General features: G+C 29.6%; 48 protein-coding genes, 1 tRNA gene and 1 pseudogene (1 of these 50 running past the window's edge). 7 read left to right on the top strand and 43 right to left on the bottom strand.

Going from position 1 to position 57,671, the window contains the following annotated elements:
* The 38 genes and pseudogenes from ACY2RX_RS05480 to ACY2RX_RS05295 form a co-directional block, all read right to left on the bottom strand.
* On the bottom strand, positions 1–758 hold the start of the coding sequence (locus ACY2RX_RS05480) for a bi-domain-containing oxidoreductase (protein ID WP_490102965.1). The gene continues 1,357 nt to the left of window position 1, outside the view; the window shows 758 of its 2,115 coding nt (coding positions 1–758); the start codon lies at positions 756–758; its stop codon lies beyond the left edge, outside the window.
* Between the two features lie 23 nt (positions 759–781).
* Positions 782–1,543 (bottom strand): AglZ/HisF2 family acetamidino modification protein, encoded by a 762-nt coding sequence (locus ACY2RX_RS05475; protein WP_490102964.1) that lies wholly within the window; start codon positions 1,541–1,543, stop codon positions 782–784.
* 2 nt (positions 1,544–1,545) lie between these two features.
* A complete protein-coding gene (gene hisH, locus ACY2RX_RS05470; protein ID WP_490102963.1) occupies positions 1,546–2,160 on the bottom strand; it encodes an imidazole glycerol phosphate synthase subunit HisH in 615 nt (204 codons plus the stop codon).
* Complete coding sequence (locus ACY2RX_RS05465; RefSeq protein ID WP_490102962.1) at positions 2,157–3,293, bottom strand: N-acetyl sugar amidotransferase; 1,137 nt, start codon at positions 3,291–3,293, stop codon at positions 2,157–2,159. Before ACY2RX_RS05465 ends, hisH begins: the two co-directional genes overlap by 4 nt.
* Positions 3,293–4,318: a glycosyltransferase family 4 protein gene (locus ACY2RX_RS05460; RefSeq protein WP_490102961.1), complete on the bottom strand. Its 1,026-nt coding sequence runs from the start codon at positions 4,316–4,318 to the stop codon at positions 3,293–3,295. The genes ACY2RX_RS05465 and ACY2RX_RS05460 overlap by 1 nt, the downstream gene beginning before the upstream one ends.
* 4 nt (positions 4,319–4,322) lie before the next feature.
* The gene (locus tag ACY2RX_RS05455) at positions 4,323–5,333 is read right to left on the bottom strand and encodes a glycosyltransferase (RefSeq protein WP_490102960.1); all 1,011 of its coding nucleotides are present in this window, start codon (positions 5,331–5,333) and stop codon (positions 4,323–4,325) included.
* A 1-nt stretch (position 5,334) separates the two neighbouring features.
* Entirely contained in the window at positions 5,335–6,549 is a 1,215-nt protein-coding gene (locus tag ACY2RX_RS05450) for a hypothetical protein (RefSeq protein ID WP_490102959.1), read from the bottom strand.
* A 5-nt stretch (positions 6,550–6,554) separates the two neighbouring features.
* Complete coding sequence (locus tag ACY2RX_RS05445; RefSeq protein WP_490102958.1) at positions 6,555–7,793, bottom strand: glycosyltransferase family 4 protein; 1,239 nt, start codon at positions 7,791–7,793, stop codon at positions 6,555–6,557.
* A gap of 3 nt (positions 7,794–7,796) precedes the next feature.
* Positions 7,797–8,750 carry a hypothetical protein gene (locus ACY2RX_RS05440; protein WP_490102957.1) on the bottom strand — a complete coding sequence of 318 codons (954 nt, stop codon included), beginning with the start codon at positions 8,748–8,750 and terminating at the stop codon, positions 7,797–7,799.
* Positions 8,747–10,276, bottom strand: a complete 1,530-nt coding sequence (locus tag ACY2RX_RS05435) for a lipopolysaccharide biosynthesis protein (RefSeq protein ID WP_490102956.1) — start codon at positions 10,274–10,276, stop codon at positions 8,747–8,749. The genes ACY2RX_RS05440 and ACY2RX_RS05435 overlap by 4 nt, the downstream gene beginning before the upstream one ends.
* A gap of 3 nt (positions 10,277–10,279) precedes the next feature.
* On the bottom strand, positions 10,280–11,236 hold the full coding sequence (locus ACY2RX_RS05430; RefSeq protein WP_490102955.1) for a glycosyltransferase family 2 protein: 957 nt from the start codon (positions 11,234–11,236) through the stop codon (positions 10,280–10,282).
* Positions 11,237–11,252: 16 nt separating this feature from the next.
* Entirely contained in the window at positions 11,253–12,269 is a 1,017-nt protein-coding gene (locus ACY2RX_RS05425) for an NAD-dependent epimerase/dehydratase family protein (protein ID WP_490102954.1), read from the bottom strand.
* Positions 12,266–13,153 carry an NAD-dependent epimerase/dehydratase gene (locus tag ACY2RX_RS05420; protein ID WP_490102953.1) on the bottom strand — a complete coding sequence of 296 codons (888 nt, stop codon included), beginning with the start codon at positions 13,151–13,153 and terminating at the stop codon, positions 12,266–12,268. Before ACY2RX_RS05420 ends, ACY2RX_RS05425 begins: the two co-directional genes overlap by 4 nt.
* The gene (gene rfbH / locus ACY2RX_RS05415) at positions 13,154–14,479 is read right to left on the bottom strand and encodes a lipopolysaccharide biosynthesis protein RfbH (protein ID WP_490102952.1); all 1,326 of its coding nucleotides are present in this window, start codon (positions 14,477–14,479) and stop codon (positions 13,154–13,156) included.
* Positions 14,479–15,552: a CDP-glucose 4,6-dehydratase gene (gene rfbG, locus ACY2RX_RS05410; RefSeq protein ID WP_490102951.1), complete on the bottom strand. Its 1,074-nt coding sequence runs from the start codon at positions 15,550–15,552 to the stop codon at positions 14,479–14,481. Before rfbG ends, rfbH begins: the two co-directional genes overlap by 1 nt.
* Positions 15,543–16,316: a glucose-1-phosphate cytidylyltransferase gene (gene rfbF, locus ACY2RX_RS05405; RefSeq protein WP_490102950.1), complete on the bottom strand. Its 774-nt coding sequence runs from the start codon at positions 16,314–16,316 to the stop codon at positions 15,543–15,545. Before rfbF ends, rfbG begins: the two co-directional genes overlap by 10 nt.
* Positions 16,317–16,324: 8 nt before the next feature.
* Positions 16,325–17,317, bottom strand: a complete 993-nt coding sequence (locus ACY2RX_RS05400) for an FAD-binding oxidoreductase (RefSeq protein ID WP_490102949.1) — start codon at positions 17,315–17,317, stop codon at positions 16,325–16,327.
* 39 nt (positions 17,318–17,356) lie between these two features.
* Positions 17,357–18,292 carry a UDP-glucuronic acid decarboxylase family protein gene (locus ACY2RX_RS05395; RefSeq protein WP_490102948.1) on the bottom strand — a complete coding sequence of 312 codons (936 nt, stop codon included), beginning with the start codon at positions 18,290–18,292 and terminating at the stop codon, positions 17,357–17,359.
* A gap of 7 nt (positions 18,293–18,299) precedes the next feature.
* A complete protein-coding gene (locus ACY2RX_RS05390) occupies positions 18,300–19,697 on the bottom strand; it encodes a nucleotide sugar dehydrogenase (protein WP_490102947.1) in 1,398 nt (465 codons plus the stop codon).
* The gene (gene wecC, locus ACY2RX_RS05385; RefSeq protein ID WP_490102946.1) at positions 19,690–20,910 is read right to left on the bottom strand and encodes a UDP-N-acetyl-D-mannosamine dehydrogenase; all 1,221 of its coding nucleotides are present in this window, start codon (positions 20,908–20,910) and stop codon (positions 19,690–19,692) included. Before wecC ends, ACY2RX_RS05390 begins: the two co-directional genes overlap by 8 nt.
* A 3-nt stretch (positions 20,911–20,913) precedes the next feature.
* Positions 20,914–22,032, bottom strand: a complete 1,119-nt coding sequence (gene wecB / locus ACY2RX_RS05380) for a non-hydrolyzing UDP-N-acetylglucosamine 2-epimerase (RefSeq protein WP_490102945.1) — start codon at positions 22,030–22,032, stop codon at positions 20,914–20,916.
* Positions 22,033–22,036: 4 nt separating this feature from the next.
* On the bottom strand, positions 22,037–23,149 hold the full coding sequence (gmd, locus tag ACY2RX_RS05375; RefSeq protein ID WP_490102944.1) for a GDP-mannose 4,6-dehydratase: 1,113 nt from the start codon (positions 23,147–23,149) through the stop codon (positions 22,037–22,039).
* Positions 23,150–23,162: 13 nt separating this feature from the next.
* Complete coding sequence (locus ACY2RX_RS05370; protein WP_490102943.1) at positions 23,163–24,113, bottom strand: GDP-L-fucose synthase family protein; 951 nt, start codon at positions 24,111–24,113, stop codon at positions 23,163–23,165.
* A gap of 46 nt (positions 24,114–24,159) precedes the next feature.
* Positions 24,160–24,478, bottom strand: a pseudogene (locus ACY2RX_RS05365) (UDP binding domain-containing protein); the annotation flags it as partial.
* The gene (locus ACY2RX_RS05360; RefSeq protein WP_490102942.1) at positions 24,454–25,389 is read right to left on the bottom strand and encodes a Gfo/Idh/MocA family oxidoreductase; all 936 of its coding nucleotides are present in this window, start codon (positions 25,387–25,389) and stop codon (positions 24,454–24,456) included. The pseudogene ACY2RX_RS05365 and the gene ACY2RX_RS05360, both read right to left, overlap by 25 nt.
* Entirely contained in the window at positions 25,390–26,673 is a 1,284-nt protein-coding gene (locus ACY2RX_RS05355; protein ID WP_490102941.1) for a nucleotide sugar dehydrogenase, read from the bottom strand. It abuts the gene before it with no gap.
* Between the two features lie 12 nt (positions 26,674–26,685).
* Positions 26,686–27,573, bottom strand: coding sequence for a glucose-1-phosphate thymidylyltransferase RfbA (gene rfbA / locus ACY2RX_RS05350; RefSeq protein ID WP_490102940.1), 888 nt, complete (start codon positions 27,571–27,573; stop codon positions 26,686–26,688).
* Between the two features lie 6 nt (positions 27,574–27,579).
* Positions 27,580–28,629, bottom strand: coding sequence for a dTDP-glucose 4,6-dehydratase (rfbB, locus tag ACY2RX_RS05345; RefSeq protein WP_490102939.1), 1,050 nt, complete (start codon positions 28,627–28,629; stop codon positions 27,580–27,582).
* A 32-nt stretch (positions 28,630–28,661) separates the two neighbouring features.
* Complete coding sequence (locus tag ACY2RX_RS05340) at positions 28,662–29,642, bottom strand: SDR family oxidoreductase (RefSeq protein ID WP_490102938.1); 981 nt, start codon at positions 29,640–29,642, stop codon at positions 28,662–28,664.
* A gap of 116 nt (positions 29,643–29,758) precedes the next feature.
* A tRNA-Val gene (locus tag ACY2RX_RS05335) sits at positions 29,759–29,836 on the bottom strand.
* Positions 29,837–29,895: 59 nt separating this feature from the next.
* A complete protein-coding gene (locus tag ACY2RX_RS05330) occupies positions 29,896–31,104 on the bottom strand; it encodes a bifunctional folylpolyglutamate synthase/dihydrofolate synthase (protein WP_490102937.1) in 1,209 nt (402 codons plus the stop codon).
* A 30-nt stretch (positions 31,105–31,134) separates the two neighbouring features.
* The gene (locus tag ACY2RX_RS05325) at positions 31,135–31,566 is read right to left on the bottom strand and encodes an adenylyltransferase/cytidyltransferase family protein (RefSeq protein WP_490102936.1); all 432 of its coding nucleotides are present in this window, start codon (positions 31,564–31,566) and stop codon (positions 31,135–31,137) included.
* 55 nt (positions 31,567–31,621) lie between these two features.
* The gene (locus ACY2RX_RS05320) at positions 31,622–32,449 is read right to left on the bottom strand and encodes an energy transducer TonB (RefSeq protein WP_490102935.1); all 828 of its coding nucleotides are present in this window, start codon (positions 32,447–32,449) and stop codon (positions 31,622–31,624) included.
* Positions 32,450–32,490: 41 nt separating this feature from the next.
* The gene (locus tag ACY2RX_RS05315; protein ID WP_490102934.1) at positions 32,491–32,883 is read right to left on the bottom strand and encodes an ExbD/TolR family protein; all 393 of its coding nucleotides are present in this window, start codon (positions 32,881–32,883) and stop codon (positions 32,491–32,493) included.
* 72 nt (positions 32,884–32,955) lie between these two features.
* The gene (locus tag ACY2RX_RS05310; RefSeq protein WP_490102933.1) at positions 32,956–33,645 is read right to left on the bottom strand and encodes a MotA/TolQ/ExbB proton channel family protein; all 690 of its coding nucleotides are present in this window, start codon (positions 33,643–33,645) and stop codon (positions 32,956–32,958) included.
* Between the two features lie 146 nt (positions 33,646–33,791).
* Positions 33,792–35,195, bottom strand: a complete 1,404-nt coding sequence (gene nhaD, locus ACY2RX_RS05305; protein ID WP_490102932.1) for a sodium:proton antiporter NhaD — start codon at positions 35,193–35,195, stop codon at positions 33,792–33,794.
* Positions 35,196–35,221: 26 nt separating this feature from the next.
* Positions 35,222–36,448 (bottom strand): Glu/Leu/Phe/Val dehydrogenase dimerization domain-containing protein, encoded by a 1,227-nt coding sequence (locus ACY2RX_RS05300; protein WP_490102931.1) that lies wholly within the window; start codon positions 36,446–36,448, stop codon positions 35,222–35,224.
* 181 nt (positions 36,449–36,629) lie between these two features.
* Entirely contained in the window at positions 36,630–37,688 is a 1,059-nt protein-coding gene (locus tag ACY2RX_RS05295; protein ID WP_490102930.1) for an anhydro-N-acetylmuramic acid kinase, read from the bottom strand.
* Between the two features lie 93 nt (positions 37,689–37,781).
* On the opposite strand from ACY2RX_RS05295, the gene ACY2RX_RS05290 reads away from it, so the two are divergent.
* Positions 37,782–38,924: an acyl-CoA dehydrogenase gene (locus ACY2RX_RS05290; protein ID WP_490102929.1), complete on the top strand. Its 1,143-nt coding sequence runs from the start codon at positions 37,782–37,784 to the stop codon at positions 38,922–38,924.
* A gap of 163 nt (positions 38,925–39,087) precedes the next feature.
* On the opposite strand, the gene ACY2RX_RS05285 is transcribed toward ACY2RX_RS05290, so the two are convergent.
* Complete coding sequence (locus tag ACY2RX_RS05285) at positions 39,088–39,870, bottom strand: tRNA pseudouridine synthase A (RefSeq protein WP_490102928.1); 783 nt, start codon at positions 39,868–39,870, stop codon at positions 39,088–39,090.
* A 262-nt stretch (positions 39,871–40,132) separates the two neighbouring features.
* Here ACY2RX_RS05285 and ACY2RX_RS05280 point away from each other — a divergent pair, with 262 nt between their 5' ends.
* From ACY2RX_RS05280 to ACY2RX_RS05260, 5 genes are all read left to right on the top strand, one after another.
* Entirely contained in the window at positions 40,133–41,113 is a 981-nt protein-coding gene (locus ACY2RX_RS05280) for an outer membrane beta-barrel protein (protein ID WP_490102927.1), read from the top strand.
* A 24-nt stretch (positions 41,114–41,137) separates the two neighbouring features.
* Positions 41,138–41,476 (top strand): P-II family nitrogen regulator, encoded by a 339-nt coding sequence (locus tag ACY2RX_RS05275; RefSeq protein ID WP_490102926.1) that lies wholly within the window; start codon positions 41,138–41,140, stop codon positions 41,474–41,476.
* 20 nt (positions 41,477–41,496) lie between these two features.
* Positions 41,497–42,738 (top strand): ammonium transporter, encoded by a 1,242-nt coding sequence (locus ACY2RX_RS05270; RefSeq protein WP_490102925.1) that lies wholly within the window; start codon positions 41,497–41,499, stop codon positions 42,736–42,738.
* Between the two features lie 219 nt (positions 42,739–42,957).
* The gene (gene gltB, locus ACY2RX_RS05265; RefSeq protein WP_490102924.1) at positions 42,958–47,469 is read left to right on the top strand and encodes a glutamate synthase large subunit; all 4,512 of its coding nucleotides are present in this window, start codon (positions 42,958–42,960) and stop codon (positions 47,467–47,469) included.
* 99 nt (positions 47,470–47,568) lie between these two features.
* Entirely contained in the window at positions 47,569–49,032 is a 1,464-nt protein-coding gene (locus tag ACY2RX_RS05260; RefSeq protein WP_490102923.1) for a glutamate synthase subunit beta, read from the top strand.
* Positions 49,033–49,111: 79 nt separating this feature from the next.
* Here ACY2RX_RS05260 and ACY2RX_RS05255 read toward each other — a convergent pair whose 3' ends face one another.
* From ACY2RX_RS05255 to ACY2RX_RS05240, 4 genes are all read right to left on the bottom strand, one after another.
* On the bottom strand, positions 49,112–50,716 hold the full coding sequence (locus ACY2RX_RS05255) for a phosphodiester glycosidase family protein (protein WP_490102922.1): 1,605 nt from the start codon (positions 50,714–50,716) through the stop codon (positions 49,112–49,114).
* 148 nt (positions 50,717–50,864) lie between these two features.
* Entirely contained in the window at positions 50,865–52,151 is a 1,287-nt protein-coding gene (locus tag ACY2RX_RS05250; RefSeq protein WP_490102921.1) for a RagB/SusD family nutrient uptake outer membrane protein, read from the bottom strand.
* 12 nt (positions 52,152–52,163) lie between these two features.
* On the bottom strand, positions 52,164–55,628 hold the full coding sequence (locus ACY2RX_RS05245) for a SusC/RagA family TonB-linked outer membrane protein (RefSeq protein ID WP_490102920.1): 3,465 nt from the start codon (positions 55,626–55,628) through the stop codon (positions 52,164–52,166).
* Positions 55,629–55,720: 92 nt separating this feature from the next.
* A complete protein-coding gene (locus ACY2RX_RS05240; protein ID WP_490102919.1) occupies positions 55,721–56,890 on the bottom strand; it encodes a FecR family protein in 1,170 nt (389 codons plus the stop codon).
* A gap of 105 nt (positions 56,891–56,995) precedes the next feature.
* Between ACY2RX_RS05240 and ACY2RX_RS05235 the strand changes: the two genes are divergently transcribed.
* Positions 56,996–57,598, top strand: a complete 603-nt coding sequence (locus tag ACY2RX_RS05235; RefSeq protein WP_490102918.1) for an RNA polymerase sigma factor — start codon at positions 56,996–56,998, stop codon at positions 57,596–57,598.
* Positions 57,599–57,671: the final 73 nt, after the last annotated feature.

The following is a 57,671-nucleotide window of genomic DNA, read 5'->3' as shown; positions in this document are numbered from 1 at the left end:
GCTTGAGAAATAATATCGTTGGTTTTTGCTGAAGCTGTTATTAACACTGCATCTGCACCAATATTGTTGGTTTCGTTATTTACAAATTTAACTGGATCATTTCCTTTTAACGGATTAAAAGCTATTACACCTTTACTTTTGGCAATTTCTACTTTAGCATCATCTAAATCGTAACCAATTACTTTACAGCCATTTGCCACTAACATTTCAGCAGTCAATAAACCTATGAGACCTAAACCAATAACTACAACAGTTTCTCCCATTGTTGGATTTATCAATCTAATTCCTTGTAAACCAATAGAACCAATTACTGTAAAAGCTGCTTCTTCATCAGAAATATTATCTGGAATATGCGCTACTAAATTTTGTGGTACAGAAACAAATTCTGCATGTTGCCCATTTGAAGCTACTCTGTCGCCTACTTTAAAATCGGTTACACCTTTACCAACTGCTATTACTTCTCCTACATTACAATATCCTAACGGAAGTGGTTGTTCTAACTTATTAAAAACAGTTTCTATAGTTGGCATTAAACCTTCTGTTTTAATTTTATCTAAAACCATTTTTACTTTATCTGGTTGTTGTCTTGCTTTTTGTATCAGCGAAGCTTTACCAAACTCTACCAACATTCTTTCTGTACCTAATGATACTAAACTGCGAGTAGTTTTAATAAGTACCTGACCTGATTTTACCTTTGGTGAAGGTAATTCTGCTAATTCTGTAACTCCTGTTTTAAAGGACTGTAGTATTTGTTTCATTTTTGTTTCTTTCTTCTATGTTTTTATAAAAACATTTTCTTTTCTTCAAAAGAGGGATAATTAATTAATACTGCTTTATATTTCCCTTTAAATACAAAAAGGCTTCCTGCTGCTGCACCAATAATCTTAAATCTATTTGTTAGTTCTTTTATATGCTGAAAACTTCCTGCTCCTCCTAAAACTGTAATAGGCCCCTGAAATATATTTCTAACTTTTTCTATTGTTGCAATGTCATAGCCTTTCATTTTACCATCTCTTTCTATGGAGTTTAAAACAATTTCTCCGATTCCAATGTTATCAAGTTTTTTTATAAAATCAAAAAGATTAACTCCAGTTGCTTTTTTACCGTTATGAGTAAAAATTTCTAATTTTCCAAAAAGACCTTTTTTCTTATAATCTAACACCACTACAACACTTTGGCTTCCTATAACGCTTCCTACTTCGTTTAAAAGTTTTGGGTTATTAATTGCTGCGGCACTAAAGGCTACTTTTTCTGCTCCTAATTGAACTATTTTTTTTGCTTCTTCTACCGTAGTAACCCCTCCTCCATAGCAAAAAGGCATTCTACACTCAATTGCTAAGTTTTTAATCATTTCAAAATCTGGACCTCTATTTTCAATTGTAGCATCAATATCTAAAACTATAAGTTCATCAACTTCTTTTTCATTGAAAATTTTCACTGCGTTTATTGGATCTCCAACATATTTAGATTGTTTAAACTCTTCTGTTTTAACTAATCCTTTTTTATGAACTAAAAGGCTAGGAATTATTCTTGGTCTTAACATATTTAAAATTCTGAAAAGTTTTTTAATAATTTCATACCATTGCTATGACTCTTTTCTGGATGAAATTGGACTGCATAAATATTTGACGATGTAACACCAGAAACAAAACCTTCTCCATAGTTGGTGGTTGTCATTATATTTTCTTTACTCGAAACTTCTACATAATAACTATGAATAAAATAAAAACCTTGATCTTGATTTATATCTTTAAACAGCTTATCTACTGCTTTTACTTCAATAGAATTCCATCCCATATGAGGAACTTTTGGTTTTTCTTTTAATTTAGATTCATCAAATTTTTTAACAGTTCCTTTAATCCAACCTAAACCTGGAAGGGTACCTTCTTCACTTTTTTCTGTCATAATATGAAGCCCAATGCAAATACCTAAAACGGGTATTTTATCTTCTAACACTCTTTTATTTAAAATGCTTTTTAATCCAGAATTATTTAGTTTAGACATACAATAGTCAAAAGAACCTACCCCAGGAAGAATAATTTTTTCTGCCAATTCAATTTGAGAAGGTTCAGATGCAATTGAGTATGGTATTTTTAAAAGTTCATAAATATTTGTAATTGCATTAATATTGCCCGAACCATAGTCTACAATAGTGATCATCTTTTAATTGCTTTTTCAACTCCAAATCTCTGCAACATTTTAGCACCCATATTAAATATTTTTTCTTGGTTTTTATAATCCCAATAGAATTTTTTTGGCATATTAAAATAACTTCTTAACTCCTCTGATGTTATTCCTAATTTTGTTGCTATATAATTAAACTCATCATCTATTGTTTCTGGATTATAAGCTGGTTTTTCTATTTTTTTTAATGCTTCTTCTCTAGAAAGTTGACCTGTTAATATTAAACTAGAAAATTGTACTCTACGTGTATCAAACCCAAAACGCTCTGGCAACCAATACCCTTCAAAAAATTTAGTAAATCTAGATTCAAAATGTTTTTGTGGGTAGGGTTTCCAACCATATTCATCTGCTAACAATTTTAAAGCATCTTCTTTAATATAATTTAAATTATCTAAAGGTTTTACTACTTGAATTTTTCTGATATATTTTAAATAAAACTTGTGTCTTAAGATTGGGCTAAATGGATAACTTTCCATTTTTATTGTACTAAATCTACTTTTTATATCATTAATTTGAGCCATATCTGTACCATAATAGAGCCATTCCATAGGGTTTCTAACACATTCTGTAGATATATTACCTCCGTTTAAAATATACTTAATATTATGTTTATCAGCAAAATTGTATAAGGTTGCCACAAAAGCATGGTCTTGAGGAATATCTATATGTGGTACTCCAGATTTGAAGAAAGCTAATTGAAAATCTTTCATTTCTTCCCAATTAATAACTTCTGTAAATAAATCAAGACCAAGTTTATCTATCATTACTTGAATATTATTTACAGCTAACTCAGAATTCCAACCTCCATCTACATGAAAAACTAATGGTCTTAAACCTAATTCTTTAACAGCTAAGTGCAATAAATAAGAACTATCTACACCACCACTCATACCAAGTATGCAATCAAAGTCTCTATTTTTACCATCAGCTTTAATTTTTGCGACTGTACTTTCTAACCTTTTTTTTCCTTCTTCATTCGGAAACCAATTAGGTTTTACATTAACTTCAAAATCATTACAATGATCACAAACTCCATTTTTATCAAATTGAATTCTAGAATCTGATGTATCCATTACACAATTTGTGCATATTTGATATTCTCTTTTCATTATTTTATAACTATTTTGTTAATAATTTTCTCAATTTCATTTTTTCTATGGGCAAAAGTAAAGTTTTCTAAAATTCTTTTTCTTAATTTACGACCTAAATTCTTTTTTTCTTCATTACTCATTTCTAACATTTCAATTATTTTTTTAGAAACATCTTCATAATCGTTATGATTTGCATAAACACCTAAATTGCCAACTAATTCTGGTAATGCACCTCTCTTACTAATTAAAACGGGGGTTTCACAACTCATAGCTTCTGCAACGGCTACTCCAAATGTCTCAGTATCACTAATTTGAACATAAATTTTAGATTTTTGCATCCAAAATACTATTTCTTCATTTGGTATTTCATTAATAAATCTAACATTATTTTCTATATATAATTTTTTTGATAAAATTTTCATTTCTTCTAAAGCATCTCCATAACCTCCAATAAAGGTAAATATTTGATTTGGAAATTGTTTAACAACCAATGGAATTGCCTTTAATAAAACCATTCCTCTTTTTAACTCTACTACATCTTTATCAAATCTAAAAATAGTTGTTATTTCATTCCTTATTAAATTATTTGGAATAAATTTATTAGTATTTACAGAATTGTATACCTTTATTACTTTTTTAGCACCTAACTTTAAAACATCTTTTTTCATAAATTCTGAAACAACAAGAACGACATTACTAAATTTTAAAGTTATTTTTACTGCTATTTTTTTTATAAAACTTGTTGCTAAATATCCTTTTGGTTTACCTGATAATGAGTCTTTATAAAACATTGCTTCGTTACCGCCAGCTACAACAATTATTGGTTTTCTTGTTATTAGAGCTACAATGTACGGCAGTATGCTACCACTTGCCCACCAAGAAAAATAAAAACTACAGTTCCATGGAATCTCAGAAAATTTAGTTGCAATAACTACTTTAAACCCCAATTCTTTTAAAATATTTATATCTTGTATAGAGTATTGCTCTCTTAAGATTTGTTCTTTTCCTGACTTTGAAAAAAAACAAACTTTTCTTTTTTTCATATAATCAATTATTTAAATCTACTTTGTAGATAAGTTTTTTATATTTGCTATAATATTCTATTTTAGATGGAAAAGAGCCTTTAGAAAACGGCAAGTCTGGTTTTTGTAGTACTAAACATATATCAGCTTTAATTAAAACTTCTTCGTAGGATTTTGAATCAAGGAAGCCCAAGAAATGAACTTCTTTTAGATTCCAGTTTTTAACTTTTTTCTCAAATGGACCACTTCCAGTAATCAAAATTTTAAAATTGCAATTTTTTTCTTTCAATTTTTCAACAATCTTTGGTATTAAATCCACTCCTCTAATACTATCTAATGCCCCAGCATATAAAAAAATAATTTTTTTGTTATAATTTATATTAATAGTATCTAAGTAACCTAGATTAATAAAACCATTAAAAACAAAAGTTTTCTGATTTTTAAAATACTTTTTCATATTAGTATTTATACAAATAATGTAATCAGGTATTTTCTTTACAAAATTAAAATATATTCTGTAAAAGAGATGGTGGTTTCTTGATAAATAATCATCTTCAAAATCTAAAATAATAGTTTTACTTAAAAAAAATTTTGCAAAAAAAACACTAGATATTTCAGCTGGGTAAAAATTATAGCACAAACAAGAATCATAAGTTTTTCTATTTACATATAGCCATTTTATTAGTTTTAACATCATAAATAGCTGACCAATTCTTCCATTAAACTTACTTCCGAAATGAATGACCTCTTTTGTACTATAAGATTTTGTTTCTTTTTTTATTTTTGAATCTTCTGTTAAACTTAAAATTTTAGCACCTTTATTTAATAGTTTAAAAAAACGGTGTTTTTTTTCGATACTGTAATTTGTAGTTTGTTTAAAACCGTGTTTTTTATACCAACTTTCATCAGGATAATTACATATGTAAACAGTTCTTCTATTTTTAAATAGTTCCTTTATGTTATCTTTTTCAACAGTTAAAAGTGGTGTTAAAGAATAACGGTCATTAATTTTTAATTTAAATTTACTAAAATCCATATTAATTAGTTGGTTTAATAATATTTTTTGGTTTCATAAAAAAATAAATAACTAAACCTAAACCTAGATTTATTATAGATTGTCCCCAAATATTACCAACATTAGACTGAAATAAAAAATTTAATATCATTCCTAAGAAAATAAATTTGACCAAAGAGTTTTTACTATTTATTCTGGTTATATGATAAAAAGCTTTAAAAACTTTAAAAATATAAACTATAAAGATAATTCCTAGAATAAAACCAAACCTTACAATAGAAAAAACAAATAAACTATGATCTTCTATGTAAATTTTCATTTGGTCAAAAGCTCTTACACCAAGACCTAAGCCTGTTAGAGGTGAATCTATAGTTCGTGTTAGTAAATCAGACCACATTGCTAATCTGGCCCCATCTTTAATTCCACCATCTGAGCTAATTTCAAAAGCAATACCAGAATCTATATTACTAGAAGATGTTTTACTTCTCAAAACTCTACTATTTATATAATCATCAAAAGTATTATATTCATTTAACTGTGCAAATTTTGTTAATAAGGCATCACTTTTAATTACCAAAAAAAATGTTCCACAAAAAAGGGCTACATAAAGTAGAACTTTTTTTGAAAAGCTTTTTCCAACTTTTTTTTTCCAACTTTTAAAAAGCAAAAAAGGCATTATTATATCTATAACAAAATTCCATTTTGCTAAACTTCCTAAACAAGTAATGTAAGCTAAAATACAAAGTACTAAACCTATTTTTTTTCCATACTCTGTATAATAAAATAAGCCAAAGAAAGAAAAAGCAGATACTAAAGATAGACTTACTGTAGTAGATCCAAAAATATTTCCAGGAAAAGCAGATTTACCATTACCAGCAACAAACAAAGATATAGAGGTTAATAATGTGAAAACAAATGCTAATAAACAAAAACGATGTACTGCTTTAGGTTTGTAAAATATTTTTTTTTTAAATAATGAAAATGGTAAGACAAAAATGGTTAAAAAAGAAATAATTCTTTCAAAATCTATTTTTGCTTCGTGTGCGCTACTAGTACCTCTTAACTCATAAACAAAAAAGGATAATAATATACAAAGAAGAGAAACAACTAATAGTTGAGATAATTTTTTATTTACTTTTTTTAATATAAAATACTTATTACTAGATGTAAAATACCATACATAAATTAATGCTAAAAAAAAGTATAAAAAACCAAATATGTAATTATTAAAATACATCTTACTTATAGTTTTCGATAAATTTCGGTAATTTGACCAATATTATTTTGTGCATTGTATTTTTTTACTGCTAAATTATATCCATTTTCTCCCATTTTTTTTAATAGAACTTCGTCATTTAAAAAGATCTCTATTTTATCTTTGATTTCTACAGCATTTTTTGGCGTAACAAAATAACCATTTTTACCATTAAAAATGAGTTCTTCTACACCTCCCAATTTAGAACCTATTACAGGAGTTTTCATAGCTCCTGCTTCTATTACAGGTCTGGCAAAATGTGGTCTTGTTGACGGAAAAACCAACAAATCTGAAACACAAAAAAGTAATGCTACATTTTTAACAAATTTAAAACGAATAATAACTTCTTTATTTGGTAGTTTCTTTATTTCTTTTTCAATTTTTTGTGAATGAGTGCTAGAGCCAAATAACGGTAATATTTTTTTCATTAATCTATATAATAAATAATCAGGCTCATTATAATCTCCTCCAGGAAATAATAGTTGAATTTTCTTATTTGGATATTTAATAATTAGCTCTTTTAAAGCTTTTATTAAATATAAACCTCCCTTAATTTCTGAGACTCCTCCTAAAAAAAGAATATTAAAACTATTTTTATCTATATACTTATTCTCTACTTTTTGAGGTTTAGGCATATTATAATCAAAAACATTAAAGTCTACAAAATTGTAAACTGTTGTTCCGTTACTAGGGTTTCCCCAAGATTTTTTATCAGCATTACAAATAAAAATTACATCATTTGCTAGTTTTTTTAAACATTTTCTAATTTTAGAACGTCTAAGACCAAACATACCTTTTACAGAAGGTTCTCTTATATGCCAAACTAAAGGAATATTATTTTCTTTAACTGCTAATGCGCTTCCTAAAAGTACAACTGAGTTTAAATGTACAATGTCTGGCTTTACTTTATCAAGTAGTAGTTTTGTTTTAATTTTTGCTTTAGAGATGTTTTTTTGCTGTTTTATTTCTTTTAGCAATCCATTTATTTTCCATAAATCATAAGAAACGCCTTGCGTATGCTCATATGTATCAATCCATTCATTTTCTACAACCTCAAACCCTTCTTTTTTATAATATCCTGCTATTTCTGGAGTCCATTTTGCTAATGCTATAAGTAACTTATATTGGTTATTGTAATACTTTTCTATTGCTTTTAAAGTATAAATTAGGCTCATTGCAGAGCCTCCAAAACCAGAAGCATGCTGAATAAATAAAACTGTTTTCATTTTCTATAAAAACTTAATTTTATCTATATCCCAATCCTTATCATTAACCATAAATGGTCTTTTCCATTTATTATCATCTTCTGCCCAAACTTCAAAAACAAATCCTGCATCAATACAAGGTACTTTCAATTTTTCTAGTTGCACCATAATGTTAGGCTTACCTACACCAGCACCTAAAAATACTAAATCTACTTTTCCAACAAAACTATTAACATCTATTTGATCAAATAATGATCTTGATGATGAAATTTTTAGCCACTCTACATTTGAAACCCCTTCACTATACAAAGATTTTTTTATTTTTTCTCTTTTATCATCAACAGCACTGTGTATAACAAGTATTCTATTATTTTTGAAAATTCTTTTTCTACTTTCTCCTCTTAATAAAGCATAAACAAAGTAAAATGGGTAATAATTATTTTTGTTTAAAACAATATTATTGTTGACAAACCATTTTTTTAAATGATGATGAAATTTATCTTGAAAAGATTTTTTAGAATATGTTAAATGCAATGCAATTACTCCTTTTTCTGATAAAGTTTTCATCCATTTTCCATATTGCATCATTATATCATTAATTTCATCTTTAGTATAAGTGCCAGATGAAACTCCTGGAAGTGTAGCCGCTTTAAAATCTTTTGTTTTCTTGAGTTTCCTTAAAAAATGCATAAAAGAGGACTTTGCAAAAGAAACTATATCTGAATGATAAATTGGAGCAACATCTCCGAGAAGAAATTGATATTCTCCATCACTCATTCTAACAATTGGATAAAATTCTTTACTTATTTTACTTTCTACAACAGTGACAAACTCATTAAACCATTCTTTAGAATCTTTGTTTGTAAAAGATAATACTTTTGGAATTATTTCTTGATTGTGTTTCTCGAAATCTGGTACAATAAAAGGTACAAGTTCTGGAAAAATAATTGATTTTTTATTAATTTTTTTTATGCTCATCTTTTTCTTTTAAACTTTTTAATTAAAAATTGTTTCATTAACGTATTCTGATTTATTAAAACAATACTACAAAATAAGAGTGTTCCAGAAAATATCAGGATTAAAAAAATTGGAGATTTAATTGTATAGTATTGTGTATAACTAAAAGCCAAACCAATAATTACTGTAAAGGTAATAAAAGATTTTAGTATTGAATTAAAAAGGTCTTTCTTTTCTAATTGATTTAAATTAATATGATTTCTCCATCTTCTAATATAAATAATAAAAAATATAACACTTACAATAAATAATGATAATGGTAAGCCTTTTACGCCAATTATACTTAAAAAGAAATACAAACAAATTAGTTTTGAAATAGATTCAAAAAAAACCATAAGGCTTGGATATTTAATATCTCCTGTAGTTGAAATTAAATAACTTGAAAAATTAGATAAAAAACCAAACATTAAAGATAATGCTATTAAAAAAGTAATGAGGTAACCTAAAAAGTTTTCTGACCCTACCCATAAATCTACAAATAACCCGTTTATTAAAACAAACATTAAAAAACCAATTAATGTTACAGGAAAAATAATCTTTACTAAATCAATTACAAATTTCTTAAATTCTTTACCATCATCACTAGCATATAAATGTGATAAAGAGGGATATATTATACCGCCAACTCTATCCAAAATTGTTTTTACCAAACCTCCTACTTTTTTAGTAACTGAATAGTAAACTGCAATTTCAGGTGTAATAAATATATTAATTAAAGTGGGTTCTATATTACCAACTAAAGAAGTTCCTAATTTGGAAAGAAATACACTTGGAGAAAGTTGCAGATAATCTTTTAAAGTTTCAAAATCATATTTAAAAATAGGTATATTGTTTTTAGAAAATAATATTACTAAATATATTATATTTGGCAATAAAGCAAATAAATATCGCACTAACATCCCTATTGGTATGGCTATAACCCCTATTTTTTTAGTCAATAAAACGTACGTTACTATAATACTTATTATAACTCCAAAAACTTGAGTTATTTTAGGAAAAACTGGTTTTTGAAGAGAGTTTAAAGTACCTTCTACAGTATTGTTTATTAAAGCACATATTAGTGCTATTAGTGAATATAAAAATGCTAAGTTTAATTCTTTAAATTCAACTTTATTCATTTGAAACAAGGAATCTAGAAAAAGGCTAACTATAAAACCTAATAGAAATAAGATAGTCATAAAAGCTAGATTTATAAGAAACCCATTAAAAAAATATAATCCTACTTTTTTAAAATTCTTTTTTCCATACTCTCTTGCAACTCTTTGAATGCATAATGTAGCCATCCCCATATCTAGAAAAGATAAAATAGCTATTACCCCACCTGTACCTAGCCATAAACCATACATTCTACTTCCTAAATAATAAATAAAAATAGGCACAAAAAGAAGCCCTTGTACAATGTCTAAAGCTAATGTTAAATAATTTCCAATAGCTAAAATTTTAACTGTTTTTTTTCGGGAAGGGTTATTTAAGTTGAATAGGCTCATAAATTAATTATACTTCCCTATTAAACTATTATATTTACTTATTATATATACAATAATAACATTAAGAGGAAAAATTATTTTAAAAAAAATAGTGCCATTACTTGAAAACCAAATGTTTTTAAAAGCTTTAAAAAAAATACTAAATCCTTTATTAAAATACATTCTAAGCCTCCAAGATTGTACTTTATAAAAATACAATTGTAAACGAGTCTTTTGAATTATTGTTAGTGGTAATTTCTTATAATTATCAAAAACTTCATTAATTAAACCATCTTTACCATATCCCCAATTTTTCTTTTCTTGCCCAGGTTCTGTAACCTTAACAGGATGTTCTGTAATATGATATGTATCTCCTTTTAAACATAGGTATGATACAAAGAAAATAAAAGGGTAAATATTTGAAATATTAAACCTTTTATAATCTTCTAACAAATTATCTCTTCTTAAAACCAATCCACTTAGTTGATGACCTTTCCATGAGTTTGTTAAACAATTTTTAAACCCTGCTTTGTAAATTTTAGTTTTAGATTTTTTATCTCTAGTATTTCCAAGAATTTCTTCTTTTAAATTTATTGGTAGTAAATTAGGCAATATTACCGAAGTAGAAGAATTCTTTATAGATATATGATTAATCACTTTTTTAAAGTATTCAAAATCTAAATAATCATCATCCCCTAAATACATAACAAATTCACCCTTCGCTTTGTCTAGAACAGTAAGTGCATTTTTTTCTAAACCAATATTATTTTTATTTAAAAAATAATTAAGGTTAATTAACTCATTATTAAGAATAAAATCTTCAACCAGTATATCTGTATTATCTGTGGAGCAGTTATTACCAATAATAATTTCTATAAGATTTAAATGGTTAGATTTTTTTATAAAACTTGCTAATATATTTAAGTTTTTTATTAAAAATTCTGCCCTATTGTATGTAGGTATTAAGATGGATAATTTCATTAAATATTAATATTAATTATTGAGACAACCAATTTAGCATTTTTTTAAGTCCTTGTTCTGTGCTTACTGAAGGTTTCCAACCAGTTAAATTTTGTATTTTATCATTATTTGCCACAAATGATAATTGATCACTTTCTCTAGGAGGAAGTCTATTAAAATCTATTCTAATATTTAATATTTCTTCTAAATGACTAAATAATTCTAATAACGATAAACTATTTTCTATACCTCCACCAATATTAAAAGCTTTACCCTTTACTTTATCTATATTATCTACTGCAGCGAAATACAAAGAAACTACATCATCTGCGTGTAAAACATCTCTTACCTGTTTTCCTGTTCCGGAAATAGTAAATTTATTATTTGGAATATTATTTTTAATATCTAATGCCTTTTGGCAAAACCAACCAATCCAGCCCTGATCTATAGTAGAATGCTGATTACCTCCATACATTGATGAATGCCTAAAAACTACAGTTTTAATATTATGGATTCTATAAAAATCTAGTAAGTATTGATCTGCAGCACCTTTTGAGCACCCATAAGGAGAATGAAAGTTTAGTGGTAAACTCTCATCAAATCCGTTAGGATATTCTTTACATACATATCTTGTTTTTGTTTCTTCGAATGTTAGTTCCTCAAAATCTCCATAAACTTTATTTGACGAAGAATATAAAACCATTGTATTAGGAGAATATTTTCTGATAGAATCTAATAAATTAAAAGTCCCAAGTGCATTTATTTCAAAATCTAACCTAGGATTAGAAATTGAGGTGGTCATAGCTACTTGACCTGCTAAATGAAAAACTACATCAGGTTTTTCTTCTTTTATTACAGTTTCTATATCATTTAAATTACGGATATCAAAAGGATAATATTTAAATTCTCCCTTTTCTTTTAACCAATCTAAATTTTTTGAACTTCCGAATCTAAATAAGTTGTCGAAAACAACTAATTCTTCACCTCTTTTCAAAACTTCTGCAGCTAGATTGCTTCCAATAAAACCACATCCCCCTGTTATTAAATATTTCATAAGTATTTTTTTAAAATTTTTTGAACTCCTTCTTCAATTTCAACTTTTGGACTCCACCCAAGTTCTAATAAACTAGAATTGTTCAAGTCTGGAATCATTATATCTCCTTTTCTGTAATCGATTGCACCAAATTTTAATTTCGGTAGAATTTGTTTTTCTGTTTGTTTTTCTAATTCTTTTGAAATTTGGGTAACAAAATCTTTTACTTGTATAAATTTATTTGTACCAACATCAAATTCAGAATAATTAGGTAGCTGTTTTCTTTTTTCTAAAACTATATTAAAAGCAGAAACGACATCATCTATATATATGAAATCCCTCTTTTGAACTCCTGTTGTCAACTTAATTTCTTCTTTATTACTAATCATTTCATTTATCAGCCAAGGTAAAAATTTTTTTGTATCATCTTTAGGTCCATACATATGTTCAACTTTTAAATTGATATATTGAATTTTATCTGAATACTGTTTTAGCCAATCAGATAATTGTGATTTTGACAGACTATAGTTATTAATGTTTCTTGGTAAAAGAGAACCCGTATTTATAAATGTTTTAACATTATTCTGAATTCCTAATTCCATTAAGTTTAATCCAAAAATTAAGTTGGTTCTTACTATATCAACAATACTTTGATTATTTCTACCATAACTACAAGCAGTATGAACAATTATATTAATTTTATTATTTGCAAAAACTGTATTTAGAGAATTTAGCTCGTCTATATTGTAGCTTTTATAATGTTTAGAGAAATCTTTAATTCTGTTTGTATTAGACGTTGATCTTTTTAAAATAATTACTTTATAATTGTTTTGTAAAAAATCTTTTAACAAATAACTCCCTAAAAAACCAGTTGCTCCTGTTAATAAAATAGTTTCTTTTTTCATTTAGAAATTTAATCCAAAAAATTCTTCTAATTTTTCTGCTACAAAGTCTAAATGTTCTTCATTTAAAGCTGGCTGTACTCCAATCCAAAAAGTATCGTTCATTGTTTTATCTGTATGCTTTAAATCTCCAACAACTCTATATTCTACATCCTTAAAATAAGGTTGTTTTAAAAGATTTCCTGCAAAAAGCAAACGAGATCCTATTTTATTTGAGTCTAAGAATTTAGTTACGTCTACTCTAGTTACCCCACAATCGTCTTTTAACGTTATTGGAAAACCAAACCAAGAAGGGTTGCTATTTGGCGTTGCTTCTGGTAATTGTAAAAAATCTGTTAGAGACTGTAATTTATTATGTAAATAGGTATAGTTACTTCTTCTTTTTTTTATGAAATAATCTAGTTTACCTAATTGAGCAAGACCACAAGCAGCTTGCATATCTGTAATTTTTAAATTATAACCAGAATGTGAATACACATATTTGTGGTCATAACCATAAGGTAAATCTCCATGTTTTTGTTCAAATCTACAACCACAAGTATTGTCACATCCTGGAGGGCAGTAACAGTCTCTACCCCAATCTCTGAACGATTCTGCAATAACTTTTAATTCAGGGTTATTCATAAAAACGGCCCCTCCTTCTCCCATTGTCATATGATGGGCAGGATAAAAACTTAAGGTGCCAATATCTCCAAAAGTGCCACATTTTTGTCCATTGTATTCAGCTCCTAAAGCATCACAGGTATCTTCAATTAACCATAAATTATATTTTTTACAAAGTTCTACAACTTTGCCAAGATTAAATGGATTACCTAAAGCATGGGCTAACATTATTGCTTTGGTTTTTGGTGTTATGGCTGCTTCTATTAAATCTGCATTTATATTGTGTGTTTTAATATCTACATCTACAAATACTGGTACAGCTCCAAACTGTATTATAGGATTAACTGTTGTAGGAAACCCTGCTGCTACTCCTATTACTTCATCTCCTTTCTTTATAGCTCTATCACCCAATTTTGGTGATGTTAAAGTACTAAAAGCTACTAAGTTTGCAGAAGATCCTGAATTTACAGACAAACAATATTTAACTCCTAAAAATTCTGCTAATTTTTTTTCAAATTCTGCATTAAATCTTCCTGTAGTTAACCAACCGTCTAAAGATGCTGAAACCATATTTTGTAATTCTTCTTCTCCTAAAACTTTTCCTGAAGGAGGTATTACTGTTTCTCCTCCAATAAAAGGTTGTGGTTTATATTGTTCTTTTGCATATTTAGATACTAAATTTGCAATTTCTTGTCTTAATGATTCTAAATTATTTTGAGCTGCCATTAACTTGAATATTTTTTAATTTCCTTTAAACATTGTTCTTTTACATCGCCTCCACTAATATGAATTTGATGCCATTTAATTATTAACGCTAACGTTTCTTGTAAATTCCACTTTGGTTGCCATTTTAATCTATTTAAAGCTTTAGAACAATCTAATTTTAAAAAACCTGCTTCATGTGGATTGTTATTTTTATCTAACTCCCAATTTGCGCCATCTCCCCAATTGGAAACCATTTTATCTAAAATCCAATTTACAGGTTTACAATCTTCATCTTTTGGACCAAAATTCCATCCTTCAGCAAACTCATCACCTTTTAGATATAATTCTTGAGATAATACTAAATATCCAGAAAGTGGTTCTAAAACATGTTGCCAAGGTCTGGTTGACAATGGGTTTCTTATAATAACTGCTTCTGATTTTTCAAAAGCTCGCAAAATATCTGGAATTAACCTATCATCTGCCCAATCTCCTCCTCCAATTACGTTTCCTGCTCTAGCTGAAGCTAAAGATGCTATGCTTTCTGAGTTAAAAAAAGAACGTCTGTAAGCAGAAGTTACTAATTCTGCACAACCTTTACTGCTACTATAAGGATCATAACCTCCCATAGGCTCATTTTCTCTATAACCCCAGTCCCATTCTTTATTTTCGTAACATTTATCTGTAGTTACAGATACAATTGCTTTTAAATTACTACATTTTCTTGCTGCTTCTAATACATTTACTGTACCTATGACATTTGTGGTATAAGTATCTATTGGCTCTATGTAAGAAAGTCTAACTAGTGGTTGTGCTGCCATATGTATTAAAACATCTGGATTAAAATCTGACATAGATTTAGATATTTGAGATAAATTTCTTATATCTCCAATTTCAGATTCCATATTTTCCGCCACATTAGCTTCTGAGTAAAGATTTGGCTTTGTATTTGGTGCTAAAGAATAGCCTTTTACATAGGATCCCATAGATTGTAACCAAAGAGATAACCAAGAACCTTTAAAACCTGTGTGTCCTGTTAAAAAAACTCTTTTATTTTTCCAAAAAAGCGCATCTACTTGACCTTTATTTATTTCCATACTTTCCAAGGTGCTATATCTTTTTCTAATAATTCTTGTAATTTCATTTTATCTCTTAAAGTATCCATTGGTTGCCAAAAACCATTATGTTTAAAAGACATTAACTCTCCATCACTTGCTAATCCTTTTAGAGGTTCTTGCTCCCAAATAGTGCTATCTCCCTCAATTCTTTTTATTACTTCTGGAGAAAGCACAAAAAAACCTCCATTAATCAAAGCTCCATCTCCTTTTGGCTTTTCTTCGAACTTTTTTATTTTGTTATTCTCAATATTTAAAGCCCCAAACCTTCCTGGAGGATAAGTAGCTGTTAATGTAGCTTTTTTTCCGTGAGATTTATGGAATTTAATTAATTCTGAGATATTTATATCTGCAACACCATCACCATAAGTAAAACAAAAAGCTTCTTCATCTTTTAAATAAGGTAAAACACGCTTTAGCCTTCCGCCTGTCATAGAATGATCTCCTGTATCTACTAAAGTTACTGTCCAAGGCTCAGCTCTTTCTTCATGAACAATCATTTTATTTTCTTTCATATTAAAAGTAACATCTGATTGATGCAAGAAATAGTTTGCAAAATATTCTTTTATTACATACCCTTTATATCCACAACAAATAATAAAATCATTGATTCCATAATGAGAATAAATTTTTAAAATATGCCACAAAATTGGTTTACCACCAATTTCTACCATTGGTTTTGGTTTTGATACTGTTTCTTCACTTAAACGGGTTCCTAAACCTCCTGCTAAAATTACTGCTTTCATATTTTTTATTAATTAGTTTGCACAAATGCATCTGAAAAGAAGTTATTTTCTTTTAAAGAATTGCTTAACAATATTTCTTTTGCTGATTGAATCATTTCATTTGATCCGCATGCATAAACTTGTGCATTCTCTAAATTTATATTCTCTTTTAAAACTATATCTTGCACATAGCCTTTTTCTCCATCCCAGTTATCTTTTTGTCTTGATAAAACAGGAATATACTTTATTTTTATTTTTTGGTTTAAATTTTCGGGTTTCCATAACAAATCTTCACTATATCTTGCACCAACAAATATCCAGAAAACTTTATTCTGAAAATTTTCTGTAGACTCTTTAATGTTTTCTAATATAGATTTAATTGGAGCTATACCAGTGCCTGTTGCGAGAAATATAATATTCTTATATTTTGATTCTCTAAGAAAAAATGACCCTAAAGGACCTTCTACTCTTAATAAATCATTAATTTTTGCTTCTTCGAACCAGTATTTACTCATTAAACCATTTTCATATTCTTTTATATAAAACTCTAATTGGTTGTTATGGTTTGAATTATTAGCAATAGAATAACTTCTCTTTAAACTTCCTTTTATTAAGTTTACATATTGCCCAGCGTTAAACTTAAAGTTAGAAGTAGGTGGTAATCTGAAAATTACCTTAACAACATTTTTAGAAATTTTTTCTATTTTACTAATTTTAGCAGGGAAAATTTTTTTCTCATATAAAATTATATCTCCAATATCTTCTATGTCTAGTTTTAAGTCTGTTAGAGGCTTTGCATTACAAGATAAAACAAAATTATCTTTTCTTTCTTTTTCGGTTAACACTAACTCTTCTTCAATATTCTCTGTATTTCCAGATAAAATTTTTACAACGCAACTTCTACATCTGGCTGTTAAACAACTGTGTTCTAAAAAAATTTGAGATTTTTTTGCAGCTTCAAAAATAGTAGTATTACTATCACATTTAAATTTTTTATTATTATTTAAAACTACTTCAAACATATTTATTTTGTTCAGGTTTTATTTTATTACTTTATTAAACTAAATAACTCCTTTAAAATACTTTATAGTTTTTAATAAACCTTCCTCTAATTTTATATTAGGGCTCCAATTATTAAGTTCTTTACTTGCTAATGAAATATCTGGTTTTCTTTGCATTGGATCATCTTGAGGCAAAGGCATAAATGTTATTTTTGATTTAGAGTTTGTTAAATCTATTATTTTCTCTGCCAGTTCTAAAATTGTAAATTCATCTGGATTCCCAATATTTACAGGTCCAAAAAAATCATCTCTAGAATTCATCATCCTTATCATACCTTCTACTAAATCATCTACATATTGAAAACTCCTAGTCTGATTTCCTTTCCCGTAAATTGTGATATTTTCATTTTTTAATGCTTGAACAATGAAATTTGAGACTACTCTACCATCATAAGGGTTCATATTTGGCCCATAGGTATTAAAAATTCTAATAATTTTTATCTTTAAATTATGTTCTTTTTGATAGTTTACAAATAATGATTCAGCACAGCGTTTACCTTCATCATAACAAGACCTCTCTCCAATTGGGTTTACATTACCCCAGTAACTTTCCGTTTGGGGATGAATCTCTGGATCGCCATAAACCTCACTAGTGGAAGCTTGTAAAATCTTAGCTTTCACCCTTTTAGCAAGTCCTAAAGAATTTAAAGCTCCTAAAATAGATGTTTTTATAGTTTTTATAGGGTTGTATTGATAATGTGGAGGAGATGCTGGACAGGCTAAGTTATAGATTTCATCTACTTCTGCTAAAAAAGGTTGAGTAACATCATGTCTAATTAACTCAAAGTATGGTGAACTCATTAAATGTTCAATATTTTTCTTATCTCCTGTAAAATAATTATCTAAACAAATTACATCGTTTCCTTCTTTTAATAATCTTTCGCATAAGTTAGACCCTATAAAACCTGCTCCTCCTGTTACTAATATTCTTTTCATACTATATTTATTTACCTATAATGTAAGAATTAAAACCTTTTTTTTCTAAAAAACTTTTGTCAATAATGTTTCGACCATCAAAAATAAATGCTGGTTTTTTCATGTTTAAATAAATTTTATCCCAATCGTAAGTCTTAAATTCTTCCCAATCCGTAAGTATTGCTACAGCATGTGCATCCTTCATTGCTTCATATGGGTCTTTAGATACCTGAAGAAGTTTTCTATTTTGGTCAGAATCTCTAGTTTGTAGGTAATCTAAATCTGAATATATTTGATTTTCTTTAACTTTTGGATCAAAAACTACAATATTTGCATATTCCTCCATTAAATAATCTGCCACATATATAGATGCAGATTCTCTTGTATCATTTGTATCTTTCTTAAAAGCCCATCCTAAAAAAGCTATTTTTTTACCAGAAACTGTATTGAACAATGTTTCTACAATCTTATTGGAAAAACGTTTCTTTTGATGATCGTTCATTATAATAACTTGCTCCCAATAATCAGCAACATTATTTAAACCATAAGACTTTGCAATGTAAACAAGATTTAAGATATCTTTTTGAAAACATGAGCCTCCAAAACCAACGGATGCTTGGAGGAATTTAGATCCTATCCTACTGTCTGATCCAATAGCTTTTGCTAGTTCGCTTACATCTGCCTCAGTTGCTTCACATAGTTCAGATATTGAATTTATTGAAGAAACTCTTTGCGCCAAAAAGGCGTTAGCTGTTAATTTAGACAATTCTGATGACCAAACATTAGTCGTTAAAATTCTTTCTTTAGGAATCCAGTTTGCATAAATTTCTACTAAAGAATTTATAGCATTTAAGCCTTCTTCTGTTTGCATTCCTCCTATTAAAACTCTATCTGGATTCATTAAATCATCAACAGCTGTTCCTTCTGCTAAAAACTCTGGATTTGATAAAATTTGGAAATTTACTCCATTTCCAGTGTTTTCTAAAATAGTTTTAATTGCGTGAGCAGTTCTTACAGGTAAAGTTGATTTTTCTACTATTATTTTATCTGTTTTAGCTACTTCTGCTATTTGTCTGGCACATAATTCTACATATTTTAAGTCAGCAGCCATACCCTTTCCTTTACCATAAGTTTTTGTAGGTGTATTTACAGAAATAAAAATCATATCTGCTTTTTCTATTGCTTTATTGACATCTGTAGAAAAAAATAAATTCTTATTTCTTGCTCTTTTAACAACATTGTCTAATCCTGGCTCGTATACTGGAAGATTATTTAAATCATTATCATTCCAATCATCTATCCTTTTTTGATTTAAATCTACAACTTCTACTCTAATATCTGGACACTTATCTGCAATTACAGACATAGTAGGTCCACCTACATAACCAGCACCAATACAACAAATGTTTTTAATTCTTTTATTCATTTTTTTTTTCTATACCACAAAAATCAAATATTATTTTTGTATTCATTATTTTTAAATTCCTAAACTCATTATGAGCAACTAGAAAGACTATAATATCTGCTTTATCCGCTGCTTCTTTGTAGTTGGTTAATTTAAATACATTATGTTCGTGTATATTTGGTTCTACAATAAAATATTCTCCATTACTATCATTTTGCAATATTTTATTTACAATGTATTTAGCAGGAGACTCTCTTAAATCATCAATATTGGGTTTAAATGCTAATCCCATAAGAGCTACTTTAGGTTTTCTACCAAACTCTAATTCAAACTTTAATTTCTCTGTTTGAATTTTTTCTGCACACCAAAAAGATTTATAATTGTTTACTTCTCTTGCTGTTCCTATAATTTTAGATTCCATTGGATAATCTGAAACTATAAAATACGGATCAACAGCAATACAGTGTCCACCAACACCACAACCAGGTTGTAAGATGTTTACTCTTGGATGTTTGTTTGCTAAATTGATTAGCTCCCAAACGTTAATATCGGCTTTATCACAAATTAAAGATAATTCATTAGCAAAAGCGATCTGTACATCTCTAGATGAGTTTTCGGTTAATTTACACATTTCTGCAGTTCTTGCATTGGTAGCGTGTAATTCTCCTTTTACAAATTGTTTATAGAAAGCTAATGATTTTTGAGTCGATTTTTCATCAACTCCACCAATAACTCTATCATTATAAACTAATTCGTGCATAACATTGCCTGGTAAAACTCTTTCTGGGCAGTAAGCCATATATAATTTACCTTTAAGCTCCGGTCTTTCTTGATAAATTAATTCTTGCATCTTTTCTGTAGTTCCTATAGGAGAAGTAGATTCAATTATATACAAATCATCTTCTTTTAAAAGTGGAATTATATTTTTTGTAGCAGCTTCTACATAAGAAATATCTGGCTCATGATTTCCTTTAAAAGGTGTTGGTACCACAATTAAATAAGTATCCGCTTTTATAGGTTTAATATCTGCCTTTAAAAAGCCTTTTTTTACGGCTTCTTCTACAGCAATATCTAAACTTGGTTCCACAATATGAATCTCTCCTCTATTAATTGTGTCTACAACATTTTGATTGATATCTACTCCATGTACTTGAATTCCGTTTTGTGCAATTAATGCTGATGTAGGCAAACCAATATATCCTAAACCTATAGTAACTACTTTTGCTTTATTCATTTTTTATAAATTTGAAATAAATTCAATTATTCTTTGACATGCTTTGCCATCTCCATAAGGATTATGTAAAGAACTCATTGAGTTATATTTTTCTTTATTATCTAACAAATCTTGTGTCTCGGTTATAATTTTATCTGTATTTGTACCTACTAAAATTACGGTTCCAGCTTCAACAGCTTCTGGTCTTTCAGTAGTATCTCTCATTACTAATACTGGTTTTCCTAAACTTGGTGCTTCTTCTTGTACACCACCACTATCTGTAATAATTAAATACGATTGATTCATTAACCAGACAAAAGATGGGTATGATAGAGGTTTTACTAAATAAATATTTTTTATTTCTCCTAAAAGTTCGTTTACTGGCTTTAATACATTTGGATTTAAATGAACTGGATAAATAATTTCGACGTCTGGGTTTTTAATTGCAATTTCTTTTAAAGCTGCACAAATATTGATAAACCCTTGCCCATGATTTTCTCTTCTATGACCTGTAACTAGAATTATTCGTTTTTTAAAATCAACTTTATTTTTAAGTTCTATAACCTCTTGATTCTTTAAGTTTTCAACTCTATTAGAACTTTCTAACAATGCATCTATAACAGTATTACCAGTAATTAAAACATTTTCTTTAACAACATTTTCTGCAAATAAATTTTCTTGAGATTTAGTTGTAGGCGCAAAATGATAAGTGGCAACTCGTCCTGCAACTTGTCTATTCATTTCTTCTGGAAAAGGAGAAAGCATATTATGTGTTCTTAAACCAGCTTCTACATGACAAACTTTAGCTCCAGAATAAAAGCCTGCAATACTGGCAGCCATTGTTGTAGTTGTGTCTCCGTGAACATACACAAAATCTGGTTGATAAGATTCTAAAATAGGTTTTAGACCTGATATTACTTCACCAGTTAAGTTATATAAATTTTGATTTGGCTTCATTAAACTCAAATCATAATCTGGGCTAATATCAAAAAAGCTTAACACTTGATCTAGCATTTCTCTGTGTTGTCCTGTTACACAAACTTTAGTTTCAAATCTATTGTCAGCTAAAAATTGATTGACCAATGGTGCCATTTTTATAGCTTCTGGTCTTGTACCAAAGATTATAAGATTCTTTTTTTTCATATTTTTATTCAAAATAATTCAAGGTTACATATCCACCTTTTTTGAGATATTGATCTTTCTTCATCAATTTAATATCAGATTGCATCATATCTTTTACTAAATCTTGTAAATCATATTGGCATTCCCATCCTAACTTTTGTTTAGCTTTTGTAGGATCTCCAATTAATAAATCTACTTCTGTTGGTCTAAAATATTTTGGATCGACAGCTAAAACTTCTTTACCAATTTCTAATTGATATTCTGGGTTATGACAGGTTTTCACATAAGCTTTTTCTTCTACACCTTCTCCTTTAAATTCTAACTCTATTCCAACTTCTGCAAAACTCATTCTTACAAAATCTCTAACGGGTGTTGTTTTACCTGTAGCAATTACCCAATCTTCGGCTTGTTCTGCTTGTAAAATCATCCACATCATACGAACATAATCTTTTGCATGCCCCCAATCACGCTTTGCGTCTAAATTACCTAAATACATTTTATCTTGCAAACCTAAAGCTATTCTAGAGGTAGCTCTGGTAATCTTACGAGTAACAAAAGTTTCTCCTCTTAATGGAGATTCATGATTAAATAAAATACCATTACAAGCATAAATACCATAGGCTTCTCTATAATTAACAGTTATCCAATATGCATACATTTTTGCAACTGCATAAGGTGATCTAGGGTAAAAAGGAGTTGTTTCTTTTTGAGGGACTTCTTGAACTAAACCATATAATTCTGAAGTTGATGCTTGATATATTCTTGTTTTTTTCTCTAATCCTAATAAACGAATTGCTTCTAGCAATCTTAGTGTTCCTATTCCATCAGCATCTGCAACATATTCTGGCATTTCAAATGAAACACGCACATGGCTCATTGCTGCCAAGTTATAAATCTCATCTGGTTGAATTTCTTGAATCAATCTTGTTAAATTAGTACTATCCGTCATATCTCCATAATGTAAAATAAACCTTTGGTTATCTACATGTGGGTCTTGATATAAATGGTCTATTCTATCTGTATTAAAAAGAGAAGTTCTTCTTTTTAAACCGTGAACAATATATCCTTTCTTTAATAAAAACTCACTTAAATAGGCTCCATCTTGCCCTGTTACACCCGTTATTAATGCTACTTTCATCTTTATATTTAGCTTATATTTTTACTTCTTTAATTTTATCTATATTTTTTAAAAACCATTTGTAAGTTTTTTGAATCCCATCTTCTAATTCTGTAGAAAAACTCCAACCCCTATTTTTCATTTTTGATACATCCATTAGTTTTCTTGGTGTTCCGTCTGGTTTTTCAGAATCCCAAATGATTTTACCTTGATGACCTATTACTTTTTGAATAATATTCGCTAACTCTCTTATAGTCACATCCTTACCTGAACCTACATTATATAAATACTCTGGCAAATCATTTTCTAAAGCATAAACTACAGCCTCTGCCATATCATCTACAAAAAGAAATTCTCTCATAGGAGTACCACTTCCCCATAAAGTTACATCAGCATTATTGTTATTTTTTGCTTCATAAAACTTACGAATCATTGCTGGTAACACGTGTGAAGTTTTTAAATCAAAATTATCAAAATAACCATACAAATTTGTTGGCATCAAACTTACATAATCTTTTTTAAATTGTTTTCTGATTGCTTGACATGCTTTAACTCCAGTAATTTTTGCTATTGCATACCACTCATTTGTAGGCTCTAATGAATCTGTAAGTAAATATTCTTCTTTTAAAGGTTGAGGAGCTAACTTTGGATAAATACAAGAGCTTCCAAGAAAAATAAATTTATCAACTTCGTTTTTAAGTGAAATATCTATTAAATTATTTTGAATTTGCATATTCTCCATAATAAATTGGTAAGGATAATTATTATTCGCCAAAATACCGCCAACTCTTGCTGCTGCAGCTATAACTACGTCTGGTTGTTCTTCTTTAAAAAATTCGGAAACTTCTGATTGATTTCTTAAATCTAAGTCACTTCTTGAACGACCAATAAGATTCTTATATCCTTTAGCTTCTAAAGCCCTCCATATTGCACTTCCAACCATACCTTTATGTCCTGCAATATAAATCTTATTATTTTTTTTCATAGCCAAATAACTTATTCTATTAGTATATTACTTTCTTTTTTAACTTTTATTTTCCTATTTGATAATACTCAAAACCTTGGTCTACTAAATTAAAAGCATTGTATTGATTTCTTCCATCAAAAATAACTGGTTGAATTAACTTATTTTTTATCTCATCAAAATCAGGAGACCTAAATTCTTTCCATTCTGTTAACAATATAAGTGCATTAGCCCCTTTTAAAACTTCGTATTTAGAATCATAATATTCAACTTCTTTAATTCCTTTTAAATAACACTCTTTTGCTTCTTTAATTACTTGGGTCGTAAGCTTTTATTTTAAGAGCAAATATAATTGATTTTATTATATAATTAATGGGTGTTTTTCTCCTTTTGTTTTTAATAGAGCTGTTCTAATATGATGAACAATTTCTACAGAAGCTCTAGAATCTTTTAAACCAAAACCTTTACCTTTTAAAATTTCTTTATAACTTTCTGTATGTAATTCTGTAAAACCTCCGCTGAATTCAATTTCATCACCATTAATTGTTATTGAACGATAGGTTCTTTGTCCTTTTATTTTTATTTGTTTAGGTAAGTCTTCTTCGTTTATTGATAAAAACCAACGAACTCTTGCTTTTTTAAATTCTAAATATCCTGCAGATTTATCTTTTTCTCTAAGATGAACCTTATTTTCTTGAATATCACCAAAAACCCAAGATAACATATCAAAAAAATGTATACCAATATTAGTTGCGATTCCTCCTGATTTGCTTTCATCTCCTTTCCATGAAATATCATACCATTTACCTCTAGAAGTAATATAGGTTAGATCAATATCATATTTTTCTTTCCTTTTTTCTGACTCTACTTTCTGCTTTAAAGCAATGATGCTTGGATGTAATCTTAATTGTAAAATTGTATTAATCCTCCCTTTAGATTCTTTTTCTATAGCTTCTAACGCATCAACATTCCAAGGGTTTAAAACTAATGGTTTTTCACAAATTGCATTAGCTCCTATTCTTAAAGCCATTCTTATATGAGAATCGTGCAAGTAATTTGGAGTACAAATACTAAGATAATCAATTAAAACATTTTCATTTCTTTTAAGTTTTTCTAAGTGTCTGTCAAATCTTTCATATTCGATAAAGAAGTCTGAATTTGGAAAATAACTATCTATTATCCCTACACTATCAAACTTATCTAACGATGCTATTAAATTATTATTCGTATCTTTTATAGCTCTCAAATGCTTTGGTGCTATATATCCTGAAACTCCTATTAAAGCAAAATTTTTCAATTAAAGTGTTTTTGTTTTTACACTATTATCTAATATATTTTTAACATCGTACACAATACTTTTATCATTTTTAATGGAAGAAAAATCTAACTCCATAAATTCTTTGTGTGAAACTGTTAAAACAATTGCATCGTATTTATTTACTGGTAATTCTTGATATGATCTTATACCATACTCATACATTACCTCTTCTTCATTTGCCCATGGATCATAAATAGTTACATCTGCACCATAATCTTTAAGAGAAGAAATAACATCTACTGCTTTTGTATTTCTAACATCAGGACAGTTTTCTTTGAAGGTAATACCTAAAACTAAAACTTTTGCATCTTTTATTTTAATGTCTTCTCTAATCATAAGTTTTATAACCTCGGAAGCAACAAACTCACCCATACTATCGTTTAGCCTTCTACCAGCTAGTATTATCTCTGGATGATAACCATATTCTTGAGCCTTTTGTGCCAAATAATAAGGATCTACACCAATACAGTGCCCACCTACTAAACCAGGTTTAAATGGCAAGAAGTTCCATTTTGTACCTGCTGCTTCTAATACATCATGCGTATTAATATTCATTAAACCAAATATCTTTGCTAGCTCGTTAACAAAAGCGATATTTATATCTCTTTGTGAGTTTTCTATAACTTTTGCAGCTTCTGCCACTTTTATTGTCGGAGCCAAATGTGTACCAGCTGTAATAACTGATTTATAAAGTTCATCTACTTTTCTACCAACTTCGGGAGTTGATCCAGATGTAACTTTTAATATTTTTTCTACTGTGTGTTCTTTGTCTCCTGGATTTATTCTTTCTGGTGAATAGCCTGCATAAAAATCTACATTAAATTTAAGCCCTGAAACGCTTTCTAAAACTGGTATACATTCTTCTTCTGTAGCACCTGGGTATACTGTAGATTCATATATCACAATATCATCTTTTTTTAGCACGGAACCAACTGTTTCACTGGCTTTTACTAATGGTGTTAATACAGGCCTATTATTTTTATCTACTGGTGTTGGAACCGTAATTACAAAATAATTACATTCTTTAATATCATCTAAAGACATTGAAAAATAGAGCCCGTTTTTGTTAGATGTTTTATCTACGAGAACAGACCTAAGTACTTCATTATCTAATTCTAGTGTAGAGTCTATTCCTGTTTTTAATTCTTCAACACGTTCTTTATTAATATCAAAACCTACAACCGAATACTTAGTTGCAAATAATCTTGCTAATGGCAAGCCAACATAACCCAATCCTAAAATTGCTATTTTTGGTTTTTTCATTTTTATAATTTATTAGCTTCTTTTTTTAAATGTTTTAATAATATTTTCTATGTACTCAAAATAACTTCCTGACTTATTTTTGACTATTTTTTTTAGTTGATGCACATCTACAAACCCCATTCTTAATGCAACCTCTTCTATACAAGCAATTTTAAGTCCTGTTCTTTTTTCTATAGTTTTTACAAATTCATTTGCCTCCATTAAAGATTCATGTGTACCTGTATCTAACCAAACAAAACCTCTACTAAAAAACTCTACTTTTAACTTCTTTGCTTTTAAAAACTTTTGATTTACTGAGGTGATTTCTAATTCTCCTCTTTTAGAGGGTTTAATTTTTTTTGCAATATCAACAACTTTATTTGGATAAAAATACAGCCCCACCACAGCAAAATTAGATTCAGGGTTTTCTGGTTTCTCAACAATACTTGTTACTTTATGATTCTTATCAAAACCAACCACACCATATCTTTTGGGGTCATTAACATAATTGCCAAAAATTACAGCTTCTTTTTTATTTTTCACATGCTCTACACTTTGGGTAAGAAGTTTGTGCATACCCGAACCGTAAAATATGTTATCACCTAAAATCAAACATACATCATCATCTCCTATAAATTCTTCACCTAAAATAAAAGCTTGTGCTAATCCGTCTGGCGATGGTTGTTCTACATAAGAAAATTGAACTCCTATATTTTCTCCTGTACCAAGAAGTTTTTTAAAGCTTGGCAAATCACTTGGAGTAGAAATTATTAAAATCTCTTTTATACCCGCCAACATTAAGGTTGAAAGTGGATAATAAATCATTGGTTTATCATAAACAGGCAATAATTGCTTACTTACACTTATGGTTAATGGGTGCAACCTTGTACCTGAGCCTCCTGCTAATATTATACCTTTCATAATTAGTTAATTATAATATTCTTTATAATAATTTTGATAATCGCCAGAAGTAACATTTTTTAACCATTCTTTGTTATCAAAATACCAATCTATGGTTTTAGACAATCCTTCTTCGAAAGTAACACTAGGACTCCAACCTAAGTTTTTATTTATTTTATTTGCGTCTATGGCATATCTTACATCATGACCAGGTCTATCTTTAACAAAGGTGATGAGTTTTTCTGATTCTCCTTTCTTTCTTAAAAGTTTCTCATCCATCAACCTACATAATAACTTTACCAAATCAATATTTTTCCATTCGTTAAAACCACCAATATTATACGTTTCAGAATTTATGCCTTTATGAAAAACTGTATCAATAGCTGTAGTATGATCTATAACATATAACCAATCTCTTGTATAATTTCCATCTCCATAAACGGGTAGCTTTTTCTTATTGATAATATTATTGATAAAAAGAGGTATTAGTTTTTCTGGAAAATGATTGGGTCCATAATTGTTTGAACAGTTTGATATTACATAAGGCATTCCGTAAGTTTCTCCATAAGCTCTAACAAAATGATCTGAACTTGCTTTTGATGCTGAATAAGGCGAATTTGGGTCGTAAGATGTTTGTTCTGTAAAAAAACCTGTTTCTCCTAAACTTCCATAAACTTCATCTGTACTAACGTGATAAAATCTTTTACCTTCCCAATTGTTATTCCATAAATTCTTAAAAGCATTAAGAAGAATCATAGTTCCTAAAATGTTTGTCTTGGCAAAAGCCAGAGGGTCTTTTATAGATCTATCTACATGAGATTCTGCTGCTAAATGAATTACTGCATCAAATTTATATTGACTAAAAATTTCTTCTATTTTTTTTTCGTCTGTAATATCAGCCTTAATAAAATAATAATTTTCTTTTTTTTCTACATCTCTTAAATTCTCTAAATTGCCAGCATACGTTAAAGCATCTAAATTATAAATTTTATACTCTGGATATTTATTTACAAAAAGCCTCACTAAATGTGAACCTATAAACCCAGCACCTCCAGTAATTAAAATTTTCTTATTCATAACTTTAATTTTATAGTTTATAAAATAAAAATCTATAAATTATGCCAATACCAATTTACAGCCTCTCTTAAACCTTTTTGTAAAGAAAACTGAGGATTATAATTTAATAATTTTTTTGCTTTATCAACACTTGCATGAGAATGAGGTATATCTCCTTGTCTATTAGGACCATTAATAACAGGCACAGAGGCTATTTCATCATTAAACTCAGATAAGAACTCTTTTAAATAACCTAATAAATCATTTAAAGTATTTCTATCACCATAAGCCACATTATAAACTGTATTAACAGCTTTTCTTTCAGCAACCAAACTTAAAAGATTGGCTTGAATAACATTATCTATATATGTAAAATCTCTTGAGTAGTTACCATCTCCATTAATTGTAGGAGATTCTAACTTCATTAATTGACTCACAAACTTTGGAATTACAGCTGCATAAGCGCCTTCAGGATCTTGTTTTCTACCAAAAACGTTAAAATATCTTAATCCAATTGTTTCTAAACCATAGGTTTTTGAAAACACATCTGCATATAACTCATTTACATATTTTGTTACTGCGTAAGGAGACAAAGGTTTTCCTATTTTATCTTCAACTTTTGGCAAAGCTTCAGAATCACCATAAGTAGATGAACTTGCTGCATAAACAAATCTTTTTACATTATTATCTCTTGAGGCTACCAACATATTTAAAAAACCACTTACATTAACTTCATTAGAAGTAATTGGATCTTTTATTGATCTTGGAACAGACCCTAATGCTGCTTGATGCAATACAAAATCTACTCCTTTAGTTGCCTTTAAACAATCATCTAGATTTCTTATATCTCCTTCTATTAAACTAAAATTAGGGTAATCTAGCAATGGTTTAATATTTTCTCTTTTTCCAGTTGAAAAATTATCTAAACAAACAACAAAATTCTGTCTATTTAGCAATTCTTCACAAAGATTAGAACCAATAAAACCAGCACCGCCAGTAACTAATATTATTTTGTTTGATAAATTGATGTTCATTTATAGATTTTTATACTCTTTTAAAGTTTGCGAAGTTACGAAAAATAGCCAAACAAGAACACATATACAAGAAAGTGATACAAAAAAATCCTTCACAAATTGTAAAGGATTTTCTTTGGTGGGCAATGAGGGATTCGAACCCCCGACCCCTTGGGTGTAAACCAAGTGCTCTGAACCAACTGAGCTAATTGCCCTAAGCGGATGCAAATATATAATAGATTTTAATTTTACCAAAAGAAAATAGCACTTTTATTTAAATAATTTCAGCAACAACAAAAGTACTTCCTCCTATATAAATTGTATCTTCTTGATTTGCATTTAATAAAGCGCTATCATATGCTTTTTTTACTGATGAAAATTTTTCACCTAACAAATTAAATTCTCTTGCTTTTTCTTGTAAAACTTTTTCTGATAGCCCTCTAGGAATATTTGGTTTGCAAAAATAGTATGCTGCATTCTCAGGGAATAAAGACAACACTTCTTCTAATTTTTTATCAGAAACAACTCCTAAAACAATGTGAAGTTTATTATAATCTTCTTTTTTAAGTTGATTTAGAACAATATTTAAACCCTCTTTGTTATGAGCTGTATCGCAAATTACCTGAGGATTTTCTTGTAAAACCTGCCACCTTCCTTTTAAATTGGTGTTTTTTACAACGTTTAACAATCCATCTAAAATATTATCTTTTGAAACTTTAAACTCTTTTATTTGACGAATCGTTGCAACTGCCGTTTTTGAATTTGATTTTTGATAATCTCCTAACAAATCTGTTTTGTATTCTATTTTATCATCAGAAGCAAAAAATATTTTTGAGTTATTTTCTTTTGCTTTTTCAAGAAAAACACTTTTAACTTCAGGTTGTTTTTCTCCTATAATTATAGGTGTTTTCTTTTTGATAATTCCAGCTTTTTCAAAAGCGATTTCAGGTAAAGTTTCTCCTAAAAACTGGGTATGATCTAACCCAATATTTGTAATTACGGAAACCACTGGAGTGATGATATTTGTGGAATCTAATCGTCCACCTAAACCAACTTCAATAATAGCAATATCTACTTTTTCATTTGCAAAATAATCGAAAGCCAAACCAACAGTCATTTCAAAAAAAGACAGTTTTTGTTTTTCTAAAAACTTTTTATGCTTTTTTATAAATGAAGAAACCTTTCTTTTCGGAATTTCTTCTCCATTTATTCTTATTCTTTCTGTAAAATTCTTTAAATGGGGTGATGTATACAAACCTACTTTATAGCCTGCTTCTTGCAAAATTGAAGCAATCATATGACTTGTAGATCCTTTGCCATTTGTGCCACCAACGTGAATGGATTTAATTTTTTTTTCTGGAAAACTTAATTCTTTTGAAAATGCTAAAATATTGGTTAAATCTTTTTTGAATGCAGTTTTACCCTCTCTTTGATACATAGGTAATTGCCCAAACATCCAATCTAAAGTTTGTTTATATGTCATAAAAAATTAAGAAAACATAGATTTTATCTACTATTTATCTTTCTTTTTAAGGTTCTCTTTTTCATGAACCTCCCTTCTTAATCCGCTACTTGAAAAACGATGTTCTCTTTTATTAAAATACAAATCAATTCCTTTTTCTTCACAATACTTTCTACCTGTAAATTGCTTGCTTGCATATTCTTCTCCAATAATTCTAACATCAATTTTAAAAGAGCGTAAAACATCTTCTAAATCTTGTTCTGTTGCATAAGGTACCACTTCATCAACAAATTTACATCCTTTTAGCTGTATATAACGTTCTACAACAGATTGTACTGGCATATTTTTTTCTGGTCTATCTAATGTAGGATCTGTTTGCAATCCACAGATTAAATAATCGCACTGACGCTTTGCGTCTTCTAACATGGTTATATGACCTGCGTGTAATAAATCAAAAGAACTAAAAGTAATTCCTATTTTCATATCTATATTTAATTTTATTTATCTTTAAACAGTGTCAAAAATAATTAAATAATCATTATTTAGAGAGAGAAAATTTATAAATAATTGTTCCTGTTTGTTTTGATGGCGCTTTATCATCTACATTCCACCTAGTTTTTAAAGCTGCTGCTTTTGCTGGTTTTAACAAACAAGCCGCTGAATTTGTGGTACCTTTTACTCCTGGTAAAGCATAAATAACTTTTCCTGTTTTATCTACTTGAATTCTAACAACTACAATTCCTTCTTCTTGACAATCGGGTTGTTCTTTGGGTTTTGACAACGCTTTTCTACCGGCTAAATTGTAATTTCCGCCAGCACCACTTGCTGTATTTCCGTAATATTTATTCGAATTTGAATCTCCTTTTTCTTTCCCTTTTACTCCTAGTTTTTTATCATCTCCTTCTCCTTTTGGTTTGCCGTCTGAAGAATTTCCGTTTAATAAATTATTTAAAGCGTCTTGCGTTTCTTTTGAAGGTTTTGGCTTTGGTTTGGCTTTTGGTTTTTTCTTCTTTATAACTTTCTTAACAGGTTCTTTTTTAACTTCTTTTACCTTTTTAACAACAGGAACATCTTTGTTAGCATCATCTGTAATAATTTTTTCTTTGATAATTTCTTTTGGTGTTTCTTTTACTTCTTCTACAACTTTTTGTTTTTCTACAACTTTTGGAGTTGCTATTTTATTTGTTTTTTCTACTGGTTCTCCACTACCCACTTCAGAATTTCCAAAATTTATTGCCAAACCATATTCTTCTGGTGGGTCTAAATACTGCATTCCATAATTTAGAATTCCGAATACTAATAGCATCAAAATTATTGCTGTGATAACAGCAGACTTACGCTTATGTTTTGTGTTTAAAAATTCCATTTTATGTTTAGATTCCCGCTTTCGTAGGAATGACAGGTTTGCTATTTTCCTTTTACAGCTAAAATCATTTTTAACTTATTCTTGTTTGCAATATCAATAACTTTCATCACCTTTTTATAAGGTACATCTTTATCTCCTCTAATAACAATGGTTTTCTTTTTATCTGCACCAACACTTTTTAAAATTTCGCTTTCTAATCTAGATGCGCTTACTTTTGTTTTATCAATATAAAAAAGCGATTTATTTGTTATGGTTACTGCTACAGATTTACTGTTTTCAGTTTTTCCGCCAGCTTTTGGCAGTAAAACATCTATGGCGCTTACGGTTACCAAAGTGGATGTGAGCATAAAAAATATCAACAATAAAAAGACAATATCTGTCATTGACGACATATTGAATGATGGATCTACTTTGTTTCTTCCTCTTAAATTCATTCTTATATTAAAAAATTTAAAAATTAAATAATTTAAAGATTGTGGTGTTAATATTTCAATCTTTTAATAATTTTATACTGGCTCGTTTAACAAATCTAAAAACTCAACCGATTTTGCTTCCATTTGATACACAACTTTATTGGTTCTTACCACCAAATGATTATACGTTATGTACGCAATAATACCCACAATTAAACCTGCAACTGTGGTTGTCATTGCTGTGTACAAACCATCAGAAAGCATTTTAATATCTATTTGACCACCCGCATTTGCTATTTCATGAATGGCAATAATCATTCCTATTACAGTTCCTAAAAACCCAATCATTGGTGCTGCACCAGCAATGGTTGCTAAAACACTTACATTTCTTTCTAGTTGATAAACTTCTAGTTTACCAGCAGTTTCAATAGCGGTGTTGATATCATCTAAAGGTTTCCCAATTCTAGAAATCCCCTTACCAATTAAACGAGCAGTGGGTGTATTTTTACTTTTACAAAGCGCGTCTGCAGATTCTAATTTACCGTTAGAAACGTAATCTTTTATTTGATTCATAAAGTTTTTATCAACTTTTGATGCCGCTTTTATGGCAAAAAATCGCTCAAAATAAATATAAAGAGCTACTGCCAACAACACAAAAAGAAGTGCTATTATTATTTGACCTCCTAAACCACCATCCATAATTAACTTGTAGATAGACAATGTTTTTTCGTCTGAAGCAACTTCTTCTAAAAGCTCTTTATTTTCTTGAAAAAATGATATCATTCAACTATTTTTTAAATTCTATATTATAAACGACTATTCTTTTTTTAAATTGTTTCAATTTAAAAGAATCAATTTTATTAAAATCAAAAAAAATGCCACTTTGCAATTTTACAAAATGACATTTCTAAATTTTTATTATTTATAAATTAGATAAACATTCTTATTACTACAAAAGCTGCTGACCCAATTAAAAATCCGATTAATGCCAACCAAGAAATCTTTTTTAAATACCAAAAGAAATCTATTTTTTCCATTCCCATTGCAACAACTCCAGCAGCAGAACCTATAATTAACATAGAGCCTCCTGTACCCGCAGAAAATGCAATAAAATGCCATAAAGGATTATCTATAGGTTCTGAAAACATTCCTAAACTTGCAGCTACTAAAGGTACATTATCTATTACAGCAGAACCAATTCCTAATAAAATAACAACCAAATCAGAAACTCCTGTTCCAGATAACTCAGTTCCTATTAACGGAATTCCTTGTTTTAAGCTATCTGCAAAGTTGAATAAAACTCCTAAAGACTCTAAAGCTGCAACCGCCATTAAAATCCCCAAGAAAAACAATATACTTGGCATTTCTATTTTTGACAACGAAGCGTGTACTGGACTATGATGTGCTTCTAACTTATGTTCTTTTGCTTCTTCTCCTTCTACACTAGAAATTGAAAACTTAGAATTACTATAAATTTCTGCAAAGGTTGCAACAATAGCTAAAGACAGCATCATACCCACATAAGGTGGCAAATGTGTTACTGTTTTAAAAACAGGTACAAATAAAATTGAACCTAATCCTAAATATAACATTCTTGCACTGTGTTGACTTTTTGGTTTTTCAACTTCGTTTTCATCAAAATCGATTTCTCCTTTAAAAGCAGGCAAAAATGTTGCTATAAAAGTTGGTACAACCATACATAATAATGAAGGGACAAACAAATACATAAACAACATACCTGTGCTTACTTTATCGCCAATCCACAACATTGTAGTTGTTACATCTCCAATTGGAGAGAATGCTCCACCAGCATTTGCTGCGATAATTATTAAACCTGCAAACCAAATTCTATCTTCTCTTGTTTTTACAATTTTTTGCAATATTGAAATTAAAACAATTGTTGCGGTTAAATTATCTATAATTGCAGATAAAATAAATGCCAATATTGCAAACATCCATAAAAGTTTCTTTTTACTTTTAAAGTTTACATATCCTTTAATGGTAGAAAATCCGTCAAAATAATCGATAATTTCTACAATAGTCATTGCTCCTAAAAGGAACACTAAAATTTCTGCTGTTTTTCCTAAGTGATGCAACAATGTTTCTTCAACCAAATGTAATTTATCATCATGCACCATAGATGCAAAACCATCAACTAAACCGTGTTTACTAGAATCGAACCAATTAGAAAAACTATCTACCCCAAGCGCTACTAATGCCCAACAAACCGCCATCATAATTAAGGCGGGTATTAATTTATCTAATTTTAAATTATGCTCTAAGGTTATTGCTAAATAACCCATTACAAATACAATAATAATCACTGATTCCATATATAGTTAGTTTTTGTTTTTACAACTTATATTAATTCTTTTAGCGCAATTGCAAATGCTGTTTCGCTAATATTAAATCTCGATCCGTTTTTTGCAAACGTTCTTTTTAATGCTTTTTTTATCACTTTTGATGTATCATCAAAAATAGCTTTGTCAGACATTTCTACTTTTTTCTCCATAAAATAAGCAAAGACTCTTGCCATACCACAGTTAGAAATAAAATCTGGAATTAAACTTACTTTTTTGTCTGTATCTTCCATAATAGATCCAAAGAAAATTTCTTTATCTGCAAACGGTACATTTGCCCCACAAGAAATTACCTCTAAACCTGTTTCAATCATTTGATTAATTTGCTCTTGTTTTACCAATCTTGATGCTGCACATGGCGCAAAAATTTCGCAAGGCAAACTCCAAATACGTTTACTCATTTCATCAAAAGAAATCATATTTTCTGCAATCAAGGTATTGCCATGTTTTCTTAAAAAAAATGTTCTAATTTCTTCAAAAGTAAATCCATCTTCATTTATGACCCCTCCAACTCTATCTATGATTCCTACAATTTTAACGCCCATTTGAGCTAAATAAAATGCAGCTGCAGAACCTACATTTCCAAACCCTTGAATTACAGCTCTTTTTTCAGAAATATTACCTCCATAAATACTATAATAATGTTTTACAGCTTCTGCAACCCCAAAACCAGTAATCATATCTGCTACTGTATATTTTTTCGAAATATCGGGTGAATATTTTTCGCTTTCTATGACTTTTATCACCCCATGACGCAATTGCCCAATTCTGTTAATTTTATCAGCTTCTGTAGGCTTAAAATGCCCGTTAAAAACACCTTCTTGCGGATGCCAAACACCACTTTCTTCTGTAATAGGAATTACTTCATGAGTTTCATCTACATTTAAATCTCCTCCTGTTCCATAATAATTTTTTAGTAACGGAGAAACTGCTTTAAACCATCTTTCTAAAACACCTTTTTTACGAGGATCTAAAGGGTCGAAATTTATACCCGATTTTGCACCTCCAATTGCCGGACCAGAAACCGTAAACTTCACTTCCATTGTTTTTGCTAAAGACAAAACTTCGTTCATGTCCAAACCTTTACGCATTCTTGTTCCTCCACCAGCAGCTCCACCTCTTAAAGAGTTTATCACTGTCCAACCTTCTGCTTCTGTTTCAGAATCTTTCCAATTAAAAACTATTTCGGGTTGTTTATTTTCGTATTTTTTTAATAATTCTTTCATAATAAAATTTTAAATAAATTAACTTTTTGTTTGTTTAAACAATTTTAAATTTTCATTTAAATCCCCTTCTGGGGAAAAGTTACAATTGATTCATTTACAAATTTTTTAGAAATATTATTAATTTGATTGCCGACAAATTTAATGTAAAAAAATGAGCGCTCAAATTTTTTATTTTGTTGATTTAAGGATTAAAAACAACTCCTGAAGAATGATCTTTTTTAGCCCCTGTAACACTTGATAAGCAATTTACCTGATTATCAGACTTCAACAATCCTAAAAAGGCAAAAATCAAAGCTTCCTTATAATTGATTAGTTTTATATGTGGCAATACAATTTTAGTTTTAGAAAGAATTTCTATCCTTTTTATTAAAAATGCATTAAAAGCGCCACCACCAGTAATTAAAACAGCATTATTTTTAAAAATGACTTCACTAATTTTAATAGCAATATGCTCTACAAAAGTTCTTAATATTGATGGAATATCTGTTTCTAAACCATCTATCAAAGGAAAAATGTTTTTTTGCACCCACTCTAAACCTAATGATTTTGGTGGTATTTTTTGATAAAACTCTAGCGCATTTAACGCATTTAAAAGTTGGTAATTTATTTTTCCTTTAGAAGCTATTTTGCCTGATGCATCATACTCCAAACCAACTTTATTTGCATAATAGTTTAAAACAATATTAACAGGACAAATATCAAAAGCAATTCTTTTATTTGCTTTTTTAAAAGAAATATTAGAAAAACCACCAAGGTTTAAACAAAAATTATAATTATCAAATAATAGCTCATCACCTATTGGCACTAAAGGCGCACCTTGCCCTCCCAATTTTACATCTTGAGTTCTAAAATCGCAAATAACTTTTTGTTTAGTAATACTCGCTATTTCTTTACCAGAACCAACTTGAAGTGTGATTCCTTTTTGAGGTTGATGCAAAACTGTATGACCGTGAGAAGCAATAAAATCGATTTTCTGAATAGAAAATTGATCAATAAAACGCTGAATAACATTACCCAATAAAACCCCATAGTTTTTATCTAATTTTCTTAAATTTTCAGAAGAATAATGAATTGATTCTTGTAAAACACTTTTCCATTCATCAGAATAAGCAACAGTTTCTGCATTCAAAATCTTAAAGTTTTTGTACTTTTTTTTATCAAACTTTACATAAACCAAATCTACTCCATCTAAAGATGTACCAGACATTACTCCAATAACAAAAACGTAATTTGTATTCATAATATGTAAAAATAACAAAACTCCATTAAAAATATGTTACGAAATCGATATCTTTGGTACTTTATATTACGAATTTAACAAAAAAACTTACAGATGAATTTTAGCTTAACAGAAGAACACATTATGATTAGAGGTGCTGCAAGAGATTTTGCGCAATCAGAATTATTACCTGGTGTTATAGAAAGAGATCATAAGCAAGAATTTCCGCAAGAACTCGTAAAAAAAATGGGAAATGCTGGTTTTCTAGGAATTATGGTTGACCCAAAATACGGCGGAAGCGGAATGGATGCAATTTCTTACATCTTAATAATGGAAGAACTTTCTAAAATTGATGCCTCTGCTTCTGTTATGGTTTCCGTTAACAATTCTTTAGTTTGCTATGGTTTAGAAGCTTACGGAACAGAAGAACAAAAACAAAAGTATTTAACAAAATTAGCAACAGGACAATATTTGGGTGCATTTTGTTTATCGGAACCAGAAGCGGGTTCTGATGCAACTTCGCAAGCCACCACTGCAGAAGACAAAGGAGATTACTACCTAATTAACGGAACAAAAAACTGGATTACAAATGGTGGACGTTCTGATGTTTATTTAGTAATTGCGCAAACAGATAGAGAAAAAGGACACAGAGGAATCAATGCTTTTATTATAGAAAAAGGAATGAAAGGTTTTCATATTGGTCCCAAAGAAGACAAATTAGGCATTCGTGGTTCAGACACACATACCTTACAGTTTAACGATGTAAAAGTACCCAAAGAAAATAGAATTGGTGATGATGGCTTTGGATTTAAATTTGCAATGAAAACGCTTTCTGGCGGAAGAATTGGAATTGCTGCACAAGCTTTAGGAATTGCTTCTGGAGCTTACGAATTAGCTTTAAAATATTCTAAAGAACGTAAAGCTTTTGGGACAGAAATTTGCAATCATCAAGCAATTGCGTTTAAATTAGCAGATATGGCAACCGAAATTGAAGCCGCAAGAATGTTAGTTACAAAAGCTGCTTGGGACAAAGACCAAGGCAACAATTACGATATGTCTTCTGCAATGGCAAAACTATACGCAAGTAAAGTTGCTATGGAACAAACTGTTGAAGCAGTTCAAATTCACGGAGGAAATGGTTTTGTTAAAGAATACCATGTAGAGCGTTTAATGCGCGATGCAAAAATTACGCAGATTTACGAAGGCACTTCAGAAATTCAGAAAATAGTAATTTCGAGAGGCGTTATTAGAAGTTAAAATTTACACCTTTATATAGAACACAAAAAAATCCATCTTTTTTAGGTGGATTTTTCTTTTGGGCGCAACCTTACAGGTCAGGCTTTTCGCACTCGCTTTTTATTCATTCTTCATAAAAGAGCTCAAACAAAGCTTCAATCCTTTGCGCAGGCGTATTTGCCAACTATATTTCTAATTCAATATTATAGAGTTGCAAACCAGAAGCAGGCGCAATATTCCTCATAAACTTTCTGTCATTATCTTCTTTTAAAGAATTTCTGATAAAATTTAAATCAAGATTTCCTTTTCCTAATTCAAAAAGTGTAGCCATCATCAATCTAATTTGATAACGTAAAAAACCTTTTCCTTTCACTTTAAAAACATAAGATTTTTCAGGAAAAAAGTTAGCTGTTAAAATGGTATTCTCTACAATTTTACAAGAATTTATTGTTCTTTTAAAAATTGTATTTACTGAAGGTTTTGTGCAATATTTATGAAAATAATGCTCACCTTCAAAGAGTTTTGCACCTCTTATCATTAAATCTACATCCAAAATCTCATCAACATTAACCAGAAAAGGAGCAGCAAAAGGATGATTTTTATAACCAAAAGAAAAATAATAATGATATTCTTTTATTTTAGAAACATTAATTACATTAAAGTTTTTGTCAACTTCTTCTATAGATATCACTCTAAAATCTGGAGGAAAATTAGAGTTCAAAGATTCTGTAAAAGAAACTTCATCAATTAATTCATCTACAAAAAGCTGCACAAAATAACAATTAGCTGAAACTTTTGCGTCAGTTCTTCCAACACCAATTGTTTTAAAATTAAAGTTTTCAAAAACAAACGATAAAGATTTATCAACCATATCATGCAATGTTTTTGCATTGGTTTGTTTTTGCCATCCAGAAAAACGGAAACCTAAAAATTGAATCTTAATAAGGTAAGAAAACGAGTGTTTCATAACTCAAAAATACAACGAATTCATTTTTTTTACTAAAAGTGCATTTTTATTGATATCACAATTTTAAACTTTATTATACACATACACCCTCTTTTATGCACCACATAAGTTTGTCAAAATACATATTTATCAAAATAACCCCTATTTTTTTGATAGTTAAAAATTAAAATAATCTATTTTAAAAACATTACCCCCTAAAAATAAAATAGTTTTATATACTTTTGACACGTTCAGCAGAAACACAACTAAAAGAACAAACATTATGAAAAAAATCATTTTTACTTTATTATTAGCAACTAGCCTAATAATAACTGGACAAGAAAAAGAAAACAAAGGAACTTTCACTTTAAGTGGTAGCGTAGATGTATATCATAGCAGTAACTTAACTAAAAACTCTTTAGGTACAGTTGGAGTCTTATCTGATGTACCTGCAAACGGTTTTGGTTTAGGAATGGTAAATACAATTTTTGCTTACGAAAAAGAGAAAGCTGGTGTTGTAGCAGATTTAGCTTACGGACCAAGAGCTAATGCCGCAAATGCATATAAAGGAGCCATTAATCAATTATACGCATACTACAAAGCAACAAACAATATAACAATTACCTTAGGGCAGTTTAATACTTTTTTAGGGTATGAAGTAATTTCTCCTACAGGAAACTTTAACTACTCAGTATCTTATTTATTTAATGCAGGTCCTTTTTCGCATACTGGTTTAAAGGCAGATTATACAGTTTCTGAAGATTTATCTTTTATGATTGCAGTAACAAATCCGCACGGAATTGCAGCAGGAGCAAATCCAACTAACAATTATCAATTAGGATTTCAAACAAGTTACAAAGAGCAAAATTTTAACTTAGCTTACGGTGCAGACGGTTTTGGGTTTACAGATGTCTTGTACTTAGATTATACAGGTGGCTTTAATTTATCTAACTCTTTTTTTATAGGCATTAATGCAGGTTATTCTAAATCTAAAAAAGCGGAGGCAGGCTACCAAGGAGCAGCTTTATATTTACAAAACACTTTTTCAGATACTCTTTCTTTAGGATTTAGACCAGAGTTTTTTACAACCACATCTAAAACCAGAAACGTAAGTCAATCTGCTTACACATTTTCAGCTAAAAAATTATTAACATCAAGCTTAAACATCATAGCAGAAGTAAGGTATGACACTTCTAACAAGGTTACCTTCTTCGGAAAAAACAACGTTACAGGAGCTACTGTAGCTGCAATTTACTCATTTTAAATAACAACAATAAAACTTTTAATTATGAAAAAAATAGAAGCAATTATTAGAAAATCAAAATACAGAACTGTAAGAGACGCCTTACATAAAGTAGGAGTAAAATTTTTCTCTTATTGGGATGTCACAGGAATTGGACACGAAAAAGAAGGACACGTTTACAGAGGTGTTAGCTATAGCACAAGCGATATTCAGAGAAGAATATTATCAATTGTTGTAAACGATGAATTTGAAGAAATTACAATTCAAACAATTCTTAAATCAGCAGCAACAGGAGATGTAGGTGATGGAAAAATTTTTGTATCCGACATTAATGAAGCTTACAGAATTAGAACAGGAGAAAAAGGAGGAGACACATTAAACTAATCATTTATACAAAAACAATTATGGAATTATTTACAATAAATAATGTATGGATGATGATCTGTACAGCACTGGTTTTCTTTATGCATTTAGGTTTTGCATTTTTAGAGATTGGCTTAACAAGACAAAAAAACACTTTAAACATATTATTTAAAAACATATTTATTATCACTGTTGGGCTTCTATTATATTGCCTAATTGGTTTTAATCTTATGTATCCAGGTTTTACTGATGATGCTTTTGGGATACTAGGCTCTGCAGGTTTAGGGCTTTCATCTCCTTTAACAGCAGAAGGCACGTTAGATTTAACATACAATAGTGGTTATACATATTGGACAGATTTCTTATTTCAAGGAATGTTTGCAGCAACAGCAGCAACCATTGTTTCTGGTGCAGTTGCAGAAAGAATAAAAATTGGTCCTTTTATGATTTTTACAATAATCTACATAGGCTTTGTTTACCCAATTGCGGGTTCTTGGAAATGGGGAGGAGGATTTTTAGACAAATTATCAACTCCTTTTTACGATTTTGCTGGCTCTACATTAGTTCACTCTGTTGGAGGTTGGGCTGCAGTAGTAGCTGTTTGTTTACTAGGACCTAGAATAGGCAAATTTAAAAATGGAAAAATTCAAGCAATTCCTGGGCATAATATCCCTTTAGCAACAGCAGGAGTATTAATTCTTTGGCTTGGTTGGTTTGGCTTTAACGGAGGTTCTGTGCTTTCTGCAGATCCAACATTAACCTCATTAACATTAGTCACCACTTGCTTAGCAGCTGCTTCAGGAGGAGTTTTTGCCTCATTAACATCTACAATAATGTATAAAAATTTAGATTTAACGATGTTTTTAAATGGTATTCTAGGAGGATTAGTAGCAATTACAGCAGGTGCAGACCAAATGTCGCCAACAGATGCAATTCTAATAGGAGGTATAGCTGGATCTCTAATTGTTTTTGCTGTCAGTTTAATTGATAAACTAAAATTAGATGATCCAGTTGGAGCCATTGCAGTACATTTAATTTGTGGAATTTGGGGGACTTTAGCTGTCGGTCTTTTTGGAAATCTTGCTAGTGTAGATCAATTTCTAAGCCAAATTATAGGGATTGTTAGCTATGCTGTTTTCTGTTTGTCAACTTCATTTATCATTATTTTCACTTTAAAGAAAACTATGGGAATAAGAGTTAGCGAAAGAGAAGAATTAGAAGGTTTAGACACATATGAACATGGTATGGATGCTTATCCTGACTTCCGTTTAAACGAACATTAATGTAAACTAATTAAAAAAAATAAATTCACATAGCATTGTTACTATGTGAATTTATTGCTTAAAAAAATAACGATTTAGCAATATTTTTAATCAAAACTATCATATTTATATTTTTTAAATAAAAAATATAAATTTTAGTAAATTTACTACAACGTTATCGTTATTTTATTAAATTATTTTCATTAAAATCTTTATTTTTGTGAATATTATATAATTTATATGAAGCAGCAAGGACTATATTTACCAGAATTTGAACACGAAAATTGTGGAGCAGGGTTTATTTGTAACCTTAATGGAGAAAAAACGAATCAAATTATACATGATGCGTTAGAAATTTTAGTAAAATTAGAGCATAGAGGTGGTGTCAGTTCAGATGGAAAAACTGGTGATGGTGCTGGTTTATTAATTGATATTCCTCACAAATACTTTAAAAGAGTTTGTAACTTTTCTTTACCTAAGCAAAGAGAGTATGCTGTTGGGATGGTTTTTTTACCAAAAAATACGAATCAATATAATTTTTGTAAAACTACTTTCGAAAACGAAGTAAATGCCCAAGGACTTTCTGTTTTAGGATGGAGAGAAGTACCTGTAGATTCTTCTCAGTTAGGAGAAATCGCGCTAGCTTCAGAACCAAGTATAGAACAATTCTTTATTGGAAAAACTGAAGAAATTGACGAAGCTACTTTTAAAGCAAAATTATATGCCGCAAGAAAAATAACTGAGCATACTATTAGAGAATCAAAAATTTCTGAATCTCATTATTTTTACGTTCCAAGTTTATCTATAACTACCATTATCTATAAAGGTATTATTATGCCAGAAGATATTGGTCCTTATTATAAAGATTTACAAGAGGCAGATTTAGTAACGCGTTTAGCCTTGGTACATCAACGTTTTTCTACAAATACAATGCCCACTTGGGAGCTTGCGCAACCATTTAGACATATGTGTCAGAATGGAGAAATTAACACTTTACGTGGTAATGTAAGTAGAATGCGTGTTCGCGAAGAAATAATGAAAAGTGATGTTTTTGGAGAGCAGATTGACAAGTTATTTCCAATTATTTTACCAGGTAAATCAGATTCCGCTTCTATGGATATGGTGGTTGAGCTATTAACTCACACAGACAGATCTTTACCAGAAATTATGATGATGATGATTCCTGAAGCTTGGGAAAAACACAAAACAATGTCACCAGAAAAAAAGGCTTTCTACGAATACAATGGCTGTATAATGGAACCTTGGGATGGACCTGCTTCTGTACCTTTTACTGATGGAGATTATATTGGCGCTTTACTAGATAGAAACGGTTTAAGACCATCTAGATATACGCTTACCAAAAGCGGAAAATTAATTATGTCATCAGAAGTTGGTGTGGTAGATATTGATCCATCAGATGTAGAAAAACACGGTAGATTAGAACCAGGTAGAATGTTCTTGGTAGATATGAATGAAGGTAGAATTATTGATGATGAAGAAATAAAAAGCAAAATTGTTTCAGAAAGACCCTATCAAGAATGGTTAGATAAAACACGTTTGCATTTAAAAGATGTTCCTAATACTAGCAAAACTTGTCCTATAGAAACTATTGATATAAAAACGCGTCAACGTTTGTTTAATTACACGTTCGAAGATATTCAAGAGGTAATTACACCAATGGCTCAAAACGGAAAAGAGGCTTTAGGTTCTATGGGAATTGATACTCCTTTGGCAGTTTTATCAGACAGACCTCAATTAATATCAAATTATTTTAAACAATTATTTGCACAAGTTACCAATCCGCCTTTAGACGGAATTAGAGAAAACATTGTAACAGATATTAGTTTAAACTTAGGTAAAGACAGAAATATTTTTAGCATTACAGAAAGACAATGTAGAAAACTAAGAATTCAAAATCCAGTAATTTCTAATATCGATTTAGAAAGAATCAGAAATGTTGGGGTAGAGAATTTTAATTCTGAAACTATTCAAATGCTTTACCCAAAAGCACAAGGTTTAAATGGTTTAGAAGATGCTTTAGATGCTATTATTAAACAAGTAGAAAAAGCTTTAGAAAGAAAAACAAATATTATTATTCTTTCAGACAGAGGTGCCAACCAAGAGTTTGCTCCAATTCCTGCTTTATTGGCGTGTTCTTATGTAAACCATCAATTAAACAGATTGCGTAAGCGTTCTTATTTCGACATCATAATCGAATCTGCAGAACCACGTGAGCCTCATCATTTTGCAACTTTATTTGGTTATGGAGCAAGTGCCATCAATCCATATATGGTAAACGAAATTATCAGAATGCAAGTTAAAGAAGGTTTTATTACTGATATGGATGAGCAACAAGCAGTTGATAATTTCAACTTTGCTATTGGTAAAGGTATTTTAAAAGTGATGAATAAAATAGGAATCTCAACATTACATTCATACAGAGGTTCACAAATTTTCGAAATTGTAGGTTTTAACTCACAATTTGTAGAAAAATATTTCCCATATACAGCCTCAAGAATAGAAGGAATAGGTTTGTATGAAATTGAAAAGGAAATTGATCAAAGATACAAACAAGCTTATCCAAATAATCAAATTGATAAAAAATTAGGATTAAATATTGGAGGAGAATACAGGTGGAGAAGAAATGGTGAGCGTCATTTATTCAATCCAACAACGGTTGCAAAATTACAGCAAGCTGTAAGATTGAGTGATCAAAAAAGTTATGATGTCTATTCAAAAGCCATCAACGAACAATCAGAAAGTTTAATGACCATTCGTGGTTTATTTGAATTTGACAACTTAAATCCAATTCCTTTAGAAGAAGTAGAACCTTGGACAGAGATTGTAAAACGTTTTAAAACAGGTGCAATGTCTTATGGTTCAATTTCACGTGAAGCCCACGAAAATTTAGCCATTGCTATGAACAGAATTGGAGGTAAATCTAATTCTGGTGAAGGTGGTGAAGATAGAAAACGTTTTCAAAAAGATAGTAATGGAGATAGTAGAAACTCTGCAATTAAACAAGTTGCTTCTGGTAGATTTGGAGTAACATCACATTATTTAACAAATGCCAAAGAGATTCAAATAAAAATGGCGCAAGGTGCTAAACCAGGTGAAGGTGGTCAGCTACCAGCGCACAAAGTGTTACCTTGGATTGCCAATGCAAGAAACTCAACACCTTTTGTGGGTTTAATTTCTCCACCACCACATCATGATATTTATTCTATTGAAGATTTAGCGCAATTAATTTACGATTTAAAAAATGCAAATCGCGAAGCAAGAATTAATGTAAAATTAGTTTCTGAAGTGGGTGTAGGTACCATTGCTGCTGGTGTTGCCAAAGCAAAAGCAGATGTTGTTTTAATTTCTGGTTACGATGGTGGTACAGGAGCTTCTCCGTTAACATCATTAAAACACGCAGGTTTGCCTTGGGAATTGGGTTTATCCGAAGCACAACAAACCTTAGTTTTAAACGATTTAAGAAGTAGAATTGTTGTAGAATGTGATGGACAGCTAAAAACAGGAAGAGATGTTGCTATTGCAGCTTTATTAGGTGCAGAAGAATTTGGATTTGCAACAGCTCCTTTAGTAGCTTCTGGTTGTATTATGATGCGTAAATGCCATTTAAACACCTGCCCAGTTGGTATTGCAACACAAGACAAAGAATTGCGTAAAAACTTTAAAGGCACCCCAGAACACGTTATTAATTTCTTTTATTATGTAGCTGAGGAATTAAGACAAATAATGGCACAACTTGGTTTTAGGTCTTTAGCAGAAATGGTTGGGCAAACACATAAAATTAATGCCAATAAAGCCATTAAACATTACAAAGCAAAAGGTTTAGATTTATCTAGTATTTTGCACAGACCTTCTTCTTATAAAGAGATGACCATTAGAAACACAGAAAAACAAAATCATAATTTAGAAAATGTTTTAGACTTTACAATATTAAAAGACGCTCATAGAGCTATGTATCGTAAAGAAAAAATGAACTTAAACTATCCTATTAAAAATACAGATAGAACTGTTGGAGCAATTGTTAGTAACGAAATTTCTAAAATTTACGGTCATTTAGGTTTACCTGAAGATACATTAAATATCAATTTTACAGGTTCTGCAGGACAAAGTTTTGGTGCCTTTGGTGCCTTTGGATTAACATTTACTTTAGATGGTAACTCCAATGATTATTTAGGAAAAGGACTTTCTGGAGCAAAATTGATTGTTAAAAAACCAGCCAATGCAAATTTCATTGCAGAAAATAATATAATTGTAGGTAATGTTTGTTTGTTTGGTGCTGTTAATGGGCAAGCATATATTAACGGAATTGCAGGCGAGCGTTTTGCAGTTCGTAATTCTGGAGCAACAGCAGTTGTAGAAGGTGTAGGAGATCATTGTTGTGAGTATATGACTGGTGGTAAAGTTGTAGTTTTAGGAAAAACTGGTAGAAACTTTGCGGCTGGTATGAGTGGTGGTATTGCCTATGTTTACGACCCCGAAAACAAATTTGTAAACGGTCTTTGTAATACTGAAACAATTGAATTTGAAACACCCTCTGAAGAAGATGCTGCCGATTTAAAAGCATCCATAGAAAAACACGTTTTATATACTGATAGTAAAAAAGGAAAAGCATTATTAGCAGATTGGGAAACTAGTTTAAACAACTTTGTGAAAGTAATGCCAACAGAATACAAACGTGCTTTAATACGTTTAGAAACGGAAGAACCAATGGTAGAAGAATTAACAACAGCATAGTATTTTGTTGGTAGTTTATGGTTATTAGTTTAAAACTAGGTTTTAGAATTAAACTAAAACAATTACACAATTCAACGATTACACAATTACACTTTACAAATGGGAAAAGTAACAGGATTTAAAGAGTTTGAAAGACAAGATGAAAAATACACATCTGTAAAAGATCGTATTAAAAATTATAAAGAATTTACAGTTCCGCTTTCTGAAAAAGAAATTATAAAACAAGGTTCACGTTGTATGGATTGCGGAATTCCTTTTTGCCACAGTGGATGTCCTTTAGGAAATCTAATTCCAGATTTTAATCATATGGTGCATCAAGGTGAATGGCAAAAAGCTTCCTGGATATTACATTCTACCAATAATTTCCCAGAATTTACTGGAAGATTATGCCCTGCTCCTTGCGAAAAATCGTGTGTTTTAGGTATTATTGAAGACCCAGTATCCATAGAAAATATAGAAAAAAATATTGTAGAACGCGCTTTTAAAGAAGGTTGGATTAAACCACAACCTCCAAAAACAAGAACCGAAAAAACAATTGCTATTGTAGGTTCTGGCCCTGCTGGTCTAGCAAGCGCGCAACAATTAAACAGAGCAGGTCATACAGTAACTGTTTTTGAAAGAGATGATGCTATTGGTGGATTATTACGTTACGGAATTCCGAATTTTAAAATGGAAAAAGGAATTATTGATAGACGTGTTGCTATTTTAGAAGCAGAAGGTATTACTTTTAAAACCAATGTTAATGTTGGCGTTAATTATGATGTTAAAGATTTAAAATCTTTTGATGCTGTGGTTCTTTGTGGTGGAGCAACTGAAAGGCGAACTTTACCAACCAAAGGTATAGATGCTGATGGTGTGGTACAAGCTATGGATTTTTTAACGCAACAAACAAAAGTTGTTTTTGGTCAAAAAATAAAGAATCAAGTTTTAGCAACTGATAAAAATGTGATTGTTATTGGTGGAGGAGATACTGGCTCAGATTGTATAGGAACTTCTAACAGACAAGGTGCAAAATCTGTGGTAAATTTTGAAATTATGCCTAAACCTCCTGGTCATCGTTCGCCAACAACTCCTTGGCCTTTTTGGCCATTACAATTAAAAACATCTTCCTCTCATCAAGAAGGAGTTGAACGTAATTGGTTAATCAATACTAAAGAATTTATAAAAGATAAAAACGGAAAATTAACTGCTTTAAAAACAGTAAATGTAGAGTGGAAAATGATTCCAGGTCAAAGACCTCAATTAATAGAAATTGAAGGCACAGAAAAAACCTGGCCTTGCGATTTAGCGTTTTTAGCTTTAGGTTTTACAGGACCAGAAAGTACTTTGGCAGACAAATTAGGTATAGAAAGAGATGCACGTTCTAACTATAAAGCTGAGTACGGAAAATATCAAACAAACATTCCTAATATTTTTACAGCAGGTGATATGCGCCGTGGGCAATCTTTAATTGTTTGGGCAATTTCTGAAGGTAGAGAAGCTGCACGTCAAGTAGATATTTATTTAATGGGGAAATCAGAATTACCATCAAAAGATATTTCTGGCGATTTAGTTAGTTTGTAACTATTTCTCTTTAACAAAAAAAACACTCCTAAATGGATATCCATTTAGGAGTGTTTTTTTTGTACAAATTAAAATGATTTTATTTTGTGATTAGGATTGCATCCCCTACTTTTCTTTCTCCTTCTATGTCTGATGATTTTCCTGTTTTTTCTCCGTTTACAATCATCATACTAGAGCCACCACCATCTAAATTAAATGCACTTTTACAATTAAGACTTTGCATAATTTTTGCCATTTCTGTAATTGATGCTCCAGCTGAAACTTTAGGCTGACGCCCATAAACAACCACTAAATACACTTTTTTATTGTTGGTAATACCAATTGCCGTTCTTGGATGCCTTCTAACAACCCAGCCATGATAAAATCCGTTTCTGTTTTTAAAACTATTACTAGCAATTGCTGCTTTATCTTTTTTATCTACAAACTCATCTGAAACTTGTAATGTTTTAAATTGAGTTTCGAATCCTTCTTTAAATCTTGCTTCGTTATTAATTTTATAGTCTCTTATTAAAGTTGGTCCACCGTTAACTGCATAAATATTATTGTTTAAAGGAATGATTCCTTCATCACTATCTACATTAAGGTTTAAATGAATGCTATCTCCTTTTTTTATAAGGTTTTTTAATTTTTGTATGTAAACTCCTGTTAACTGAATGGTATGCCCATTTTCAGGAATTAACATTCCTCTTTTATTCTGTATAATTTCAACTTTTCCTTGTTTATTTACAGCGATTTCTACGCCCTCACCTTTGTCGCTAAAATTTCCAAAATCATTATTAAAAACTATAATTTCATTTGGATTATTACAAACAAAATCGTGCGCAGCAATTGTAGGAATAGAATCTGTTGTATTACCACAGTTTAATATTTTACCTGGCGACCTATTAACTCCGTTAATATTAAAAACATTTTTATTGACCACCAATTTCATCTCATTTTTAACATTATGCGCTACATAGATATTGTTTTTGTTGTTATTTATAATTAAAGCAGACCTACCATTTGTTGCTTCGCTTACTAATTTTCCGTTTATAATTGATATTCCTGCAGGTTCGCCATTTACGCCAACTTTATTATTCCAAGCAAAAAAACCAGCATTAACTGCTGCAATAGCGTTTAATCTTTTTGCCATTGAAGATGTATATTCTTTTCCTTTAATTTCACTTTTACCTAATTCAGAAAACAACTTGCCTTTAAACTTTTTTAAATCTATTTCTAATATACTTACATCAAAAGGACCAGTTGTAGGGTTACCATCTTCAGCAGTATATCTTACCGCAAAATTTATCTGACTATCACCTAATTTATTCTTTATTTTAGTTGCTTCAGCTTTAGTATTATACTTGCCTACTCTAATAATATTTCCTAAAAACTCATTATGAGGCCCTTTTTCTGAGGATGTTTCTATTCTGTAAGAGTATCCTAATTCTTCGAGTTTTTTAATCAGTTCTTTTTCATCCTTTTCAGAAACAACACCAGATGACAATGTATAGTAATCTTTGTTAGAAATTGTTCCTCTTTTTACTTTAAAAAAAAGTAATCCTTCAGTTAATTCTTTGCTTTTTATTTTTTGAACAAGATTTGGACTTCCTAATAATAAATCGGGTAATTTATTTTGATGAGAATCTGAACAAGAAAACAAAAAGCACCCAAATACTAGTAGTTTTAGCTTAAAGTATTTCATATTTGAATTTTAAAATATTTTGGTTTTGTTTATTTAATAAAAGAAAAGGGATTAAAGTTCTAAACTCTAATCCCTCTTACAAATAATCAATTAACTCAAAAGTTTTAAATTATTTTTTATTTGATTTTAAACTTAAGTTCAATTTTATTTAGTAACCAGGATTTTGAGCTAACCCTGCAAGAACTACCTCTCTTTGAGGAATTGGTAAAAGATACTGTTTTACATCTGTTACATTAGATAGTCTTTCAATTGCTTTTCCTGTTCTTACTAAATCATACCAATAAAAACCTTCAGCATAAAATTCTCTTTGTCTTTCATCTAAAATAGCGTTTAAAAAACTATCTGCATCTGTTGCAGTAGCTGCACCTAGACCTCTTTTAGTTCTTAATTGATTTAATCTTGATAAACCAACAGGATACCCTTGAGCTTCTGCACTAATTAAATACATTTCTGCTAACCTACTAACAACTACAGGAAGATTTCTACTTTCTGTATATTTATTAACAATTTTTTGGCTCTTAAAAATAGTTAATGTAGCTGTTTTTCTTGTGTCTGTTGCAGTATACAAATTGTTAAATATATCTGTAGTTGGTGCATACTGTTGAGAACCTGAAACTGGGTGATCATTTGGATTAAATTTTTCGTATTGTTTTACCAACTCAATAGGATTAAAATTATTTCCTAAAGAAAAGATTACCTCTTTATTACCTTTATTACTAAATATTGATGCAAAATTAGCTGATAAAGTAAAGTTACCATTCACAGAAGAAATTACATTTTCTGCCATAGTTTTTGCTCCAGTTTTATTTCCTGTAGCAATATATACTCTTGCTAGCAATGCTTGCACAGCCTCTTTAGAGACATAATTTTCTTTGCTAAAATTATTAGCTAAAGATAAAGCTGCTGTTAAATCTTTTGTAATAAACGCCCAAGTATCTGCTGCAGAACTTCTTTTAACAATTTCTTTTGTATTCTCTGGTAATAAAGGCACACCTCCAAAACGAGTAACTAAATAATAATAAGCTAAGCTACGCAAATATAAAGCTGTTGCTTTTTCATTATTAAAATCTTCTTTTAAATTATCTATTACTTTTAGAGTTACATTTGCGTTATAAACTATCTTATAAAGATCTAACCACCAAATTTCTGTTTGCGTTGCATTTAATTTATTTCTTACATAATTTACTTCTGCTCCTGCAAATAATGGAGTTGCAACAAAATGATTTGCTAATAAATCAAAATCAATAAATCTTTTACCAATACCAACTGTAGATTTGTTGTAAACTCCGTTTACTAATTGTGGTACATCTGCACTAGTTAATTGTGATGGGTCTATACTTTCTTCTGGAAACAAGTTCAATTCACTAGAACAAGATACCGTAAAAAGCGACAAAAATAATATATATATTAAGTGATGTTTTTTATATAATTTCATAATTGCTATATTTTAAAAGTTTAAATTTAATCCAAGAATAACTGTTCTAAGTGGTGGAGCTGTTAAAAAGTCTGCACCAAAAGTTCTTGGGTCTGAACTATCTGAAGCTTCTGGATCATACCCAGAATACTTTGTAAACGTAAATAAATTACTACCTGTAACATATAATCTAAAATTATCTATAGACCACTTGTTTACAATTTTTTTAGGAAGTGTATATCCTAAAGTAATATTTTTTACTCTGAAGAAAGAACCGTCTTCTACCCATCTAGATGAAGCTTGATTATTATGATCAGCTGCGCCTGTACCTTTAGATATTGCTCTAGGTATGGTATTACTTGTTCCAGGACCTGTCCATCTATTAGTTGCTGTTTCTTTTAATTGACCAAATACAGAAAACCCTAAACCATCTACTCCACCACCAACTCTAATAGAACCAGCTGATCCTCCTGCTAAATAACCACCAGATCTCCAAGCAGCATAAATATCATTTCCTATTGAGAAACTAGAGAATATTGATAAATCTAAATTTTTATATTTAAAAGTATTATTAATACCACCAAATATATCTGGGAAAGCATTTCCTACTATTTGTCTATCATTGGCATTTATCAATCCGTTTTTATCAACATCTTCGTAAATTACATCTCCTGCACGCACTCCATTAGCTGCTAATTTTGCTGGTACATCAGAATCTGATTGATAAATTCCTATTTGTTTTAATAAATATATTGCTCCAATAGCTTCACCTGTTTTTAAAACATTATATCCTAATGGTAAGGGCTCATCACCAATTAATTCAGTTAATTCATTACTTGCTGTAGATAAGTTAAAGGTAGAATTCCAGGTAAAATTATCTTTGTTTATAATACTTGCATCTATACCTAATTCAAATCCTTTGTTTTTTAAGCTTCCAATATTTTCAGATACTGTTGTAAATCCAGCTGTACCGTGTTCAGGTCTATCGTATAATAAATCATTTGTTTTACGTGTATAATAATCCATTGTTAACTTAAGCTTACTATCTAATAAATGTAAGTCTAAACCAAAATTAACTGCACTTGCTTTTTCCCAAGTAAGATTTGGATTTTTTGGTTGATTAGAAGTTATTCCACTACTACCTAAATAATCTGACCCACCAGAAACTAACGCTAATGAACTATAATTACCTATACTACTTGTGCTACCTGTAACACCGTAAGAAGCTCTTAATTTTAAGAAACTTACTAATGATTCTTTATTAAAGAAATCTTCGTTAGACATTATCCATCCTCCAGAAATAGAAGGAAAGTTTCCATAACGCTTTCCAGCTGCAAATCTAGATGATCCATCTCGTCTAAATGCTAAGTCTAAAAAATAACGGTTTTTATAAGCTGCAGATACTCTTCCTAAATATGAGTCTAAAGCATTTTCTGCTTTTAATCCTTTTGCAAATTGTTCTGCTGCAGACGAAATAGCTTTAAATGATGGTGAAGGAAAATTTCTTGCATCTATTAAAGAAGATTCTATGACTTGTTTTTGATAAGAGTGACCTGCTGTAAAATTTAAGTCTAAATCATCCCAAGATTTTTTATAATTAAACAAGTTCTCTATTAAGATATTTGTAAGAATATTTCTAGAATCAAATATTTGTCCGTTTACATTTCTTCCTCTAGGATGAAGTGGAGATCTATAAGTTTTATCATGATAAGTTCCATAATCCATATTAAAAGATGGCGTATAAGTAAAGCCTTCAAATGGTTTAATTTCTGTAAAGAAATTTACAATTCCTCTATAGGTTTTATATTTAGAATCTTGTTCATTTACTACTTGAACACCATTGTGTCTTGTTAAAGTTGCAGAACCACCAATATTATAAGTACCATCTGCATGATATGGTCTGTCTGCAGGTCTTTGTTCTAAAGATCTTACTAACAACCTTAAACCACCTTCATGACTGGCAACCCTACTATTAACACTATAGTTACCAATAATGTTTGCTCCAAATTTTACAACATCGTTAAATTTGTGTTCTAAATTAAGTTTGGTTGAGTATCTTTTAAAGCTACTTTTCTTAAACCACCCTTCTTGATCAAAAAGACCAAAAGAGGCATAATATTTAGTGCTCTCATTACCACCATTTACAGATATATTATGATCTTGAATTGTTGAAGCTGAGTTTGTTATACCTCCTGTCCAATCGTACTCAGTTTTACCTGGAGCTAATGGATTCGCCAAAGGTGCAAGAAAACCAGTATTCCCCGATGTTAAACCTTTATCTTTATTAAAGTTACTTCTAGCTTCATTATTAACTTCTAACCAAAGAGCTGTATTAGCGGTTTGTATTTTTTGAGGTGCAAATTGAATACCTGTATAAGAAGAAAAACTAACTTTTGCTTTTCCTGTTTTTCCTTTTTTAGTAGTGATAATTATAACTCCGTTTGTACCTCTAGAACCATAAATTGCTGTAGACGCAGCATCTTTTAAAACATCAATATTTGCAATATCATTTGGATTTAATAACGCTAAAGGACTTTGGTTGTTAACACCACCAAAAACACTTTCATTTAATGTTGAAGGATCTGAATTATTAATAGGAATTCCATCGATTACAATTAATGGTAAATTATTACCTTGCAAAGATCCTATACCTCTAATATTTATTCTTTGTTGCCCTCCTGGATTACCAGATGTAGAAGCAATTTGTACACCAGAAATTCTTCCTTGAAGCACATCGTCTGTAGAAAGAAAACCTGATTTTTCTGTTTTTGCAACATCTACACTAGATATTGACCCTGTTACTTTTCTTTTACTTGTTGTACCATAACCTACAACTACTATTTCATCTAAACTAGATGCGTTTTCTTGTAATTGAATGTTAATTTTAGATTTTCCGTTAACAGGAACTTCTTTAGTTGAATATCCTATAAAAGAAACAACAAGTATTGCATTTTTATCTGCCACTTTTAAAGAAAAGTTTCCATCAAAATCTGTACTAGTTCCATTGGTTGTTCCTTTTTCTATAACACTTGCACCTGGTAAAGTTTCTCCATTTGCATCTACTACAGTCCCTTCAACATTAAAAGCTACTTCCTCAATCGATTTCGTAATATTTTTATTAAAAGCAGCCTTGCTTTTCTTAACAACAATTGTATTGTTAGCGGTAAACTCATAGTTACATGCTATAGGTTCTAAACCTTTATTTAAAAGATCTTTTACTAAAATAACACCTTGTTTTAACTTTACCTTTGGAGCTTTTAAAACCAAATCATCATTATAAATAAATTTATAATCTGTTTGCTTTTGAATTATTTCAAAAATTTCTTCGACAGCAATAGTTTTATCTGTATCAATTTTAATTTTTGCATTTTGCGAGTATGCAATGTTGGTATTAAAACTAAAAGCTGTTGTAAAGCATAAGAATAAAAATGTCTTCATAATGTTTTCTAATAATTTTCTTTTGTTAAAGAATAAAAATTGTGTAAAAATAATTTTCATAAAATTGCATTTTAAATTAATTAATATTTGATTAGTAATATTTAAATTCAGAATAAAATTGAAGTATTAAACAACTCTTTTTATTCATTTTTTTATTCAATAATAATGGTGTTATTTTCTATTTTATAGCTAATTTCATTTGTTTTTTGAATGTAATTCAATACTTTATCAATGGTAATTTCTCTATCTAACACACCTGTAAACATTTTATTCTCTTTATTAGAGTTATTAAAAACATACTCAATATCATACCACCTAGATAGAGTTTTCATTATCTCTTTTAATGTTTTGTGCTTAAAACTAAAATACCCTTGTTTCCAAGCAATTTCATCAAATAATTTTGTGACTCTTTTTTTCTCAAATTTTTGATTTGTAACATTCATAAGAGATTGTTCTAATGGCTTTAAATACTTAGACTCAATGCCATTACTTACTGTTACTTTACCTTCTACTAAAGTTGTAGTAATCTCTTTTTCATCTTGGTAAGATTTGATATTAAATTCAGTTCCTAAAACTTCTATTTCTTGAATTCTAGTTTTAACCTTAAACAAATCACCATTATGTTTTGAACTTTCAGACACATCAAAATAAGCTTCACCATAAACCAATTCTACCATTCTTGGTTCTCCTTTTATAAATGATATAGGATATTTTAATTTAGACTCAGAATTTAACCAAACTTTTGTCCCATCAGAAAGTTCTACAAAAAATTGACCTCCTCTGGGTATTGTTAAATAATTGTATTGAATGGAATGTTTTTTTGATTTTGAATTAGAATCGTAAACTAACTTATCTCCAGTTAAAGTTTTACCCTTAAGTTTTAGTTTTTTTCCTTTATTTAAAGTAATAATAGAACCATTTTCTAAAGTTAGAATGGCTCTATCTGTTCCAGGCTTTATTGCAGTTTTTTTAGTAGTAGAAACAATATTTTTTTTATCTTCTTTTAAATTGTACTGATTATAAACAATGCCTAAACCAATAAAAACAACAAGGATAGCTGCATACTTTAAAAAAGATTTAATTTTTTTTAAACTCTTTTCTTTTCGTTCTTTTTTAATTATTTGTAAAACTTTTTCACTTTCAACTTTAGAATCAAAATCAAGCATATTTACATCTATTAAATAATTAATTTTTATATAATCTTTAAAGGTTTTATCTTTTGATTCTTCTTTTAACCATTCAGTCAATTTAATAACTTCATATTTAGAAGCCGACTTTGTTAAATACTTAGATAATAAAATTTCATATTTATTACTTAACATTATTTATCCTACATTTTACTTTAGACGCATAGTTTTTATAATACACGTACTTTTTTATACTCTTTTTTTTAAAATAAAATGTATTTTTATCTTTTTAAGTGAATAATGGATTTTTCAAATAACACTATATTAGTAAATCAATTACAAAAAAGCAATCATAAAGCATTAGCTTTTTTAATGAATAAATATCATCATTCACTTTGCTTATATGCATATACTTTATCAAATGACACAGAAAAATCAAAAGATATAGTTCAAAATGTTTTTCTAAAAATTTGGGAAGAAAGACATAAGTTTCAAGACATAAAATCTATGAAAAGCTTTTTATATAAATCTGTTTACAATAAATTTATTGATCAATGGAGAAAAGATAAAAAGATGTTCTTAATAGAAGCTAGACATTTTGATTCTCTCGAAGAAATCATCATCAACAATGACGATGAAACAATAAACAAACAAATGTCTTTAATTATGACAGAAATAGATAAACTTCCTGCCAAATGCAAAGAAACTTTATTATTAAGTAAAAAAGAAGGTTTAACTAATATCGAAATAGCTAGTTTTATGAATGTTTCAATACGAACTGTTGAAACACAAATAAGTAAAGCTTACAAAATACTTAGAACAAAATTAGATTCTAAAATTAACCTTGTATCATTCTTATTATTTGGATTTAAAAAAATTGATAAAAATCAAATAATTACATAAAAAAACCTCATATCGATTGATATGAGGTTTAAGTTTCTGAAGATGTTTCAGAAAAAAGAAAGGCGGCGACCTA

It is taken from the genome of Polaribacter sp. 2405UD43-2 (assembly GCF_058147125.1).
Note: the sequence above shows the minus strand (reverse complement) of the source record. Positions and strands in the feature narration are given on the sequence as shown.

Coding starts and splice junctions, on each gene's coding strand:
- ACY2RX_RS05245 (WP_490102920.1), bottom strand. CDS start 55,628: ATGAAAATTATTTTTACACAATTTTTATTCTTTAACAAAAGAAAATTA.
- ACY2RX_RS05250 (WP_490102921.1), bottom strand. CDS start 52,151: ATGAAATTATATAAAAAACATCACTTAATATATATATTATTTTTGTCG.
- nhaD (WP_490102932.1), bottom strand. CDS start 35,195: ATGGAATCAGTGATTATTATTGTATTTGTAATGGGTTATTTAGCAATA.
- ACY2RX_RS05270 (WP_490102925.1), top strand. CDS start 41,497: ATGGAATTATTTACAATAAATAATGTATGGATGATGATCTGTACAGCA.
- ACY2RX_RS05430 (WP_490102955.1), bottom strand. CDS start 11,236: ATGAAATTATCCATCTTAATACCTACATACAATAGGGCAGAATTTTTA.
- ACY2RX_RS05235 (WP_490102918.1), top strand. CDS start 56,996: ATGGATTTTTCAAATAACACTATATTAGTAAATCAATTACAAAAAAGC.
- ACY2RX_RS05390 (WP_490102947.1), bottom strand. CDS start 19,697: ATGAATAAAAGAATTAAAAACATTTGTTGTATTGGTGCTGGTTATGTA.
- ACY2RX_RS05465 (WP_490102962.1), bottom strand. CDS start 3,293: ATGAAAAGAGAATATCAAATATGCACAAATTGTGTAATGGATACATCA.
- ACY2RX_RS05280 (WP_490102927.1), top strand. CDS start 40,133: ATGAAAAAAATCATTTTTACTTTATTATTAGCAACTAGCCTAATAATA.
- rfbB (WP_490102939.1), bottom strand. CDS start 28,629: ATGAATAAGAAAATTTTAATTACTGGAGGTGCTGGGTTTATAGGTTCA.
- ACY2RX_RS05240 (WP_490102919.1), bottom strand. CDS start 56,890: ATGTTAAGTAATAAATATGAAATTTTATTATCTAAGTATTTAACAAAG.
- ACY2RX_RS05440 (WP_490102957.1), bottom strand. CDS start 8,750: ATGAGCATAAAAAAAATTAATAAAAAATCAATTATTTTTCCAGAACTT.
- ACY2RX_RS05370 (WP_490102943.1), bottom strand. CDS start 24,113: ATGAAAAAAAATAATAAGATTTATATTGCAGGACATAAAGGTATGGTT.
- ACY2RX_RS05420 (WP_490102953.1), bottom strand. CDS start 13,153: ATGAAAAAAGAAACTATTTTATTAACAGGAGCAACTGGTTTTTTAGGG.
- ACY2RX_RS05295 (WP_490102930.1), bottom strand. CDS start 37,688: ATGAATACAAATTACGTTTTTGTTATTGGAGTAATGTCTGGTACATCT.
- ACY2RX_RS05425 (WP_490102954.1), bottom strand. CDS start 12,269: ATGAAATATTTAATAACAGGGGGATGTGGTTTTATTGGAAGCAATCTA.
- ACY2RX_RS05445 (WP_490102958.1), bottom strand. CDS start 7,793: ATGAAAACAGTTTTATTTATTCAGCATGCTTCTGGTTTTGGAGGCTCT.
- gltB (WP_490102924.1), top strand. CDS start 42,958: ATGAAGCAGCAAGGACTATATTTACCAGAATTTGAACACGAAAATTGT.
- ACY2RX_RS05395 (WP_490102948.1), bottom strand. CDS start 18,292: ATGAAAAGAATATTAGTAACAGGAGGAGCAGGTTTTATAGGGTCTAAC.
- ACY2RX_RS05315 (WP_490102934.1), bottom strand. CDS start 32,883: ATGAATTTAAGAGGAAGAAACAAAGTAGATCCATCATTCAATATGTCG.
- ACY2RX_RS05260 (WP_490102923.1), top strand. CDS start 47,569: ATGGGAAAAGTAACAGGATTTAAAGAGTTTGAAAGACAAGATGAAAAA.
- ACY2RX_RS05310 (WP_490102933.1), bottom strand. CDS start 33,645: ATGATATCATTTTTTCAAGAAAATAAAGAGCTTTTAGAAGAAGTTGCT.
- ACY2RX_RS05320 (WP_490102935.1), bottom strand. CDS start 32,449: ATGGAATTTTTAAACACAAAACATAAGCGTAAGTCTGCTGTTATCACA.
- rfbG (WP_490102951.1), bottom strand. CDS start 15,552: ATGGAAATAAATAAAGGTCAAGTAGATGCGCTTTTTTGGAAAAATAAA.
- ACY2RX_RS05340 (WP_490102938.1), bottom strand. CDS start 29,642: ATGAACATCAATTTATCAAACAAAATAATATTAGTTACTGGCGGTGCT.
- ACY2RX_RS05290 (WP_490102929.1), top strand. CDS start 37,782: ATGAATTTTAGCTTAACAGAAGAACACATTATGATTAGAGGTGCTGCA.
- ACY2RX_RS05330 (WP_490102937.1), bottom strand. CDS start 31,104: ATGACATATAAACAAACTTTAGATTGGATGTTTGGGCAATTACCTATG.
- rfbF (WP_490102950.1), bottom strand. CDS start 16,316: ATGAAAGCAGTAATTTTAGCAGGAGGTTTAGGAACCCGTTTAAGTGAA.
- ACY2RX_RS05355 (WP_490102941.1), bottom strand. CDS start 26,673: ATGAAAAAACCAAAAATAGCAATTTTAGGATTGGGTTATGTTGGCTTG.
- ACY2RX_RS05275 (WP_490102926.1), top strand. CDS start 41,138: ATGAAAAAAATAGAAGCAATTATTAGAAAATCAAAATACAGAACTGTA.
- ACY2RX_RS05435 (WP_490102956.1), bottom strand. CDS start 10,276: ATGAGCCTATTCAACTTAAATAACCCTTCCCGAAAAAAAACAGTTAAA.
- rfbH (WP_490102952.1), bottom strand. CDS start 14,479: ATGGCAGCTCAAAATAATTTAGAATCATTAAGACAAGAAATTGCAAAT.
- ACY2RX_RS05400 (WP_490102949.1), bottom strand. CDS start 17,317: ATGTTTGAAGTAGTTTTAAATAATAATAAAAAATTTAAATGTGATAGT.
- gmd (WP_490102944.1), bottom strand. CDS start 23,149: ATGAAAGTAGCATTAATAACGGGTGTAACAGGGCAAGATGGAGCCTAT.
- ACY2RX_RS05460 (WP_490102961.1), bottom strand. CDS start 4,318: ATGAAAAAAAGAAAAGTTTGTTTTTTTTCAAAGTCAGGAAAAGAACAA.
- ACY2RX_RS05325 (WP_490102936.1), bottom strand. CDS start 31,566: ATGAAAATAGGAATTACTTTTAGTTCTTTTGATTTATTACACGCAGGT.
- hisH (WP_490102963.1), bottom strand. CDS start 2,160: ATGATCACTATTGTAGACTATGGTTCGGGCAATATTAATGCAATTACA.
- ACY2RX_RS05455 (WP_490102960.1), bottom strand. CDS start 5,333: ATGGATTTTAGTAAATTTAAATTAAAAATTAATGACCGTTATTCTTTA.
- ACY2RX_RS05285 (WP_490102928.1), bottom strand. CDS start 39,870: ATGAAACACTCGTTTTCTTACCTTATTAAGATTCAATTTTTAGGTTTC.
- wecC (WP_490102946.1), bottom strand. CDS start 20,910: ATGAATAAAGCAAAAGTAGTTACTATAGGTTTAGGATATATTGGTTTG.
- ACY2RX_RS05300 (WP_490102931.1), bottom strand. CDS start 36,448: ATGAAAGAATTATTAAAAAAATACGAAAATAAACAACCCGAAATAGTT.
- ACY2RX_RS05450 (WP_490102959.1), bottom strand. CDS start 6,549: ATGTATTTTAATAATTACATATTTGGTTTTTTATACTTTTTTTTAGCA.
- rfbA (WP_490102940.1), bottom strand. CDS start 27,573: ATGAAAGGTATAATATTAGCAGGAGGCTCAGGTACAAGGTTGCACCCA.
- ACY2RX_RS05475 (WP_490102964.1), bottom strand. CDS start 1,543: ATGTTAAGACCAAGAATAATTCCTAGCCTTTTAGTTCATAAAAAAGGA.
- wecB (WP_490102945.1), bottom strand. CDS start 22,032: ATGAAAAAAAAGAATCTTATAATCTTTGGTACAAGACCAGAAGCTATA.
- ACY2RX_RS05255 (WP_490102922.1), bottom strand. CDS start 50,716: ATGAAATACTTTAAGCTAAAACTACTAGTATTTGGGTGCTTTTTGTTT.